This window comes from Kitasatospora sp. NPDC028961 (assembly GCF_055564815.1).
The window spans coordinates 55,474-112,603 of the sequence record NZ_JBVHVO010000015.1 but is presented as its reverse complement, the minus strand read 5'-3'; the positions used below and the strand labels follow the sequence as shown (position 1 = coordinate 112,603).

At 74.2% G+C, this 57,130-nt stretch carries 47 protein-coding genes and 2 tRNA genes (2 of these 49 running past the window's edge); 37 read left to right on the top strand and 12 right to left on the bottom strand.

The features are described from left to right. Positions 1–408 carry the start of a dolichyl-phosphate-mannose--protein mannosyltransferase gene (locus tag ACZ4UX_RS24370; RefSeq protein WP_465708218.1) on the bottom strand. 1,413 nt of this gene lie to the left of the window's left edge, so only the first 408 of its 1,821 coding nucleotides appear in the window; its start codon is at positions 406–408; its stop codon lies off the left edge, out of view. 106 nt (positions 409–514) lie between these two features. Here ACZ4UX_RS24370 and rsmI point away from each other — a divergent pair, with 106 nt between their 5' ends. From rsmI to ACZ4UX_RS24335, 7 genes are all read left to right on the top strand, one after another. After that, positions 515–1,372, top strand: a complete 858-nt coding sequence (rsmI, locus tag ACZ4UX_RS24365) for a 16S rRNA (cytidine(1402)-2'-O)-methyltransferase (RefSeq protein ID WP_465708217.1) — start codon at positions 515–517, stop codon at positions 1,370–1,372. A gap of 235 nt (positions 1,373–1,607) precedes the next feature. Next, a complete protein-coding gene (locus tag ACZ4UX_RS24360) occupies positions 1,608–2,036 on the top strand; it encodes a hypothetical protein (protein ID WP_465708216.1) in 429 nt (142 codons plus the stop codon). A gap of 141 nt (positions 2,037–2,177) precedes the next feature. After that, positions 2,178–3,800: a methionine--tRNA ligase gene (gene metG / locus ACZ4UX_RS24355; protein WP_359803704.1), complete on the top strand. Its 1,623-nt coding sequence runs from the start codon at positions 2,178–2,180 to the stop codon at positions 3,798–3,800. Further along, positions 3,800–4,678, top strand: coding sequence for a TatD family hydrolase (locus ACZ4UX_RS24350; protein ID WP_329489297.1), 879 nt, complete (start codon positions 3,800–3,802; stop codon positions 4,676–4,678). Before metG ends, ACZ4UX_RS24350 begins: the two co-directional genes overlap by 1 nt. A 112-nt stretch (positions 4,679–4,790) precedes the next feature. Then, complete coding sequence (gene rsmA, locus ACZ4UX_RS24345; protein WP_329489298.1) at positions 4,791–5,675, top strand: 16S rRNA (adenine(1518)-N(6)/adenine(1519)-N(6))-dimethyltransferase RsmA; 885 nt, start codon at positions 4,791–4,793, stop codon at positions 5,673–5,675. Beyond that, positions 5,672–6,598, top strand: a complete 927-nt coding sequence (locus tag ACZ4UX_RS24340; protein ID WP_352290649.1) for a 4-(cytidine 5'-diphospho)-2-C-methyl-D-erythritol kinase — start codon at positions 5,672–5,674, stop codon at positions 6,596–6,598. The genes rsmA and ACZ4UX_RS24340 overlap by 4 nt, the downstream gene beginning before the upstream one ends. Before the next feature lie 111 nt (positions 6,599–6,709). After that, positions 6,710–8,518 carry an ABC-F family ATP-binding cassette domain-containing protein gene (locus tag ACZ4UX_RS24335; protein ID WP_465708215.1) on the top strand — a complete coding sequence of 603 codons (1,809 nt, stop codon included), beginning with the start codon at positions 6,710–6,712 and terminating at the stop codon, positions 8,516–8,518. Positions 8,519–8,606: 88 nt separating this feature from the next. Here ACZ4UX_RS24335 and ACZ4UX_RS24330 read toward each other — a convergent pair whose 3' ends face one another. Next, the gene (locus ACZ4UX_RS24330; RefSeq protein WP_465708214.1) at positions 8,607–10,607 is read right to left on the bottom strand and encodes an FUSC family protein; all 2,001 of its coding nucleotides are present in this window, start codon (positions 10,605–10,607) and stop codon (positions 8,607–8,609) included. 401 nt (positions 10,608–11,008) lie between these two features. On the opposite strand from ACZ4UX_RS24330, the gene ACZ4UX_RS24325 reads away from it, so the two are divergent. From ACZ4UX_RS24325 to ACZ4UX_RS24310, 4 genes are all read left to right on the top strand, one after another. Further along, a complete protein-coding gene (locus ACZ4UX_RS24325; RefSeq protein WP_352290652.1) occupies positions 11,009–11,542 on the top strand; it encodes a hypothetical protein in 534 nt (177 codons plus the stop codon). A 43-nt stretch (positions 11,543–11,585) separates the two neighbouring features. Further along, entirely contained in the window at positions 11,586–13,229 is a 1,644-nt protein-coding gene (locus ACZ4UX_RS24320; protein ID WP_465708213.1) for a WXG100 family type VII secretion target, read from the top strand. Positions 13,230–13,371: 142 nt separating this feature from the next. Further along, positions 13,372–14,760 carry a type VII secretion-associated serine protease mycosin gene (gene mycP / locus ACZ4UX_RS24315; protein WP_465708212.1) on the top strand — a complete coding sequence of 463 codons (1,389 nt, stop codon included), beginning with the start codon at positions 13,372–13,374 and terminating at the stop codon, positions 14,758–14,760. A gap of 162 nt (positions 14,761–14,922) precedes the next feature. Beyond that, positions 14,923–16,263 carry an MFS transporter gene (locus ACZ4UX_RS24310; RefSeq protein ID WP_465708211.1) on the top strand — a complete coding sequence of 447 codons (1,341 nt, stop codon included), beginning with the start codon at positions 14,923–14,925 and terminating at the stop codon, positions 16,261–16,263. 61 nt (positions 16,264–16,324) lie between these two features. Here ACZ4UX_RS24310 and ACZ4UX_RS24305 read toward each other — a convergent pair whose 3' ends face one another. Next, the gene (locus ACZ4UX_RS24305; RefSeq protein ID WP_465708210.1) at positions 16,325–16,930 is read right to left on the bottom strand and encodes a flavodoxin family protein; all 606 of its coding nucleotides are present in this window, start codon (positions 16,928–16,930) and stop codon (positions 16,325–16,327) included. A gap of 155 nt (positions 16,931–17,085) precedes the next feature. Between ACZ4UX_RS24305 and ACZ4UX_RS24300 the strand changes: the two genes are divergently transcribed. From ACZ4UX_RS24300 to galE, 4 genes are all read left to right on the top strand, one after another. After that, positions 17,086–17,496, top strand: a complete 411-nt coding sequence (locus ACZ4UX_RS24300; RefSeq protein WP_465708209.1) for a winged helix-turn-helix transcriptional regulator — start codon at positions 17,086–17,088, stop codon at positions 17,494–17,496. A 135-nt stretch (positions 17,497–17,631) separates the two neighbouring features. Further along, positions 17,632–17,704: transfer RNA gene (locus ACZ4UX_RS24295), tRNA-Thr, on the top strand. Between the two features lie 170 nt (positions 17,705–17,874). After that, on the top strand, positions 17,875–18,543 hold the full coding sequence (locus ACZ4UX_RS24290; protein WP_329489308.1) for a LuxR C-terminal-related transcriptional regulator: 669 nt from the start codon (positions 17,875–17,877) through the stop codon (positions 18,541–18,543). A 118-nt stretch (positions 18,544–18,661) separates the two neighbouring features. Continuing rightward, positions 18,662–19,624, top strand: a complete 963-nt coding sequence (galE, locus tag ACZ4UX_RS24285) for a UDP-glucose 4-epimerase GalE (RefSeq protein ID WP_329489309.1) — start codon at positions 18,662–18,664, stop codon at positions 19,622–19,624. 139 nt (positions 19,625–19,763) lie between these two features. Here galE and ACZ4UX_RS24280 read toward each other — a convergent pair whose 3' ends face one another. Then, on the bottom strand, positions 19,764–20,423 hold the full coding sequence (locus ACZ4UX_RS24280; protein ID WP_465708208.1) for a TetR/AcrR family transcriptional regulator: 660 nt from the start codon (positions 20,421–20,423) through the stop codon (positions 19,764–19,766). A 118-nt stretch (positions 20,424–20,541) separates the two neighbouring features. On the opposite strand from ACZ4UX_RS24280, the gene ACZ4UX_RS24275 reads away from it, so the two are divergent. From ACZ4UX_RS24275 to ACZ4UX_RS24265, 3 genes are all read left to right on the top strand, one after another. Next, positions 20,542–21,123: an NADPH-dependent FMN reductase gene (locus tag ACZ4UX_RS24275; RefSeq protein WP_329489311.1), complete on the top strand. Its 582-nt coding sequence runs from the start codon at positions 20,542–20,544 to the stop codon at positions 21,121–21,123. A 313-nt stretch (positions 21,124–21,436) separates the two neighbouring features. Further along, entirely contained in the window at positions 21,437–22,390 is a 954-nt protein-coding gene (locus ACZ4UX_RS24270) for a LuxR C-terminal-related transcriptional regulator (protein WP_465708207.1), read from the top strand. 61 nt (positions 22,391–22,451) lie between these two features. After that, positions 22,452–24,038 (top strand): polysaccharide biosynthesis protein, encoded by a 1,587-nt coding sequence (locus tag ACZ4UX_RS24265; protein ID WP_465708206.1) that lies wholly within the window; start codon positions 22,452–22,454, stop codon positions 24,036–24,038. Positions 24,039–24,056: 18 nt separating this feature from the next. Here the strand turns inward: ACZ4UX_RS24265 and ACZ4UX_RS24260 are convergent, their stop codons facing one another. Beyond that, complete coding sequence (locus tag ACZ4UX_RS24260) at positions 24,057–24,554, bottom strand: MarR family winged helix-turn-helix transcriptional regulator (RefSeq protein WP_352290661.1); 498 nt, start codon at positions 24,552–24,554, stop codon at positions 24,057–24,059. A 111-nt stretch (positions 24,555–24,665) separates the two neighbouring features. On the opposite strand from ACZ4UX_RS24260, the gene ACZ4UX_RS24255 reads away from it, so the two are divergent. Continuing rightward, positions 24,666–25,499, top strand: coding sequence for a methyltransferase domain-containing protein (locus tag ACZ4UX_RS24255; protein ID WP_465708205.1), 834 nt, complete (start codon positions 24,666–24,668; stop codon positions 25,497–25,499). A 27-nt stretch (positions 25,500–25,526) separates the two neighbouring features. Here ACZ4UX_RS24255 and ACZ4UX_RS24250 read toward each other — a convergent pair whose 3' ends face one another. Both ACZ4UX_RS24250 and ACZ4UX_RS24245 read right to left on the bottom strand, forming a co-directional pair. Further along, a complete protein-coding gene (locus ACZ4UX_RS24250) occupies positions 25,527–26,207 on the bottom strand; it encodes a TetR/AcrR family transcriptional regulator (protein WP_352290676.1) in 681 nt (226 codons plus the stop codon). A gap of 95 nt (positions 26,208–26,302) precedes the next feature. After that, the gene (locus tag ACZ4UX_RS24245; protein WP_329489316.1) at positions 26,303–27,274 is read right to left on the bottom strand and encodes an acyl-CoA desaturase; all 972 of its coding nucleotides are present in this window, start codon (positions 27,272–27,274) and stop codon (positions 26,303–26,305) included. A 237-nt stretch (positions 27,275–27,511) separates the two neighbouring features. Between ACZ4UX_RS24245 and ACZ4UX_RS24240 the strand changes: the two genes are divergently transcribed. The 6 genes from ACZ4UX_RS24240 to ACZ4UX_RS24215 all read left to right on the top strand — a co-directional run bounded on the left by ACZ4UX_RS24240 (position 27,512) and on the right by ACZ4UX_RS24215 (position 32,433). Further along, positions 27,512–27,585: transfer RNA gene (locus tag ACZ4UX_RS24240), tRNA-Gln, on the top strand. A gap of 138 nt (positions 27,586–27,723) precedes the next feature. Then, positions 27,724–29,181, top strand: a complete 1,458-nt coding sequence (glmU, locus tag ACZ4UX_RS24235) for a bifunctional UDP-N-acetylglucosamine diphosphorylase/glucosamine-1-phosphate N-acetyltransferase GlmU (protein WP_465708204.1) — start codon at positions 27,724–27,726, stop codon at positions 29,179–29,181. A gap of 201 nt (positions 29,182–29,382) precedes the next feature. Then, complete coding sequence (locus ACZ4UX_RS24230; protein ID WP_465708203.1) at positions 29,383–30,360, top strand: ribose-phosphate diphosphokinase; 978 nt, start codon at positions 29,383–29,385, stop codon at positions 30,358–30,360. Positions 30,361–30,646: 286 nt separating this feature from the next. Beyond that, positions 30,647–31,237: a 50S ribosomal protein L25/general stress protein Ctc gene (locus tag ACZ4UX_RS24225; protein WP_329489319.1), complete on the top strand. Its 591-nt coding sequence runs from the start codon at positions 30,647–30,649 to the stop codon at positions 31,235–31,237. A gap of 107 nt (positions 31,238–31,344) precedes the next feature. Next, positions 31,345–31,926, top strand: a complete 582-nt coding sequence (pth, locus tag ACZ4UX_RS24220) for an aminoacyl-tRNA hydrolase (RefSeq protein ID WP_329489320.1) — start codon at positions 31,345–31,347, stop codon at positions 31,924–31,926. A gap of 180 nt (positions 31,927–32,106) precedes the next feature. Further along, positions 32,107–32,433 (top strand): hypothetical protein, encoded by a 327-nt coding sequence (locus ACZ4UX_RS24215; RefSeq protein WP_352290665.1) that lies wholly within the window; start codon positions 32,107–32,109, stop codon positions 32,431–32,433. An 89-nt stretch (positions 32,434–32,522) separates the two neighbouring features. Here ACZ4UX_RS24215 and ppc read toward each other — a convergent pair whose 3' ends face one another. Further along, a complete protein-coding gene (gene ppc / locus ACZ4UX_RS24210; protein ID WP_380390979.1) occupies positions 32,523–35,336 on the bottom strand; it encodes a phosphoenolpyruvate carboxylase in 2,814 nt (937 codons plus the stop codon). A gap of 261 nt (positions 35,337–35,597) precedes the next feature. Here ppc and ACZ4UX_RS24205 point away from each other — a divergent pair, with 261 nt between their 5' ends. Continuing rightward, a complete protein-coding gene (locus tag ACZ4UX_RS24205) occupies positions 35,598–36,866 on the top strand; it encodes a sensor histidine kinase (RefSeq protein WP_329489322.1) in 1,269 nt (422 codons plus the stop codon). Between the two features lie 70 nt (positions 36,867–36,936). On the opposite strand, the gene ACZ4UX_RS24200 is transcribed toward ACZ4UX_RS24205, so the two are convergent. After that, positions 36,937–37,428: an SUKH-3 domain-containing protein gene (locus ACZ4UX_RS24200; protein WP_329492226.1), complete on the bottom strand. Its 492-nt coding sequence runs from the start codon at positions 37,426–37,428 to the stop codon at positions 36,937–36,939. Positions 37,429–37,536: 108 nt separating this feature from the next. Beyond that, positions 37,537–37,998, bottom strand: coding sequence for a YwqJ-related putative deaminase (locus ACZ4UX_RS24195; RefSeq protein ID WP_329489323.1), 462 nt, complete (start codon positions 37,996–37,998; stop codon positions 37,537–37,539). Between the two features lie 352 nt (positions 37,999–38,350). Between ACZ4UX_RS24195 and ACZ4UX_RS24190 the strand changes: the two genes are divergently transcribed. The 7 genes from ACZ4UX_RS24190 to ACZ4UX_RS24160 all read left to right on the top strand — a co-directional run bounded on the left by ACZ4UX_RS24190 (position 38,351) and on the right by ACZ4UX_RS24160 (position 48,590). Then, positions 38,351–39,511 (top strand): Gfo/Idh/MocA family protein, encoded by a 1,161-nt coding sequence (locus tag ACZ4UX_RS24190; RefSeq protein WP_465708202.1) that lies wholly within the window; start codon positions 38,351–38,353, stop codon positions 39,509–39,511. Further along, entirely contained in the window at positions 39,508–40,488 is a 981-nt protein-coding gene (locus tag ACZ4UX_RS24185; RefSeq protein ID WP_465708201.1) for an NAD-dependent epimerase/dehydratase family protein, read from the top strand. The genes ACZ4UX_RS24190 and ACZ4UX_RS24185 overlap by 4 nt, the downstream gene beginning before the upstream one ends. Positions 40,489–40,539: 51 nt before the next feature. Then, a complete protein-coding gene (locus tag ACZ4UX_RS24180; RefSeq protein WP_465708200.1) occupies positions 40,540–41,652 on the top strand; it encodes a DegT/DnrJ/EryC1/StrS family aminotransferase in 1,113 nt (370 codons plus the stop codon). Positions 41,653–41,786: 134 nt separating this feature from the next. Beyond that, a complete protein-coding gene (locus ACZ4UX_RS24175) occupies positions 41,787–42,911 on the top strand; it encodes a DegT/DnrJ/EryC1/StrS family aminotransferase (RefSeq protein WP_465708199.1) in 1,125 nt (374 codons plus the stop codon). A gap of 161 nt (positions 42,912–43,072) precedes the next feature. Further along, positions 43,073–44,074: an HNH endonuclease gene (locus ACZ4UX_RS24170; RefSeq protein WP_329489328.1), complete on the top strand. Its 1,002-nt coding sequence runs from the start codon at positions 43,073–43,075 to the stop codon at positions 44,072–44,074. Positions 44,075–44,146: 72 nt separating this feature from the next. Further along, positions 44,147–46,885, top strand: coding sequence for an SUKH-4 family immunity protein (locus ACZ4UX_RS24165; protein WP_465708198.1), 2,739 nt, complete (start codon positions 44,147–44,149; stop codon positions 46,883–46,885). Between the two features lie 265 nt (positions 46,886–47,150). Next, positions 47,151–48,590, top strand: a complete 1,440-nt coding sequence (locus ACZ4UX_RS24160) for a hypothetical protein (RefSeq protein ID WP_465708197.1) — start codon at positions 47,151–47,153, stop codon at positions 48,588–48,590. Between the two features lie 61 nt (positions 48,591–48,651). On the opposite strand, the gene ACZ4UX_RS24155 is transcribed toward ACZ4UX_RS24160, so the two are convergent. Next, positions 48,652–49,317: a hypothetical protein gene (locus ACZ4UX_RS24155; RefSeq protein WP_465708196.1), complete on the bottom strand. Its 666-nt coding sequence runs from the start codon at positions 49,315–49,317 to the stop codon at positions 48,652–48,654. 389 nt (positions 49,318–49,706) lie between these two features. On the opposite strand from ACZ4UX_RS24155, the gene ACZ4UX_RS24150 reads away from it, so the two are divergent. Continuing rightward, positions 49,707–50,108, top strand: a complete 402-nt coding sequence (locus tag ACZ4UX_RS24150; protein WP_329489332.1) for a beta/gamma crystallin domain-containing protein — start codon at positions 49,707–49,709, stop codon at positions 50,106–50,108. Positions 50,109–50,202: 94 nt separating this feature from the next. Here the strand turns inward: ACZ4UX_RS24150 and ACZ4UX_RS24145 are convergent, their stop codons facing one another. Then, complete coding sequence (locus ACZ4UX_RS24145; RefSeq protein WP_465708195.1) at positions 50,203–51,516, bottom strand: nucleotide sugar dehydrogenase; 1,314 nt, start codon at positions 51,514–51,516, stop codon at positions 50,203–50,205. Positions 51,517–52,305: 789 nt separating this feature from the next. Between ACZ4UX_RS24145 and mfd the strand changes: the two genes are divergently transcribed. From mfd to ACZ4UX_RS24130, 3 genes are all read left to right on the top strand, one after another. Then, entirely contained in the window at positions 52,306–55,935 is a 3,630-nt protein-coding gene (gene mfd, locus ACZ4UX_RS24140; RefSeq protein WP_465708194.1) for a transcription-repair coupling factor, read from the top strand. Positions 55,936–56,143: 208 nt separating this feature from the next. Next, positions 56,144–56,755, top strand: coding sequence for a hypothetical protein (locus ACZ4UX_RS24135; RefSeq protein WP_465708193.1), 612 nt, complete (start codon positions 56,144–56,146; stop codon positions 56,753–56,755). A 323-nt stretch (positions 56,756–57,078) separates the two neighbouring features. After that, positions 57,079–57,130, top strand: the beginning of a protein-coding gene (locus ACZ4UX_RS24130) for a sensor histidine kinase (protein ID WP_465708192.1). The gene runs 1,403 nt beyond the window's last position; only the first 52 of its 1,455 coding nucleotides appear in the window; it begins with the start codon at positions 57,079–57,081; its stop codon lies beyond the right edge, outside the window.

Sequence of the window (57,130 nt, the reverse complement as noted above, 5' to 3'; positions counted from 1 at the left end):
CGCGTTCGGCTCGCCGAGGCCGCTGAACCGGAGCAGTCCGCCGAACAGGGCCACCAGGAGCGGGCCGAGCCAGCCGGCCCAGCGGCAGAGCCAGGACCAGAGCGGCGCCGGCACGGCCACGCCGAGCCGCAGCAGGATCGGGGAGGGGGCGACCCGGGCCGGCGTCACGCCCGGGCCGTCCGGCATCGGCGGCACGAGCCGCTCGGCGAGCGTGGCCTTCGGCGGCGGGGTGTAGCCGTGCCGGGCCAGGCGCCGCAGCCAGGACGGATCCGGGCGCTCCTCCTCCCCGGACGCGCGCGGGGCGGGGACGGCGGGGGACGCCTGGTCCGTCAGGACCGGCACGCCGACGCCACCCTGCGCGGTGTGGTCTGTACCAGTGGGCGTCTGCGCCGCCGTGTCGCCGTTCATCCGCCACATCGTAGGGGCGCTTCCTTCGGGGAGGACGGCTCCCTCCGAAGCTGCCCGAATCGTCACCAAAAACACCCGGGGCCCGGTTCCTGCAAGGATGGGGCCCGTGACAGGAGTACTCGTTCTCGCAGGCACCCCCATCGGCGACGTCTCGGACGCCCCGCCCCGGCTGCTCACCGAGCTGGCCACGGCGGACGTGATCGCGGCCGAGGACACCCGGCGGCTGCGCCGGCTCACCCAGGCGCTCGGGGTGAGCCCGGCCGGGCGGGTGCTCTCCTACTTCGAGGGCAACGAGGTCGGCCGCACCCCCGAGCTGGTCGAGGCGCTGCTGGGCGGCGCCCGGGTGCTGCTGGTGACCGACGCCGGGATGCCGTCCGTCTCCGACCCCGGCTACCGGCTGGTGGCCGCCGCGGTGGCCGCCGACGTCAAGGTCACCGCGGTGCCCGGCCCGTCCGCGGTGCTCACCGCGCTGGCGCTGTCCGGCCTGCCGGTGGACCGCTTCACCTTCGAGGGCTTCCTGCCGCGCAAGACCGGGGACCGGGCGCGCCAGCTGGCCACGGTCGCCGCCGAGCCGCGCACCATGGTCTTCTTCGAGGCCCCGCACCGGATCGCCGAGACGCTGGCAGCGATGGCCCTCGCGTTCGGCGCCGACCGCCCCGCGGCGGTCTGCCGCGAGCTGACCAAGACCTACGAGGAGATCAAGCGGGGCCCGCTCGGCGAGCTGGCGCAGTGGGCCGCCGACGGGGTCCGGGGCGAGATCACCGTGGTGGTCGCGGGCGCCCCGCCGGCCGCCCCGGCCGAGCTGACCCCGGCCGAGCTGGCCCGCCGGGTGGCCGTCCGGGAGGAGGCCGGGGAGCGCCGCAAGGAGGCCATCGCGGCGGTCGCGGCGGAGCTGGCGCTGCCCAAGCGGGAGGTGTTCGACGCGGTGGTGGCGGCCAAGAACACGCCGGCCGGCCCGTCCTGAAAGCCGCAGGTGCCGGGGGTGACGGGGGCGCGTACCTTGGAGTGAAGGCCCCGGTAAACGCCCGCCGAGCTGAAGCTTTGGCCGTGGTTTTCGGTCAGGATCCACCCTTTCGTATAGGGATTCCCAATCCGCGTCCAAGTCTTCACAAGAGGGGCATCGGCCGGGGCGATCCGGGCATTTCCTGGGATGGAAAGACCCAGCCGGGCGAGCGCCCGGCGGGCGCTGGGAGACTGCTATGAGCGAGACGATCGGTAGCCCCCGCGGTGGCAATGCGCTGAGCGACCCCGGCCTGACCGGCCGGCCGCAGACCCCTGTCGAGACCGTCCGGGAGGCCTACTCCTTCGCCTGCCTGAGCTGCGGATACGGCTGGGAGCAGGCGTATGACATCGAGCACCACATGGCCCGGGACGGGCACGTCGTGTTCGAGTACCACGCCAACGGTGTCCGGGTGCCGTCGCCGCTGCTCAAGCCGACCTGCCCGGGCTGCGGCGGCCACACCGTCCGGATCATGCGCGAGGGCCGGGTGGCCAGCGCGGACAAGTCCTGGCAGCACGCCCCGGGCTACTCGGCGCACGCCGAGCCGGCCGGTGCCCAGCCGGTGGCCGCGCCCGCGCCCGCGCCGCGCGGACGCCTGGCCCGGCTCTGGGCGCGCGTGACGGGCTGAGCCCGGGAGGACGGTTCGGCGGCCGGTCGGCGGACCGACGGCCGGACGACCCGGTGGAGCGGGAGCCGACCGGCGCGCGGCGCCGGCCCCCGGTGGGCACGGGTCGAGGGCCGCCCCCGTACCCGATTAAGCTTGCCGACCATGGCGGCCACTGCAGAACACAGCACCACCGGGGACGCGACCCCGGCGTACTACGTCACCACCCCGATCTACTACGTCAACGATCGCCCGCACCTGGGCCACGCCTACACCACCGTGGCGGGCGACGTGCTGACCCGCTGGCACCGCCAGCGCGGCGAGAAGGTCTGGTACCTGACCGGCACCGACGAGCACGGTCAGAAGATCCTGCGCACCGCCGAGGCCAACGGCGTCACCCCGCAGGAGTGGTGCGACAAGCTGGTCGAGGAGGCGTGGAAGCCGCTCTGGCAGCACCTGGAGATCGCCAACGACGACTTCATCCGCACCACCCAGGAGCGGCACACCGACCGGGTGCAGGAGTTCGTCCAGGACCTCTACGACAAGGGCGAGATCTACAAGGGCGGCTACTCCGGCCCGTACTGCGTCGGCTGCGAGGAGTACAAGCTCCCCGCCGAGCTGCTGGACGGCGCGACCGAGGGCGAGAAGCTCTGCGCCGTGCACAAGCGGCCGGTCGAGTGGCTGGAGGAGGAGAACTACTTCTTCCGGCTCTCCGCCTACGGCCCGAAGCTGCTGGAGTTCTACGCCGCGAACCCGGACTTCATCCAGCCCGCCACGGCCCGCAACGAGGTGCTGCGCTTCGTCGAGCAGGACCTCAAGGACCTCTCGATCTCCCGCTCGACCTTCAACTGGGGCGTGCCGCTGCCCTGGGACGAGAAGCACGTCCTCTACGTCTGGGTCGACGCGCTGCAGAACTACATCACCGCGGCCGGCTACGGCACCGACCCCGAGCGCTTCGCCGAACTCTGGCCGGCCTCCGTGCACCTGGTCGGCAAGGACATCCTGCGGTTCCACGCGGTGATCTGGCCGGCCATGCTGATGGCCGCCGGACTGCCGCTGCCCAAGCGGGTCGTCGCCAACGGCTGGCTGATGGTCGGCGGCGAGAAGATGTCCAAGTCCAACCTGACCGGCATCGCCCCGCAGGACCTCACCTCGCACTTCGGCGTGGACGCCTACCGCTACTACTTCCTGCGGGCCATCCCGTTCGGCACCGACGGCTCGTTCTCCTGGGAGGACTTCACCGCCCGGTACACCTCCGAGCTGGCCAACGACTTCGGCAACCTGGCCTCCCGGGTGGCGGCCATGGTCGGCAAGTACTTCGACGGGGCGCTGCCGGCCTCGCCGGCCCACGGCCCGGCCGAGCAGGCCGTCGCGGACGGGCTGACGGCGGCGGTCGCGACCGCCGACCGGAAGATCGGCGAGGAGCTGGACTTCGCCGGCGGCCTCGCGGCGGTCTTCGAGTTCGTCAAGCAGGTCAACGGCTACCTCACCGAGCAGGCGCCCTGGAAGGTCGCCAAGGACGAGTCCGAGGAGGGCCGGGCGCGCCTCGCGACCATCCTCTACACCGCCGCCGAGGCGCTGCGGGCCACCGCCGTGCTCCTCAACCCGGTGATGCCGGCCACCGCCGAGAAGCTCTGGGTCTCGCTCGGGGCCGAGGCCGCCGGTCTCGGCGCGCTGTCCGCGCAGACCGTCGCCACCGCGGCGGACTGGGGCCGGCTGCCCGCCGGCGCCACCGTCACCAAGGGCGAGATCCTGTTCCCGCGCCTCGAAGAGAAGCCCGCCGCCTGATGGCGAAGAAGGACGACGACCGGTCGACGCCACCGCCGCTGCCCGCCCCGCTGGCGGTGGCGGTCGCCGACTCGCACACCCACCTGGACATGCAGTCCGGCACCCCCGCCGAGGGCCTGGCGCGCGCCGCCTCCGTCGGCGTCACCACCGTCGTCCAGGTGGGCTGCGACGTGCCCGGCTCGCGCTGGGCCGCCGATCTGGCGGCCGAGTTCGAGCAGGTGCACGCGGCCGTCGCCCTGCACCCCAACGAGGCGCCGCGGATCTTCCTCGGCGACCCGGACGGCTGGTCCGGGCAGCAGCGCCCGGCCGGCGGCGCCGCCGCGCTCGACGCCGCCCTCGCCGAGATCGACGCGCTCGCCGCGCTGCCGCAGGTCCGCGCCGTGGGCGAGACCGGCCTGGACTACTTCCGGACCGGTCCCGAGGGCGTGGAGATCCAGAAGGAGTCGTTCCGCCGGCACATCGAGATGGCCAAGCGGCACGACAAGGCCCTGGTGATCCACGACCGGGACGCCCACGAGGACGTCATCGCGGTGCTGCTGGCGGAGGGCGCCCCCGAGCGGACCGTCTTCCACTGCTACTCCGGCGACGCCGCGATGGCCAGGACCTGCGCCGAGCACGGCTGGTACCTGTCCTTCGCCGGACCGGTCACCTTCAAGGCCAACCAGCCGCTGCGGGACGCCCTCGCCGCCACCCCGCCGGACCGCGTGCTCGTCGAGACCGACGCGCCCTTCCTCACCCCGCACCCGTACCGCGGCCGCCCCAACGCGCCGTACCTGATCCCGGTCACCGTCCGCTCGATGGCCGCGACGCTGGGGCTGCACGAGGACGAGCTGGCCACCGCCATCGCGGCGAACACGGCCAGGGCCTTCGGGTACTGAGCCGACCGGACCGGGCGCTCCGCCGGGACATGCGCGCCGCCGCACCCGGTGGTGAGCGCCCCCGCCGCGGTGGCCGAACCCCGGGGGCTCCCCGCGCCCGTATCCTTGGCGCGTGAGCACCACCGATCCCACCTCTGACATCCACCTGCTGGGCGCCGCCGACGTGCGGGAGCTGGCCGCCGCGTTCGGTGTGAAGCCGACCAAGCAGCGCGGGCAGAACTTCGTCATCGACGGCAACACCGTCCGGCGGATCGTCCGGGCGGGCGGGGTGACGGCCGAGGACTCCGTGGTGGAGGTCGGGCCCGGGCTCGGGTCGCTGACGCTGGCGCTGCTGGAGGTCGCGCGGCACGTCACCGCGGTCGAGATCGACCCGGTGCTGGCGCGGCACCTGCCGGACACCGTCGCCGCCCGGCTGCCCGGCAAGGCGGACGCCTTCGACCTGGTACTCAGCGACGCCATGGAGGTCACCGAGCTGCCCGGCCCGCCGCCCACCGCGCTGGTCGCCAACCTGCCCTACAACGTGGCCGTCCCCGTGCTGCTGCACATGCTGGCGACCTTCCCCAGCATCGAGCGCACCCTGGTGATGGTGCAGAGCGAGGTCGCCGACCGGCTCGCCGCCAAGCCCGGCAACAAGGTGTACGGCGTCCCCTCGGTCAAGGCCAACTGGTACGCCGAGGTGAAGCGGGCCGGCGCCATCGGGCGCAACGTGTTCTGGCCCGCGCCGAACGTCGACTCCGGGCTCGTCTCGCTGATCCGCCGCGATCCGCCGCGGACCACCGCGAGCCGCACCGAGGTGTTCGCCGTCGTCGACGCCGCGTTCGCCCAGCGCCGCAAGACCCTGCGCGCCGCCCTCGCCGGCTGGGCCGGCTCCCCGGCCGCGGCCGAGCAGGCGCTCGCCGGCGCCGGCATCGACCACAAGCTGCGCGGCGAGATGCTGACGGTGGAGCAGTTCGCCGCCATCGCCGAGCACAAGCCCGTGAAGCCGGAGTCCGAGTGATCACGGTACGCGTCCCCGCCAAGGTCAACGTCCAGCTGGGGGTCGGCGGGCTGCGCGCCGACGGCTTCCACGACCTGGCCAACGTCTTCTTCGCGGTCGCCCTCGGCGACGAGGTGACCGCGAGCGCCGCCGGGCCGGGCGAGGGCGTCACCCTCACCTGCTCCGGCCCCGACGCGGCCGCCGTCCCGCTCGACGACAGCAACCTCGCCGCCCGCGCGGCCCGGCTGCTCGCCGCCCGGCACGGCCTCGGCGAGCCGGACGTGCGGCTGCACATCGCCAAGGCCATCCCGGTGGCCGGCGGGATGGCCGGCGGCAGCGCCGACGGCGCCGCCGCCCTGGTGGCCTGCGACGCGCTGTGGGAGCTCGGCACCCCCGCCGGGACGCTGCTGGAACTGGCCGCCGAACTCGGCTCCGACGTGCCCTTCGCCCTCCTCGGCGGCGTCGCCCTGGGCCGGGGACGCGGCGAGATCCTGGACCCGCTGCCCGTCACCGGGACCTTCCACTGGGTCTTCGCCGTCGCCGACGGCGGACTCTCCACCCCCGCCGTCTTCCGCGAGTGCGACCGCCTCCGGGAGGAGGCCGGCACCGGCTCCGGCGACACCGAGGTGCCCACCCCCGACGCCGACCCCGCCCTGCTCGCCGCCCTCGCCGACGGTGACCCCGTGGCGCTGGCCGGTGCGCTCGCCAACGACCTCCAGTCGGCCGCCCTCTCGCTGCGCCCGTCGCTCGCCGCGACCCTGCGGGCCGGCACCGAGGCCGGCGCCCTCGGCGCCCTGGTCTCCGGCTCCGGCCCCACCTGCGCCTTCCTGGCCAAGGACGCCGAGGCGGCGGCCGCCGTCGCCGAGGCCCTGCGCGCGTCCGGCACCTGCCGCACCGCGCACGCGACGTACGGCCCGGTCCCGGGGGCGGGCGTACTGCCGTAGCGGGCCCCGCCGGCTTCCCCGTTAGGCTGGGGAGATCGGGGCGACCCCGAATGGGGTGCGTACCGGGAGATCGGCGCGGCCCCGACCGCCGAATCCAGGAGCGCAGCACACGTGGCCGTCAACCTCGCCACCATCGAGTCCGTCACGAAGGTCTACGGCACCCGGGCCCTTCTGGACGGGGTCAGCCTCGGCGTCAGTGAAGGGGACCGGATCGGCGTCGTCGGCCGCAACGGGGACGGCAAGACCACCCTGATCCGGATGCTCGCCAAGCTGGAGGAGCCGGACGGCGGGCGGATCACCCACGCCGGCGGGGTGGAGATGGCCGTCCTCACCCAGCACGACTCGCTCGACCCGAAGGCCACCATCCGGCACGAGGTGATCGCCGGCCGGGCCGACCACGAGTGGCTCGGCGACGCGCGGATCCGCGACATCATCGAGGGCCTCTTCGGCGGCCTCGACCTGCCCGGCTTCGCCGAGGGCCTGGACACCGTGATCGGCCCGCTCTCCGGTGGCGAGCGCCGCCGGATCGCCCTCGCCAGGCTGCTGCTCGGCTCGCCGGACCTGATCGTCCTGGACGAGCCCACCAACCACCTCGACGTCGAGGGCATCGCCTGGCTCGCCAAGCACCTCCAGAACCGCCGTTCCGCGCTCGTCTGCGTCACCCACGACCGCTGGTTCCTGGACCAGGTCTGCACCCGGATGTGGGACGTCCAGCACGGTGCGGTGCACGAGTACGAGGGCGGCTACTCCGACTACGTCTTCGCCCGCGCCGAGCGCACCCGGATCGAGGCCACCGAGGAGCAGAAGCGCCAGAACCTCGCCCGCAAGGAGCTGGCCTGGCTGCGCCGCGGCGCCCCCGCCCGGACCTCCAAGCCGCGCTACCGGATCGAGGCCGCCAACGCCCTGATCGCCGACGTGCCGGACCCGCGGGACAAGAGCGAGCTGATGAAGTTCGCCAACGCCCGGCTCGGCCGCACCGTGTTCGAGCTGGAGGGCGTGACCGTCACGGCCGGCCCGAAGCTGCTCCTGGAGAACCTGACCTGGCAGCTCGGCCCCGGCGACCGGATCGGCCTGCTCGGCGTCAACGGCGCCGGCAAGACCTCGCTGCTGCGGGCGATGCGCGACGCGTACGCCTCGGAGGGCGACGTGCAGCCCGCCTCCGGTGTGATCAAGGTCGGCAAGACGGTCCGGCTGGCCTACCTCTCGCAGGAGGTCGCCGAGCTGGAGCCGGAGACCCGGGTGCTGCAGGCGGTCGAGCAGGTGCGCTCCCGGGTGGACCTCGGCAAGGGCCGGGAGATGAGCGCCGGTCAGCTCTGCGAGCAGTTCGGCTTCGGCAAGGACAAGCAGTGGACGCCGGTCGGCGACCTCTCCGGCGGCGAGCGGCGGCGGCTGCAGCTGCTCCGGCTGCTGATGGACGAGCCCAACGTGCTGTTCCTCGACGAGCCCACCAACGACCTCGACATCGAGACGCTGAACCAGCTGGAGGACCTGCTCGACGGCTGGCCCGGCTCGATGGTCGTGATCAGCCACGACCGGTTCTTCATCGAGCGCACCACGGACGTGGTGCACGCGCTGCTCGGTGACAAGAAGCTGCGGATGCTGCCCAACGGCGTCGACGAGTACCTGGAGCGGCGCGCCCGGATGGCGGCCGCCGCGGTGCCGGCGGCCGCGGCCGGCGTCGTGGCGGCGGCGTCGGCCGGCCCGTCCGCCGGGGACACGCGGGCGGCGAAGAAGGAGATGCAGAAGCTGGAGCGGCAGATCGCCAAGCTGGACCAGAAGGAGGCCAAGCTGCACGCCCAACTTGCCGAGCACGCCGCCGACTTCTCCAAGGTCGCGGAGCTGGACACCGAGCTGCGCGGTGTTCGGGAGGAGAAGGAGGAGCTGGAGATGAGCTGGATGGAGCTGGCCGAGCAGGTCTGAGGGCCGGTCGGGTCGGCCGGGCCGGCCTGGCCCGTCGGGCCGGCCCAGCCGGTCGGGGACGGGTGGCCGGTCGGCCTGGTCGGCCCGGTCAGCTTGGTCGGCCTCGGTCGCCGAGGAGCGTTTCGAGTTCGTCCGCCGCACGGCCCAGCGCGCTGCGCGCCGGGTCGTGCGGCCGGGTCGGACGGGCCGCCGGCCGGGTGGGCGGCCGGTGCGCGCGGGCGGCCGCGGTGAGGTCGTCCAGGGCCCGCCGGACCCGCTCCACCTCGCCCGGGTCGGGGACCCGGCCGCCGTACCGGATCTGTGCCGCGTACGCCGCCACGGCGCCGCTGAGGCGCTCCAGCGCGGCGGTCGCGGGCAGCCACCGTTCGGCGAGCCGGCCGGTGGGCGGCGGCTCGGTGAGACCCTGCTGCACCTCCCGGCGGGCGTCGGCGAGGGCGCGGTAGGCGGTGCGGCGGAGCCAGACCTCGGCGACCGGGGTGGCGGGGGCGTGCGCGGTGGCGAGGGCTCGGGTGGCGGCGGCCGGGATCGGCCGGGCCCCTCCGGTGACCGAGGCGAGGTAGGCGTGGAGCGCGGCCGTCGCGTCGACCAGACGGGGCTCGATCCGGTGACGCGGGCGTTCCGGCCAGAGCAGGTAGCCGAACAGCAGCACGATCGCACTCGCGAGCGCGGTGTCCAGGACCCGGGGCCAGAACTCGGCCGCGCCGCTCTGCCCGCCGAGCTGGAGCAGGATCAGCGCCATCGGGGTGATGGCGACGGTGTTCAGGCCGTAGTGCGCCGCCGTCGCGTACGGCAGCAGGGCCACGCAGAGCGCGGCGATCACGGTCAGCGCCCACGCGTCGGTGGTGAGCAGGAGCACCCCCGCCGTCACCGCCACCCCCAGTACGGTGCCGACCGAGCGGCTGACCGCGCGCAGGAACACCGAGCCGAGGTCCGGCTTGAGCACGAACGCGATCGTCATCGGCACCCAGTAGCTCTTGCTGAGCGGCAACGAGGCGGTGGCGGCCGAGCCGACCGCGATGCAGAGCGCCACCCGCAGGCCGTACCGGACCGAGTCCCGGGAGAGCAGCCGCACGCGCAGCCGCCACGGGTCCGGGGGCGGCGGTGGCGCCGTCCCCAGGGCGGCCTCGCGCCCGGCGACGGTCTCGGCGGCCGCCCGCAGGGCCGCGTCCAGCGCCTGCCGGGACGGTGTGTCGGGCTGCCAGTCGGGCACCGCCACCTCGCCGCCGCCGCGCTCCACGGCCCGGGCGAGGAGCCCGGGGACGGCGGCGGCCTCCGGCGGGACGGGCCGCCAGGCCCAGAGCAGTCCGCTCGCCGCCTCGGTGGCCGCCAGCGCCGCCTCATACATCCGGCGGAGCCGGACGGTGCGGGGGGCCTCGGGCACCCCGGGGCGAGGCGGCGGGAGGAGGTCCTGGAGCTGGTTCAGACGGGCCGTCAGGACCTGGCGCGACGCGGCGCCCCGCGGGGTGCCCAGGTCGGCCAGGGTGGCGCCGAGCGCGTCGTACGCGGCGGCGAGCGCCCGGGTGCGCGGGTCGGCGCGCGGGCGGCGGTGGCTGCGGCCCGGCAGGCCGAGCAGGACCACGAAGGCGGCCCCGGCGAGCATCATCGGCGCGGCCGCCCACCACGGCCGGGCGAGCGGCATTCCGCTCCCCAGCGCGGCGGAGACCAGCAGCAGCATCCCCGCCGCGGACCCGCGCGGCCCGGTGGCGCTCAGCGCCCCGGACACGAACGCCGTGGCGGTGAGCGCCGCACCGATGGCCAGGGCGGTCGACAGGAGCCCCTGGGGGTGGAACTCCTGCAGGGCGGTGCCGATCAGCATGCCGAGCGCGGAGGCGGACACCGCCGAGGCGATCCGCGGGGCGCGCAGCCGGGTGGGCTCGACGCGGTCGTTCATGGTGGCGTGCATCGCGCCGAGACCCGCGAAGACGCCGAGGTCCAGGTGGTGGGTGAGCAGCCCGAGCGCGAGCGGCACCGCCATGCCGACCGCCGCGCGCACCGTCGGCGCGAGCGGCAGCGGGGGCCGGGCCGGGCGGGCGGCCCGCGCCCACCACGGGGTGCTCCGCCGTACGGGACCGGACGACCGGGACGGCACGTGATCACATCCATTCCGCTGCGGGCCGCCTCGCACGCGGGTGGGCGGGGCGGAGGGTCGCTGCTGTGCGACATTGCGCGGCAGATGAGGTCGTACCCGGCCGAACCGGACCCGGCCAGTCTAGCGGTCGGCCGGGTGGGGCCGCCGGGGCCTGTACGTGTCAAGTTCGTACCGATCGCACGCCCCTGGGGCACCGGCCCTGCCGACCTGACGGAGCGGGTGGCTACGATGGCTCAGGCGACTGCTGTCCGGACGGCGGGCGGCACGCCGAGTACGACTGTAAGACCGAGAAGTTGACGGTGTGTTGCGGTGCGGCGGCCCACGGGCCGCCCCGCACGCGGGGGAGAGGTGGATTTGCGGTGGCTGACGCACCTGTAGGCGGAGAAGCCGGGACGAACGGCGTGACGGCGCCTCCGGACGACAAGCCGTTCACGCTCGGGACCCATGGCGGCGGCTGGTTCGGCGGCATGTTCGGCGTGGTCGACAACGTCGTCCGGGCCGTGGAGACGAACGTCAGCGCCTCGGCGCTGGTGTCCGCCTTCGGAAGCAAGAACGTCAAGATCGAGCTGGACACGCTGACCGCCTTCGCGAAGAAGATCGAGGCGCTGCTCCAGGCGATGGAGGGCTCGGAGGCCGCGCCCTACAAGCTCCAGGAACAGCGGCTGCACGCGGACAACTTCGGCAAGGGCTTCACGCAGTCCACCGACCTGACGGCCGCGTACGGGAAGACCCACGACGCCCTGGTCAAGCTGCACAAGGACTTCGTCTCCCAGATCGAGGCGATGAAGACGGCGGTCGCGCAGACGGCGGGCAACTACGCCGGCAACGAGGAGAACACCACGGCCGCCCAGCAGGCGGTCGCGAAGAACGCCGGTGTGGTCAACCCGGCGGCGGGGCCGAACGGGCCGGGCCCGACGAGTGCCCAAGGACTCTGACGGTGGTGCAGGTCGAGACTTTGAGTGACACGGGGAGTGAGTGATGGCAGGCGGAACGGACTTCGAGGGCAAGCAGCACGAAGAGCTCAAGGCGATGGTCGCGAGCACCGACCCGGCGAAGGTCCTGAGCCGGGGTACGCAGCTCACAGCAGCCGGAAAGGTGCTGAAGGAGCTCAGCGCAGCTCTCAAGGCTCACGTCGACCAGATTCAGTGGGAAGGACCGGCAGCCGAGAGTTTCAAGACCTGGGCCGGGAACTTCCACAAGTCTGCGGCGCTGCTCGGTGACTACTCCACCGGCGCCGGTGACGCGATGCACCAGGCGGGAGAGGCGCTCAGCACCGCCAAGACCGCGGTGCCCGACGTCCCCAAGACCGAGGTCGAGACGGTCAACAAGCACAACCGCCAGCCGTGCCCCACCATCACTCCGGTGCTGGAGATCAAGTACGGCGGTGTGGGCAGTTCCGCCGACCAGATCATGAAGAAGGTCGACTCCAACTGGGTCACCGCGACCGAGGCCGCGGCGGCGAAGAAGAAGGTCGACCAGGAGCACCAGGAAGCCATCAACCAGATGGTGAAGCTGGCGCAGGCCTACGAGGCGGCGACCACGAAGCTGAACTCGCTCGAAATGCCGAGTCTGCCCGGCGTGCCGGGCGGTGACGGGGTGCACGGGAGCGAGGACGTCCCGGTCGGTGGCGGTGGCGGCGGAACGGGCTCCAGCCACTACGCCCCCAACCCCAACACGGGTGGCGGCGGCGGTGGCGGGAGCTACAGCCCGCCGCCCGGTGGTGGCGGCGGCGGCTCGGTGACCCCCCGTCCGCCCGCGCCGGTCCCGACCGGGCCCGGGCACATCGACCCGGTCCCGCCGCGCCCCGGCCCGACGCCGGTGCCGCTGCCGGGTGACCCGGGCATCCCGGGGCCGACGCCCGACCCGTCGTCTCCGGTGATCCACCGACCGGGGACCGGCATCGACAGCGTGCCCACCCTGCCGACCTCTCCCACCGGTCCGGTGGCGCCGACCGGGCCCGGCGGTTTCCCGCCGAACGGCCCGGGAGGTACGCACGGGCTTCCGGTCGGCCCCGGCGGTCAGCCCGGCGGGCCCCTGCCGTTCAACCCCTTCGGCCCCGGTGGCGGTTCGCTCCCCCCGAAGGGGAGCAGTCCGACCATTCCGACCTCGGGCCGGACGAACCCGTTCGGTGGCGGTGGCGGATCGGTCCCCCCGAAGGGAACCCCGTCCGGGCTGCCCGGCGGCGGACAGCCCTTCGGATCGCGTGAGGCCCAGGGCGGCAGCGGTCGGTCCGCGGCCGGCAACGGCATGGGCGGTTCGGGCGGCGGCATGCACCCGGGCATGGGCGGCGGTCACGGTGGCGGAGCCTCCGGTGGCAGCTCGCGCGGTCGGGGCCTGACCTCGACCACTGGTGGCACGGTCGGCGGGACCAAGGGTCCGGCCGCGGGGGGTGCGTTCACTCCCGGTGGCACGGGCCTGCGGAGCCGGGCGGGTGCCACGGGCGGTGCGGGCGGGGAGAACGGGCCGCGCTCGGGTCAGAACGGCATGGCGGGCGGTCCCGGCATGTCGGGTCACGCGGGCAAGAGCGAGCGCGACCGTCGCAAGCGTGCGGACTACCTGCACGAGGACGAGGAGACCTGGACGAGCGGTACGCCGCAGAGCAATCCGGGCGTGATTGAGTAGGACTGTGACGACTGCCCGGCCACTGGGCTCCCCCGGTGGCCGGGCAGACCTGTCCGGGGCGGCTCCCGGGCGACGGGGAGATCAACGAGGAGTGGTGATGCGGCGGACGGACGTACGGGGACGCGGGCGCGGGTTCGCCGCTGTGTTGCTGGCTGCGGGTGTGATCGCGGGGCCGGCCGCGCTGCCTGCCGCCGCGGTGGATTCGATCCGCGCGCAGCAGTGGCATCTGGACGCCATGAAGGCGCCGGACATGTGGAAGACCACCAAGGGCGAGGGCGTCACCGTTGCCGTGATCGACGGCGGGTTCAAGCTGGACCACCCGGACCTGGTCGGGCAGTTGCTGCCGGGGAAGGACTTCAGCGGCCTGCCCGGCGGGATCGGGGATTTCAAGGACGGCCACGGCACCGGGATCGCCAGTCTCATCGCAGGGACCGGCAAGGGGATGGGCGGCCAGGGTGCCTACGGGCTGGCCCCGGGGGCCAAGGTCCTGCCGCTGAAGATCAAGAACGACTCCAACGCGGGAAGTGTCAGTACCTCCGACTTTCTCGACCGGATCGGCCAGGCCATCACCTACGCGGCGGACCAGGGGGCCAAGGTCATCAACATCTCCCAGGCCGGCCCCGCTCTTCAGGCTTCCTCCGAATCCGTTGCCTCCGTGAACAGCGCGATCGCCCATGCCGTTGCCAAGGGCTCACTGGTGGTGGCGGGCGTGGGCAACTCCGCGCAGGCGGGCAACCCGGTCGAGTACCCGGCCGCACTGCCCAGCGTGGTCGGCGTGGGAGCGATCGATCAGAACATCACGACCACGGCGGAATCGGAGCAGGGGCCGCAGGTCGACCTGGTCGCCCCCGGTATCGACATGTACGACGCCTGCACCGGAGCCTCGGGGTACTGCAAGACTCACGGGACCTCCGATGCCACGGCCATCGTCTCCGCCTCGGCGGCGCTGCTCTGGTCCGTCCACCCCGACTGGAGCGCCAATCAGGTGCTCCGTGTGCTCATCAACACGGCGGGCAAGCCCGCGGACGGTTCCAACCGCAATGACGGCATCGGCTACGGCGCGGTCCGGCCCCGGATCGCGCTGACCACGCCGGGGGACCCGGGGCCGGCGGACGTGTCCCCGATCCCCGAGAAGGCCGTCGAGGCCCCCCCGGCGTCGCCGTCGGCCGTCCCGTCGCCCTCGGCGAGCGCGTCCACCGGTGCTTCGGCGGCGGCGAGCGCGCCGCAGACCGCGAACAGCGCCCCCGTGGCTGCGCCGCCGGCCGCGCAGCCGCCCGCCGCCGAGGCGTCCGACTCCGGCAGTGCGCTGCCGATCGTCGTCGCCGTGGTGGTCGGGCTGGTGCTCGTGGCGGGCGTGGTGTTCCTGGTGCTGCGCCGGCGCGGGGCGGCCACCGCCGCGCCGGCCGTCGAGGCGCCGCCCGCTCCGGTGGGGTACCCGCAGGCTCCGCCGCAGGCCGGGCCCGGGGTGCCGCCGGGGCCGCCGTCGTACGGGCCGCCGGCTCCGCCGAGCGACAATCCGTACGCCCGCTAGGCGAGACGGTCCGACTGCCCGGCCGCTGGGGTGAGCCCCGGTGGCCGGGCAGTCGTCGTCGGTGGTGACCGTGGTGCGGGGCGGGCGTGAGGTGCCGGTTGTGCGCCGTCGTCACCCGGGTGGGCGCTGTCGCGGGGGTGCGGGGGTCGCCAGGGTGGCGGTATGGATACGCAGGAAGCCCGCCGGTCGGCGCAGTTGCGCAGGGCCGCGGCGGCGGCGCTGATCGGTACGGCGATCGAGTTCTACGACTTCTTCATCTACGGGACGGCGGCCGCGCTGGTCTTCGGCGGGGTGTTCTTCCCGGGCCTGGGCACGGTGGGAGCGCTGCTGGCGGCGTTCTCGGTGTACGCGGTGGCGTTCCTGGCCCGGCCGCTGGGCGCGGTGGTGTTCGGGCACTTCGGGGACCGGCTGGGGCGGCGGGCCACCCTGGTGGTGTCGCTGCTGCTGATGGGCCTGTCGACGGCGCTGGTCGGCGTGCTGCCGGGGTACGGGGCGTGGGGGTGGTGGGCGCCGGCCGCGCTGGTGCTGCTGCGGGTCTGCCAGGGCGTCGGGCTCGGCGGGGAGTGGGGCGGGGCCGCGTTGCTGATCGCGGAGAACGCGCCGGCCGGGCGGCGCGGGCGGTACGGGGCGTTCCTGCAACTGGGGCCGACCATCGGCTTCGCGCTCGCCAACGGCATCTTCCTGGTGCTCCAACTGGCGCTGAGCGAGCGGTCGTTCCACGGCTGGGGCTGGCGGGTGCCGTTCCTGGCGTCGCTGGCGCTGGTGGCGATGGGGCTGTTCGTGCGGCTGCGGATCGAGGAGACGCCGCTGTTCCGGGCCGGTGAGGTGCGGACGCGGCCGCCGGTGCTGGAGGTCCTGCGCGGGCACTGGCGGACGGTGTTGATCGGCTGCGGGGTGATCACCGTCGGGTACGCGCTGTTCTACCTGACCACCACGTACGCCCTGGCGTACGCGACGACCGGGCTCGGGGTGCCCAGCACGGTGGTGCTGTCGATGCTGCTGACGGGCGTCGCGGGTCAGGCCGTGTCGGTCTGGGTGAGTGCCCGGCGCAGTGACCGGTGGGGGCGCCGGCGGATGCTGCAGGGGGCGACGGGGCTCGCGGTGTTCTGGTCGCTGCTGCTGTTCCCGCTGCTGGAGACGGTGAGCCGGCCGCTGATGTTCCTGGCCCTGGCCGGGTCGATGGTGGTGCTGGGGTGCCTGCTCGGGCCGCTGGCGGCGTACCTGCCGGAGCTGTTCCCGACCCGGGTGCGGTACACCGGCGCCGCGCTGACGTACAACCTGGGCGGGGTGGTGGGCGGTGCGACGACGCCGCTGATCGCGACCAGGCTGACCGACGCCTACGGGACGGCGGAGCCGGTCGGTTGGTACCTGGCGGCGCTGGGGCTGGTGTCGCTCTGCTGCCTGCGGCTGCTGCCGGAGACCAGCGGGACGGACCTCGCGCTGGCCGGGGCCGACGGCGGACGCCGCCGGGCGCCCGTCCTGGGGGCGGACCCGGCGGCGTAGCGCGCGGTGGTGGTGCCGCGCCTGGTGCCCGGCGGGCGGCTCGGCACCCCGGGGGGCACTGTCAGGCGGCGACGGGGGTCAGGGCGGCTCGGCCGGCCAGCAGGATCGCGGTGTGCTTGGCGACGCGGTCACCGAGGTGCTCGGCGGTGGCGATGTCGGCCAGGTGGACGGCGTCGGTGCCGCCGTCGGACGGGGTGGAGGCGGCGGCGCCGGCGAAGAAGCCGAGGCGGTTGAGGTCGTGCTCGGTGCCGGTCGAGGAGTTCCAGCCGGGCTTGAGGCCCAGGTTGACCCAGTTCATGCCGTGCTGGGCGGCGAGGGTCTGGAAGAAGCCGAGGGTGCCGGACTTGTCGCCGCTCTTGGAGGCGGAGTTGGTGAAGCCGGCGGCGACCTTGTCCAGCCAGGCGTCGCCGAACCAGCGCTTGCTGCTGGCCTCGGCGAAGACGTGGAAGGCGCCGGAGGCGGTGCCCATGTAGGTGGGCGAGCCGAAGACGATCGCGTCCGCGGCGTCCAGCCGGGCCCACTGCTCCTCGGTGATGGTGTCGACGGCGACGGTGACGACCTCGGCTCCGCTCGCGGCGGCGCCGCGGGCCACGGCCTCGGCGATGACGGCGGTGTGGCCGTAGCCGGAGTGGTAGGCGATGGCGACGGTGGGGCGGACGGCGGTCATGGCTGGGTGCTCCTCGGTGGGACGCGCGAAAGGGAACGGCAGGGGAGGCCGGGGACGGCGGCTGGGCGCCGCCCCGTCCAATGGTCTCCAATGTAGACCAGGTCTCCAGAAGTTACCAAGAATGGATTGGAGACCGAAGGGCTACCCTGGAGGGCATGACGACGCAGGAGCGGTCCCCGGCCGGGCCGGAGCAGGCCCAGGACCTCGATGTCTTCGCCCAGCTCTGTCCGAGCCGCGCCATGCTCGCGGACCTGGCGGACAAGTGGACGATGCTGATCCTGATGAGCCTCGGCGAGTTCGGTCCGCAGCGGTTCTCCGAGCTGCAGCGCGCGGTGGACGGGGTCAGCCGCAAGATGCTCACCCAGTCGTTGCGCACCCTGGAGCGCAATGGTCTGGTGCGGCGCACGGTGTACCCCGAGACGCCGCCGCGGGTGGTCTACGACCTGCTGCCGCTCGGCCGGGAGCTGTCCGCGCTGCTGGCGCCGGTCGGTCGCTGGACGGAGGAGCGGACCGCGGAGATGCTCGCCGCGCGCGAGGTGTTCGACGGGGCTCACACCGACGCCTGACCGGCTGTACGACGCCGTCGCGGCGCCCTCGGGCGGGGGGTCGGCGAGGGGGTCGGATGTCCTCGATCGGGTGGTCGGAGCCGATTTCCCTTCCGGGCCGTCGGCCGTGTAATGTCTTCCTTGTTCGACCGGTTCGCCCCTATAGCTCAGTCGGTAGAGCGTCTCCATGGTAAGGAGAAGGTCTGCGGTTCGATTCCGCATGGGGGCTCAAAGTGAAAGACCCTCGCCCAACGGCGAGGGTCTTTTTCGTGTCCGCCCGCCGTCGCCGGGCCGGAGGCGGGCTAGCGGGCCGGGTGCCGAATGCGCTGTGATGGTGCGTCATCGGCCGCCCGCCCCACCGGGTGCGGGCGCGGGCCGGACCCCGACGGGGAGGGTGTCATGGGCGTTCGACTCGTGGTGGTCGACGACCACCGGCTGCTGGCCGAGGCGCTGGCCACCGCGCTCCAGCTGCGCGGTCACCGGGTGCTCGCGGTCGGCTCGCCGGCCGGGTCCGCCGCCGACCTGGTGGCCGGGCGCCGGCCCGAGGTGTGCCTGCTCGGGGTGGCCGGTCCGGCCGATCCCGGGGCCTTCGACGGGCTGCGCCGGATCCGCCGGGAGCGGCCCGAGGTGGCCGTCATCGTGCTCGGTCCGGTCGGTGAACTGCGGGGCGTGGCCGGTGCGTTCGCGGCGGGCGCGGCGGGCTACGTGCCCAGCGACGAGCGGATCGAAGTGGTCGAGCGGGCCATCGGGCGGGCCCGGGCCGGGGAGGCGGCGGTCGCGGTGGACGTGCTCCGGGGCGCCTTCGACCAGTTGCTGCGCCCGGCCGCGGAGCCGGACGACGAAGCGCTCCGCCTGCTGCGGCTGCTGACCCGCCGTGAGGTGCAGGTGCTGGCCCGGATCGCGGACGGCGAGGACACCGCGGCGATCGCCGCCGGGATGCGGATCGCGGCGAGCACCGCCCGGACGCACGTCCAGCGGGTGCTGATGAAGCTCGGCGCGCGGACCCGGCTGGAGGCGGCGGCGGTGGCCGCCCGGACGGGACTGCTGGAGCGGATGGCGCGGGACTGAGCGGGCGGTCCGGCCGGCGGTCCGGAGCACTCCCGCGGCCAGGGACAATAGGCCCCAGTCGTACGTACGTCACCGATGGCCGCCCACCGGCGGACCATCGCCCGCTGGAGGTCTCATCATGAGTAAGTACCTGGTCACGGGTGGCGCCGGCTATGTCGGCAGCGTGGTCGCCGCCCACCTGCTGGAGGCGGGACACCAGGTGACCGTCCTGGACGACCTCTCCACCGGCTTCCGCGAGGGTGTGCCGGCCGGCGCCGAGTTCGTGCGGGGGCGGATCCAGGAGGCGGGCGAGGTCCTCGACGCCTCCTTCGACGGGGTGCTGCACTTCGCGGCCTCCTCGCAGGTCGGCGAGTCGGTCGCGGACCCGGAGAAGTACTGGCGCAACAACGTGGCCGGCTCGCTGGAGCTGATCAGCGCGATGCGCGCGGCGGGCGTGCGCAAGCTGGTGTTCTCCTCCACCGCCGCCACCTACGGTGAGCCGGAGTCGGTGCCGATCGCCGAGACCGCCCGCACCGCGCCCACCAACACCTACGGCGCCACCAAGCTGGCCGTCGACCACCTGATCACCAGCGAGGCCGTCGCGCACGGCCTGGCCGCGGTCTCGCTGCGCTACTTCAACGTGGCCGGCGCGTACGGCGCCTACGGCGAGCGGCACGACCCCGAGTCGCACCTGATCCCGCTGGTCTTCCAGGCCGCGCTCGGGCAGCGCCCCCACATCGCGGTCTACGGCGACGACTACCCGACCGAGGACGGCACCTGCGTCCGCGACTACATCCACGTCGCGGACCTCGCCGACGCCCACCTGCTGGCGCTGGACGCCGCCGAAGCGGGCGAGCACCTGATCTGCAACCTCGGCAACGGCAGCGGCTTCTCGGTCCGCGAGGTCATCGAGTCGGTCAAGCGCGTCACCGGCCGCGAGATCCCGGTGGTCACCGCCGAGCGCCGGGCCGGCGACCCCGCCGTCCTGGTGGCCTCCGCCGAGCGCGCCCACCAGAGGCTCGGCTGGACCCCCAAGCGCCCCAACCTCGACGACATCGTCGCCGACGCCTGGAAGTTCACCCTGGAGAAGAACGGCCTGTAGGCCTCGGCCCGCCCTCGTCGGCCCGCGGTCGTCGGCCCGTGCCGTGAACGAAGCGCCGCTCCCCACCCCAGGGGCGGCGCTTCGCCGTTCCCGTCGCTCGCCGGTGCGCCGGTGGTCAGTGCGCCGGTCTGTCGGTGATTCAGTGCGCCGGGCGCGCGGCATAGGCGCGCAGGAAGGCCCGCACGCCGGTGGTGACGAGCTCCTCGGTTACCGCCGGGGCGAGCGGGAACGCCCCCCAGTAGGAACGCTGGGTGATCTCGCTGCCGACGAGCAGGACGAAGTGCTGGGCGGCGCGCTCCGGATCGGGGGCGTCCAGCAGCCCGTGGTCGGCCAACCCGCCGAACCGGCAGCCGAGTTCGACCACGGCCCGACGCGGCCCGGCGGCCTGCCAGGCCTCCAGCAGGTCCTTCGGGAGGTGTGCCGCCTCGGCGTTGATCTGCCGGACCAGCGCGAAGTGGTCGGAGAACGCCGTCAGCGATCCCACCCAGGCCAGGCCCAGCGCGACGAGGTCCGACTCCAGGTCGGTGACCTTGGCCAGGTGGCGGTCGATGACCTCCAGCTGGGCGTTCCCGACCTGTCCGGTGCTCTCCTGGACGACGGTCCGGAAGAGCAGCTCCTTGCCGGTGAAGTGGTTGTAGATGGTGCGGGTGGACACCCCCGCCTCGGCCGCGATGGCGTCGATGCCGGCGCGGGAGTAGCCGTCCCGGCCGAAGACCGTCCGGGCGGCCCGGGTGATGGCCTGTCGCTTCTCGGCCAGTCCTCGGCGGGGCGCGGTCGGGGTGTCGTTCTCACCGGTCATCGAGGGGCTCCCGAGAAGTTTGCCATAAGCGTTGTACCTATTGCCATGAACGTTGTACTTTACCTGACGGGCCGTCCGATCGGGCGGTGACCGCAGAGACCAACTCCCGGAGACCGTCATGTCCGAGACCCCGTACCGCGTCGCCGTCATCGTCGGCAGCAACCGCCCGGGCCGCGTCGCGCCCACCGTCGCCGAGTGGTTCGTGCGCACCGCCGGGCAGCGGGCCGATCTCGATCTCGATGTCATCGACCTGGCCGACCATCCGCTGCCGCACCTGGGCGAGGAGCCCACGGCCGAGCAGGCCGAGTGCCTCGCCGCGCTCTCGCCCCGGCTGGCCGCCGCCGACGCGTTCGTGGTGGTCACGCCCGAGTACAACCACAGCTTCCCCGCCGTGCTGAAGAACGCCATCGACTGGCACCGCGCCGAGTGGCAGGCCAAGCCGGTCGGCTTCGTCTCGTACGGGGGCCTCGGCGGCGGGCTGCGCGCGGTCGAGCAGCTCCGGCTGATCTTCGCCGAGCTGCACACCGTCACCGTCCGGGACTCCGTCAGCTTCCACAGCGTCTGGGGCGCCTTCGGGGAGGACGGCGAGCCCGTCGACCCGACCGTCCCGACCGGCGCCGCCAAGGGCATGCTCGACCAGCTCACCTGGTGGGCCCACGCGCTGCGGGACGCCCGCGCCGTCCGCCCCTACGGCGCCTGACCGGCCGCCGGTCGCTGGGACACCCGGGCCGTTCCCTCCACGGCGTCGCCCGGGCCGCCACCACCCCGGTCGCCGCCGCCCGCCGGGAGGCGCCGCCGTCGCCGAATCACGCCAAGTCCGCACCTCCTGACGAAACTTCACCAAACCCCCACCGGGCCGCCCCCCACCCCGTACGCTGATTCCGGTACCGGTGGGGGTCGGTGCTTTGGTCCTCCCGGGAGCCGGGGGGTGGGCGGCGGAGCAGGACCCGGGCCACGGCGGTGGTTCGCGCCGGCGCCCCGGGCGCAGCTCGGCCGAACAGGGGGGAGTGACGATGGGGCGGATCCGCGTCCTGGTGGTCGACGACCACCGGATCTTCGCCGAGGCGCTGGCTGCGGCGCTCGCCGCCGAGCCCGATGTGGAGGTCGGCGCGGCCGGCAGCGCGGCCGCCGCCGAGCGCGCCCTGGAGCGTGCCGCCACCGAGGGCCGGGCCTTCGACGTCGTCCTGATCGATGCCGACCTCGGTGCCGACGCCGACGGAGCGCGCACACCGCGCCAGCCCGGTGCCGACCCGCCCGAGGCCCTGCGACGGCGCCCGCCGGTGACGCTGCCCGCGCCCCGCCGCCCGGCCGCCGCACCCGGGCCGCCCGCCGGCCCCGGTGTCCCGGCCCGCGGCGCCCCTGCCGCGGCCTGCCCGACCGCCCCGTACCCGCCCGGGCCGTATCCGCCCGACCGGTACCACGCCGCCCCGGCGCCCGACGGGATCACCCTGCTCGCCCGGGTCCGCCGCCACCATCCCGCGCTGCGGGCGATCGTCCTGGCCGCCGCCGACGACCCGCTGCGCGCCGCCCGCGCCCTGCACGCCGGCGCCACCGGGTGGGTGGCCAAGGAGAGTTCGCTCGCCCGCCTGCTGGCCGTGGTCCGGGGCGTGCTGCGCGACGAGACGCACCTGCCGCCCGCCCTGCTGACCGGTGTCATCCGGGAGCTCACCACCGCCCGGCGGGACCGCACCGAGAGCGAGCGCCTGGTCGACACGCTCACCCCCCGGGAGAAGCAGATCCTGCGCTGCATGGTGGCCGGCCTGGGCCGGCAGGCCGTCGCCGAACGGCTCTACCTCTCCCCGCACACCGTGCGCACCCACATGCAGAACGTCCTCGGCAAGCTCGGGGTGCACTCCACCCTGGCCGCCGTCGCGGTCGCCCGGCGGGCGGGCGTCAGCCCTTCCGAGCCGGCCGCGCCCACTGCCCCGCCGTCCGTCGCCTCGACCACAGCTCCCGGCGCCGGCTGATCCGCCCGTCACACCCAGGTACCGGCTCAGGTCCGTCAGGTCAGGGAAATCCGGAGGACAGATGTCGCCGCACAGCACTTCCGCACGCCCGCACGCAGCCCGGTCCGGCCCGAGCGGGGGCGGGGAGGCCCCTTCGCCGGCCGCGGCCACCGCGGCCGCGACACCGTCGACGGGCCTGCGCACGCTGATCGTCGGAGCCGGTGCGGCCGGGACGGCGCTGGTCCGCGACCTCGGCCGGACACCGGAGTTCGGCCTCGACCCGATCGGCCTGCTCGACGACGACCCGGCCAAGGCGGGCCGGGTCGTGGGCGGCGTCCCCGTCCTCGGGATCCTCGCCGAGCTCACCGAGCTCGCGGTCCGCCACCGCGTCCAGGTGGTCGCGCTCGCCATCCCCGGCCTGGCTCCGCAGCGGGTCCGGGCGCTGGCGACCGCCGCCGCCGCGGCCGGCGCCGCCGTCCGCTACCTGCCGTCCTTCCTGGCCGCGCTGCGCCGCGAGGTGGTCGGGTCGGACATGCGCAGCCTGGACGTCAACCGGCTGATCGGGCGGCACGAGGTGCATGTGGTCTCCGCCGACGTGCGGGACGTGATCGAGGGCCGCCGGGTGCTGGTGACCGGGGCCGGCGGCTCGATCGGCAGCGAACTCTGCCGCCAGGTCCACGCGTTCAACCCGAGCGCGCTCTACATGCTGGACCACGACGAGTCCAACCTGCACCGGCTCCAGCTGGAGATCTGGGGTGAGGCGCTGCTGACCGACGAGTCCCTGGTGATCGCGGACATCCGGGACCGGCCGCGGATCCAGCAGATCTTCCGCGACCTGAAGCCCGAGGTGGTCTTCCACGCCGCCGCGCACAAGCACCTTCCGCTGCTGGAGCGTCACCCCAGCGAGGCGGTCAAGTCCAACGTGCTGGGCACCGACCACCTGGTGGAGGCGGCGCTGGCCACCGGTGTCGAGCGGTTCGTGCTGATCTCCACCGACAAGGCGGCCGATCCGACCTCGGTGCTCGGCGCCAGCAAGCGGCTGGCCGAGCTGATCGTGCAGGCGAACGCCCGGGACGCGCGCAACCTGGGCACCGGGGTGTTCTCGGCGGTCCGGTTCGGCAACGTGCTGGGCTCGCGCGGTTCGCTGCTGTCGGTGCTGGCCGAGCAGCTGCGCAGCGGCGTCCCGGTGACCATCACCCACCCCGATGTGACGCGGTTCTTCATGACCATCGAGGAGGCCGTCGGTCTGGTGCTGGAGTCCGGCCGGATGGCCCGCGGGGGTGAGGTGTTCGTGCTCGACATGGGCGATCCGGTGCGGATCGTCGACCTGGTCCACAACTTCGCCGAGCAGGTGCAACTGGGCCGGGACGAGGTGGAGATCCGCTTCACCGGGCTGCGGGCGGGCGAGAAGCTGAACGAGGCGCTGTTCTCGGAGGGCGAGGAGCGGCTGCCCACCGCGCACGCCCGGATCTACGCGACCGTGGCCGAGTGCGGCGGGGGCCCCGAGGACCTCGCGGGCGGTCTGACCGGTCTGTATGCGGCGGCGGTCGGCAACAGCGACGGGGAGGTGCGCCGGCGGCTGGCCGAGCTGCTGCCCGGCTACCGCACCGCGGAGGCCGAGCCGGCCCCGGTGCCCGCGCTCAGCTCCCCGTACCCGGACGGCTTCTGACGGCGGACCGGGCGGCGGTCAGCTCGGGATGTTGTCGAAGGGGGCGACCAGCTGCCGCAGCAGTCCGGCGAGTTCGCCCTGCTGGGCGCCGGTGAGCTGGGCCAGCAGCTCGCGTTCGTGGGCCAGCAGCCCGGCGAGTGCCTGGTCGGCCCGGTCGCGGCCGTCCTCGGTGAGCCGGACCAGCACGCCACGCCGGTCGTCCGGGTCGGGCAGGCGCTTGACCAGGCCCTTGCCGGTGAGCCGGTCGATCCGGTTGGTCATGGTGCCGGAGGTGACCAGGGTCTGGGTGAGCAGCTGGCCGGGGGAGAGCTGGTAGGGGGAGCCGGCGCGCCGCAGCGCGGTCAGGACGTCGAACTCCCAGGGCTCCAGCCCGTGCTCGGCGAAGGCCGTCCGGCGGGCGCGGTCGAGGTGCCGGGCGAGTCGGCTGACCCGGCTGAGTACCTCAAGTGGTTCCACGTCGAGGTCGGGGCGCTCTCGGCGCCATGCTGCGACCAGGCGGTCGACCTCGTCCTCCATGACGATCAGTGTATCGGGGGATGTGTCGATGTGAAGTCTCTTGACATCGAGAAATGTAACGTGGAACCTGCGACTGGATATCTTGATGTCGAGATACTTGCGAGGTCGACCATGAGCACCCCCGTCTGGGACCCGGAGCAGTACCTGCGCTTCGCCGACGAACGGACCCGCCCGCTGCGCGACCTGCTCGCCCGCGTCCCCGTCCTCCCGCACGAACCGGCCGCCAGGATCCTGGACATCGGCTGCGGCCCCGGCAACTCCACCGCCGTCCTGCGCGAACGCTGGCCCGGAGCCCGGATCACCGGCCTCGACAACTCCGCCGAGATGCTCGCCACCGCCCGCGCCGAGGGCGAGCCCACCGCGGACTACCTGCTCGCCGACGCTCGCGGCTACGACCCGGCCCCGGCCGCACCGGACCTGATCGTCTCCAACGCGGCGCTGCAGTGGATCGGCTTCACCCCGGAGCACGGGGCCGCCACTGCCGCCGGCCCCGCCGGGCACCTTGACCTGCTGCCTCGCTGGGCGGCGGCGCTGCAGCCGGGCGGCGTGATCGCCTTCCAGGTGCCCGGCAACTTCGACTCGCCCAGCCACACCCTGCTCGCCGGGCTCCGCCGCAGCACCCGCTGGCGGGACGCCCTGGGCGAGGGCGCCACCCGGGCCGGCGTCCACGAACCCGGCGCCTACCTGGCGGCCCTGGCCGGGGCCGGCTGCGCCGCCGACGTCTGGGAGACCACCTACAGCACCCTGCTCCCCGGGGCGGACCCGGTCCTGGAGTGGGTCAAGGGCACCGCCCTGCGGCCCGCGCTCACCCGGCTCACCGACCCGGCCGAGCGGGCGGTCTTCCTCGCCGAGTACGGCGCCCTGCTCCGCGAGGCCTACCCCGCCGGGCCGTACGGCACGGTCTTCCCGTTCCGGCGGATCTTCGCCGTCGGGGTGAAGCGGTAGCGGCCGGAGGGTGGCGGCGGCACGGGCCTAGGACTTGCGGTCGCCGACCAGCTTGGGGTGCCGCTCCATCCCCTCCAGACCGTGCCAGGCGAGGTTCACCAGATGGGCGGCGACCTCGGCCTTCTGCGGCTTGCGCACCTCCAGCCACCACTGGCCGGTCAGCGCGACCATGCCCACCAGCATCTGCGAGTACATCGGGGCGAGGCGCGCGTCGAAGCCCCGCGCCTTGAACTCCAGGCCCAGGATGTCCTCGACCTGCGTCGCGATGTCACTGATCAGCGAGGCGAAGGTGCCGGTCGACTGGGCCACCGGGGAGTCCCGGACCAGGATCTTGAAGCCGTCCGTGGACGTGTCGATGTAGTCCATCAGCGCGAACGCCGCCTGCTCCAGCAGCTCCCGCGAGTGCCCGCCGGTCAGCGCCCCCGTCACCATGTCCAGCAGCAGCTGCATCTCGCGGTCCACGACCACCGCGTAGAGCCCCTCCTTGCCGCCGAAGTGCTCGTACACCACCGGCTTGGACACCCCGGCCCGCTCGGCGATCTCCTCGACCGAGGTGCCGTCGTAGCCGCGCTCCGCGAACACCGACCGGCCGATCTCCAGCAGCTGCTCCCGCCGCTGCTTCCCGGTCATCCGCACCCGGCCGCTGCGGCGGCGGCCCGCGGGCGCGGCGGCGCCCGCCGGGGCAGCGGCACGCGGACGGGCCTGCACCGGATCGGGTGCGGCGTCCGTCCGCGGGCTCTCGTGGCCGCCTGTGCTGTCTGCGCTGCTCCCGTTCACCCCTACATCATGCTGCAGGCGAGCCCTCATGCGGCGCGGCGGGCGGCGATCCGCTGCGCGTCCGGCCAGCGGACGTCCCGGGCCCAGCCGGCCAGCTCGAACCAGCGGATCAGCCGGGCCGAGGAGTCGACCTGCCCGCGCAGCACGCCGTGCCGGGCCGAGGTCGGGTCCGCGTGGTGCAGGTTGTGCCAGGACTCGCCGCAGGAGAGCACCGCCAGCCACCAGACGTTCCCGGAGCGGTCGCGGGAGCGGAACGGGCGGTTGCCGAGCGCGTGGCAGATCGAGTTGATCGACCAGGTGACGTGGTGCAGCAGGGCGACCCGGACCAGTGAACCCCAGAAGAAGGCGGAGAGCGCACCCTGCCAGGAGAGCGTGACCAGCCCGCCGACCAGCGGCGGGATCAGCATCGAGAGTGAGGTCCAGAGCCAGAACAGCCGGGAGATCCGCCTTATGGCCGGATCGTCCACGAGGTCCGGCGCGTACTTGAGCTGCGGGGTCTGCTCCTCGTCGAAGAGCCAGCCCATGTGCGCCCACCAGAGGCCCTTGAGCAGGGCCGGGACGGTCTCGCCGTAGCGCCACGGCGAGTGCGGGTCGCCGTCCTTGTCGCTGTACCGGTGGTGCTTGCGGTGGTCGGCCACCCAGCGGACCAGCGGGCCCTCGATGGCCAGCGACCCGGCCACCGCGAGGGCGATCCGCAGGGCCCGGTTGGCCTTGAAGGAGCCGTGGGTGAAGTAGCGGTGGTAGCCGATCGTGATGCCGTGGCAGGTGAGGAAGTACATGACGGTGGCGATCGCGAGATCGGTCCACCCCAGGCCCCAGCCCCAGGCCACCGGCACGGCCGCCAGCAGGGCGGCGAACGGTACGGCGATGAACAGCCCGAGCGCGACCCGCTCGGCGAGGCCCTGGTTCTCCCCGCCGCGGGTGGCGGAGAGCAGGGTCGGGGCGGGATCGATGGAGTGCGCGGTATCGGCGCGCGCCTCGCCGGCCTGGATGGTCATGGGTGTCCCTTGAGGGCGGGGGTCGAGGTTACGTCTGCGTAACCTACGGCATCGTAGGTTGCGTTCGGCCGTCAGGGGAATACGTGGCCGCGGGCGGCTCGGCGTATTTCACCCGACTGGATGGACAACGCCCGGGATCCGCGCGGGCCGGGCCGGCCGCGCCGGGGTGGTGGAGCTATGCGGCCGCAACCCTTAGGCTGTGTCGGAGCGCCTCGGGCGCTGCGAGTTGATGATCGATCCGCCGTGGTGTAATGGCAGCACAGGGCCCTTTGGAGGCCTTTGTCTGGGTTCGAATCCTAGCGGCGGAGCCAGCGGACGCTCTGTTTCGGGCGCATCCCCCGCCCCCCGGTATTGTCGGGGCTGCTCGGCGGACTGTGCGAAGGCGACCGGCCTGGGTCCCGGCCGGGCTGCACTGCCCTCTCTGTGAACCGACTGAGGAGCCTCCCCCCGTGAGTGCCAATTCGCCTGCCGCCGTTGTCGTGCTTGCCGCCGGTGGCGGGACCAGGATGAAGTCGAACAGCCTGCCCAAGGTGCTGCACGAGGTCTGCGGGCGGTCGCTGGTGGGCCATGCGGTCGCGGCAGCACAGGAGTTGACCCCGCAGCAGCTGGTCGTCGTGGTCGGGCACATGCGGGAGAAGGTGCAGGAGCACCTGGGGGCGCACTACCCGGCGGCGCGCGCCGTGGTGCAGGAGGAGCAGAAGGGCACCGGGCACGCCGTCCGCACCGCGCTGGAGGCCCTGGCGGCCGACGGCGTGGAGCTGGACGGCACGGTGATCGTCACCACCGGGGACGCGCCGCTGCTGACCGGCGCGACGCTGGCGGCCCTCGCCGGCGCGCACGCCGAACAGGGCAACGGCGTCACCGTCCTGACGGCCGTCGTCCCGGACCCGTTCGGCTACGGGCGGATCCTGCGGGACGAGGCGGACGGCGCCGTCGCCTCGATCGTCGAGGAGAAGGACGCCTCGGACGCCCAGCGGGCGGTCGACGAGATCAACTCCGGGGTCTTCGCCTTCGACGCCAAGCTGCTGGCCGAGGCGCTGTCCCGGGTCACCACCGACAACGTCCAGGGCGAGGAATACCTCACCGACACCCTGGAGATCCTGCGGACGGCCGGCCACCGGGTCGGCGCCGTGGTGGCCGTGGACTACCGCGACATCCTCGGCATCAACGACCGGGTGCAGCTGGCCCAGGCCCGGCGCCTGCTGAACGACCGCCTGCTGGAGCGGGCGATGCGCGCCGGCGTCACGGTGGTGGACCCGGCGACCACCTGGTTCGACGTCCAGGTGTCCTACGAGCCGGACGCGGTGGTCCTGCCGGGCACCCAGCTGCAGGGCCTCACCCATCTGGGCGAGGGCTGCGAGGTGGGCCCGAACTCGACGCTCAAGGACACCCGGATCGGCGCCGGCGCGCGTGTGAGCAACACCACGGCGGACGGCGCCGAGGTGGGCGACTTCGCCACCGCCGGCCCGTACGCCTACCTGCGGCCGGGGGCGAGGCTCGGGCGCAAGGCGAAGGTCGGCACCTACGTCGAGGTGAAGAACTCGGAGCTGGGCGAGGGTGCCAAGGTGCCGCACCTGTCGTACATCGGTGACGCCACCATCGGCGAGGGCAGCAACATCGGTGCGGCCTCCGTCACGGTGAACTACGACGGGGTGAACAAGCACCGCACGGTGATCGGGGCGCACTGCCGGACCGGCTCGGACAACATGTTCATCGCCCCGGTGACGGTCGGTGACGGCGCCTACACCGGGGCCGGCTCGGTGATCACCGGCGACGTTCCGCCCGGCGCGCTGGGCGTGAGCCGGGCGCAGCAGCGCAACATCGCGGGCTGGGTGGAGCGCAAGCGCCCCGGGACCGCATCGGCGCAGGCCGCGGCTGCCGCGACGGACGGGGCCGCGGAGGTCTGACGGGCCGGGTGGGAGTCCGAGGGGCGGTCCCGGGGCGGACGGTTTCCGCACGGGCGCGTAACCTTGGGGACATACGTGCGCCACTGGGCTTACCGCCCGTGTCCAGGCGTACCGACATTTCCCCGACCCCCATCGCCAGCGGGCTCGTGCCTGCCTGCGGTGCGGACGGGTTCAGCGTCAGCAACGCGAGGAGACGGTGCAGTGAGCGGGATCACGACGTCGGGTGAGAAGAAACTCAAGCTCTTCTCCGGCCGTGCCCACCCTGAGCTGGCGAGGGAGGTGGCCGAGGCGCTCGGGACCGAGCTGGTCCCGACCAAGGCCCTGGACTTCGCCAACGGTGAGATCTACGTCCGCTTCCTGGACTCCGCGCGCGGTGCGGACTGCTTCGTGATGCAGAGCCACACGGCTCCCATCAACCAGTGGATCATGGAACAGCTGATCATGATCGATGCTCTGAAGCGGGCCTCGGCCCGGAGCATCACCGCGATCCTGCCGTTCTACGGGTACGCCCGCCAGGACAAGAAGCACCTGGGCCGCGAGCCCATCTCGGCCCGCCTGATCGCGGACCTGCTGGCCAGCGCCGGTGCGGACCGGATCATGGCGGTGGACCTGCACACCGCGCAGATCCAGGGCTTCTTCTCCGGTCCGGTGGACCACCTGTTCGCGCTGCCGCTGCTGGCGGACTACGTGCGCGACAAGGTCGACCGCGACCGGCTCACCGTGGTGTCCCCGGACGCCGGCCGGGTGAAGGTCGCCGACCAGTGGTCGGACCGTCTGGGCGCGCCGCTGGCGATCATCCACAAGCGCCGCGACATGACCCAGGCCAACACCATCCTGTCCGCCGAGGTGGTCGGTGACGTCAAGGGCCGGGTCTGCGTCCTGGTCGACGACATGATCGACACCGCCGGCACCATCTGCGCCGCGGCCGACGCGCTGTTCGAGAACGGCGCCGCGGACGTGATCGTGGCCGCCACGCACGGTGTGCTCTCCGGTCCGGCCGCGGACCGTCTGAAGAACTCCCGGGTCAGCGAGTTCGTGTTCACGAACACCCTGCCGACCCCGGCCGAGCTCCAGCTGGACAAGATCACCACGCTGTCGATCGCCCCGTCGATCGCCGCCGCGATCCGCGAGGTGTTCGAGGACGGCTCGGTCACCAGCCTGTTCGAGGGCGTGCACTGACGAAGCCCGCGCAGGCGGCCCCGGTCCTCAAAGGGCCGGGGCCGCCGTCGATTTCGTCGGAGGGCACCGGTGCGGTTAGACTCGTGAAAATGCTCGGCGAGGGATGCCGTGTGCCTGCTCGTCGGGTGCCCGTGCTCCGTGATCGACGCGCTGCTGGGGCCGGTTCTTCCGGCCGTTGGCAGAGGTCGTACGCCGCCGAGTGACCCCCGAACGTACTGTGGGTGTGGTCCCGGCGGTTTTTCGCGTTGCCTGCACCCCCGCGCCAGTTTTCACGAGGAGTGCAGTCGTGTCCGAGATCCGCATCGCCGCTGAGACCCGTTCCGAGTTCGGTAAGGGCGCTGCCCGCCGGGCCCGCCGTGCCGGCCTGGTCCCCGGTGTCGTCTACGGCCACGGCCACGCCCCGGTTCACCTGAACCTGCCCGGCCACGACCTGATGATGGCCCTCAAGACCCCGAACGCCCTGCTGGTCGTTCCGATCGAGGGCAAGGACGAGTACGTCCTGCCGAAGGCCATCCAGCGCCAGGCCATCAAGCGCACCATCGAGCACGTCGACCTGCTCCTCGTGAAGCGCGGCGAGAAGGTCACCGTCGAGATCCCCGTCCTCACCGAGGGCGAGCTGGCCCCCGGCGGCAACCTGCTGGAGCACGTTCTCAACGCGCTGCCGATCGAGGCCGAGGCCACCCACCTGCCCGAGTCCGTGACCGTCTCGGTCGAGGGCCTGGAGGCCGGTGCCTCGATCACCGCCGGTGACATCTCGCTGCCCAAGGGCACCACGCTGGCCGTCGAGGCCGACACCGTCGTGCTGCAGGTCATCGGCGCCCAGGCCTCGCAGGCCGACGCCGACGCCGAGGCCGCCGAGGCCGGCGCCGAGGCCTGAGCCTCCCGCACCGTCTGACCGCTGCCCCGGCCGCTCCGTACTGGAGCGGCCGGGGCAGCGGTGTGTCCGGGATGATGTCGACGAGCGAGAGCACGAGGAGCGATGCGATGAGCGAGGACGCGTACGAGGGCCCCTGGCTGGTGGCCGGGCTGGGCAATCCGGGGGAGCAGTACGCCCGGAACCGGCACAACATCGGCTTCATGGTGGTGGACCTGCTGGCGCAGCGGATGGGTGCCAGGTTCAAGGCGCACAAGAGCCGCGCGCAGGTGGCCGAGGGCCGGCTGGCGGGCCGGCGGGTGGTGCTGGCCAAGCCGATGACCTTCATGAACCTCTCGGGCGGCCCGGTGACCGCCCTGCGGGACTTCTACAAGACGCCGGCCTCGGCCCTGGTGGCCGTCCACGACGAGCTGGACATCGACTACGCGACGCTGCGGCTGAAGCTCGGCGGCGGCGACAACGGCCACAACGGGCTGAAGTCGATCACCAAGTCGCTGGGCCCGGAGTACTACCGGGTGCGCTGCGGGATCGGCCGCCCGCCGGGCCGGATGGAGGTCGCGGACTTCGTCCTGAAGGACTTCTCCGCCACCGAGCGCAAGGAGCTGGAGTGGTTCGTGGACCGCTCGGCGGACGCCGTGGAGGCACTGCTCACCGACGGCCTGGAGCGGGCCCAGGGCGTCTACCACTCCTGATCCGGCGTCAGGACGGTTGTTCGGCAAGGGTGCGGATCCCCGCCCGCCCGCCGCGGTGGGCGGGGCGGCTGGGCAACGGTCGTACAACGCTTGGCCGTCCAAACCTGAATGGGTGTGAGAAACCCGTGCCGGATCGGATAGCGTCGGGCCCGTACGCGAACGGGTCCTGGGGAGTTCTCGATGCGGAGTTTGCGGCCGGTCCGGCGCCTGCGGCGGGTTCGGGTGGTACGGCTGAGGAAGCTCGGTCGCAAGGTCGGCACGGCCGGTGCGCTGGGGGCGGCCGGGGTGCTGCTCTCGGGCGGTGGCGTGGCCCACGCGGAGACGGTGGCGGACCCCGATCCCGGTGTGGTGTCCCAGGATCCCGCGGCGGCCCAGTTCGGCCCGGTGCTGGGCGGCTCGGTCGGCGGTGACGCGGGCCTGCTGGCCGTCGGCGGCGGCCTGGTCGTGGCGGCGGGCGGCGCGGCCCTCTGGCTGAAGCGCCGGCGCGCGGGCGATCCGGTGGAGTGACGACGGTACGACCGGTGTGACGCGAAGGGCCCGGTGCCGCCCCCTCGACCGAGGGGGCGGCACCGGGCCCTTGCGGTGCCGGGTGCCGGTCAGCCGGTGTTGCGCAGGCCGGCGGCGATGCCGTTCACGGTCAGCAGCAGGGCGCGGGCCCGCAGCGGGTCCTCCGGGCGGCCGGTGGAGGCCTCCTCGCGCTGGCGGCGCAGCAGCGCGACCTGGAGGTAGGAGATCGGGTCGAGGTAGGCGTCGCGGACGGTGAAGGTCTGCTTCAGCACCGGGTTGTGCTCCAGCAGTTCGCTCTCCCCGGTGAGGCGGAGCACCTCGCGCAGGGTCAGCTCGTGCTCGGCGGTGATCTGGTCGAAGATGTGGTGCAGCTCGGCGGGCACCAGCTGCTCGACGTAGTGGCGGGCGATCCGCAGGTCGGTCTTGGCCAGCGTCATGGCGACGTTGGACAGGAAGTTGCGGAAGAAGTGCCACTGGCCGTACATCTCGTCCAGGACGTCCCCGAGTCCCGCCTCGCGGGCGGCGGCGAGGCCGGCGCCGACGCCGAACCAGCCGGGCACGATCTGGCGGGACTGGGTCCAGCCGAACACCCACGGGATGGCGCGCAGGCCGTCCAGGCCCGCGCCCGAGTCGGGGCGGCGGGACGGCCGGGAGCCCAGGTGCAGCGAGGCGAGCTGGTCGACCGGGGTGGCCGCGAAGAAGTACTTCGGCAGGTCCTCCTGCTCGACCAGGGCGCGGTACGCGGTGTGCGCGGCCGCCGAGACCTGGTCCATCGCGGCGTCCCAGCGGGCCAGCTCCTCGGGGGCCTGGCGCGGGGCGGTGTGCAGCGCCGAGGCGGACAGGGTGGCCGAGATGGTCAGTTCCAGGTTCTCCCGGGCCAGCGAGGGCAGCAGGTACTTGTCGGAGATCACCTCACCCTGCTCGGTGACCTTGATCTCGCCCTCCAGGGTGCCCCAGGGCTGGGCCAGGATGGCCTCGTGCGAGGGGCCGCCGCCGCGGCCGACGGTGCCGCCGCGGCCGTGGAAGAGCCGCAGCCGGATCCCGTAGCGGTGGGCGACGTCGCGCAGCCGGCGCTGGGCGCGGTGGATCTCCCACTGGGAGGTGGTGATGCCGCCGAACTTGGAGGAGTCGGAGTAGCCGAGCATGACCTCCTGGACGTCGCCGCGCAGCGAGACGAGCAGCCGGTAGGAGGGGTCGGAGAGCATCTCGTCCAGGATCCGGTCGGCCTCCTGGAGTTCGTCGGTGGTCTCCAGCAGCGGCACGATGCCGATCTTGGCGATACCGGCGTGCAGGTCGATCAGACCGGCCTCGCGGGCCAGCACGGTGGCGGCGAACACGTCGTCGGCGCCCTGGCACATCGAGATGATGTAGCTCTCGACGATCTCGTCGCCGAACCGCTCGAAGCCCTCGCGGATGGTGTTGAAGACGCCGAGGGTCTTGGTGCCCGCGGCGTCCAGCGGGGCCGGGGTGGGCGCGAGCGGGCGGCGCGAGCGGAGCTCCTTGGCGAGCAGCTTCTGCCGGTACTCGCGGGGCATGTCCGCGTAGCGCCAGGCCTCCTCGCCGAGCCGGTCGAAGAGCTGGCCGAGCGCGTGGTGGTGGGCCTCGGCGTGCTCGCGGACGTCCATGGTGGCGAGCTGGAGGCCGAAGGCCTCGATGGTGCGGATGGCGCGGGCGAGCCGCCCGTCGGCGATCAGCCCGCCGCGGTGCGAGCGGAGCGACTCCTGGATCAACCGGAGGTCGGCGACGAGCTCGCGGGTGCCGAGGTAGTCGCGGCCCGCGATGTGCGGGGTGCCCTGGGCGAGCCGCTCGCGGGTGTTCTCCAGCTTGAGCCGGACGCAGGTGGCCTTGAGGCGGTAGGGCTCCTCGGCGTTCATCCGCTTGTAGCGCGGGCTCAGCTCGGGGAGCACGTCCAGGTCGGCGTGGAGCGAGGCGACCAGCTCGGCCGAGGCGCCGGCCAGGCGCTCGGAGGTGGAGAGCGAGTTGCGCAGGTCGTCGACGGCCGCCAGGGCGTCCTTGATGCCGTACTCGTGCTGGAGGTTCAGGACGTCCCAGGTGACCTGCGGGGTGACGTTGGGGTTGCCGTCCCGGTCGCCGCCGATCCAGGTGCCGAAGGTGAGCGGGCGGACGCCGTCGGGCAGGGTGAGGCCGACCCGGGCGAGCTCCTCGTGCAGCTCCTCCAGGACCTCGGGGACGGCCTCGCGGTAGAGCTCGTCCAGGTAGTAGACGGCGTTGCGGGCCTCGTCGGTCGGCTCCGGGCGGGCGATCCGCAGCTCGTCGGTCTGCCAGAGCAGGTCGATGACCTCGGCGAGGCGGCGGTCGGCCTGCCGCTTGGCGGAGGTGGTGCGGGCCTGGTCGGCGTGCGAGAGGCCGGCGGCGATCTGCTCGCGGTGGATCCGGTCGAGCAGCTCGCCGATCCGGCGGAGCTTGTTGAGGACGCTGCGGCGGGCGGCCTCGGTGGGGTGGGCGGTGAAGACCGGGCGGACGGCCAGGTGGGCCAGGGTGTTCGCGAGGTGCTTCGGGTCCGCCTCGCCGAGCTGGTCCGCGGTCTGGGCGAGCAGCGAGCCCTCGCGGGCGCGGCGGGTGGCCAGCTCCCGGCCGCGGTGCACCTGCTCGGTGACGTTGGCGAGGTGGAAGTAGGTGGAGAACGCGCGGACCAGCTTCGCGGCGGTGTCCAGGTCGATGTCGGAGAGCAGTTCGGCGGTGGCCTCGCCGTCGGTGCGGCTCAGCAGGCGGACCTGTTCGACCAGGCCCAGCAGCTGGGGGCCCTCCTGGCGGACCAGCGTCTCGCCGAGGAGGTCGCCGAGGCGGCGGATGTCCGCGCGCAGGGCTGTGTTGTCGGCGTCGGCGCCGGCGGGGCCGACACGGCTGGGGCTGTCCGCCGGGGTGGGGACCGGAGCGGTCACGGCTGGCTCCCTGTGGTGGTGGGGTTCGGCAACGGCTCATCGTCACAGCTCCGCACACGTGTGGCGGGTGTGACGCGTGCGGACCGCGCTGTCCGACGCGACCCAGCATAGGTGTCGGGGCGGTTGCTGTCCGCGAGGTGGCCGGATGGCGGACAAGATCACAGCCGGTTCAGGTGGTCTGGACCACTTGAGGGCCCCGCACGGGTGTCGGGGCGGAACCGGGTGGGGACGGGTCGGGGTTCACGCTTAGGCTGTGGGGCTATGAGCAAGTCGCCTGGGGAGCGCGAGCGGGACCGGTCGTTCTGGTGGTGGGAGCGGCGGCGCAGCGCTCTCCTGGACATCGGGCTGGCGGCGCTGGCGGCGCTGGAGTGCGCGGCCAGCGCGGTCGCCTTCCTGGCCCCCCGGGTCCACCTGGGCGTGGTGGCCATCGTCGGGGTCGCGCTGTTCGGCGCGGCGGCCGGCGCCACGCTGGTGCTGCGGCGGCGCTGGCCGGCGGTGCCGGTGCTGGTGGCCCTCGTGGCGATGCCCGGGATGCTGGGCGTGGTGCTGCTGACGGTGTCGCTCTACACGCTCGCGGAGACCTGGGAGTGGCCGAGCCGCCGCCGGCGGGTGGTGGCGCTGTCCGCCCTGGCCTTCGCCGAGGCGGTCGGCGTGATGCTGGTGTCCATGCTCACCCCCTCCGACCTGACGGTGGAGCAGCCGCCGCTCTGGGGGCAGGTGCTGCTGTCGGTGCTGGTGGCCGTCGGCCTGACCGTGCCGCCGGTGGTCACCGGTCTGTACGTGGGCGCGCGGCGGCGGCTGATCGAGTCGCTCAAGGACCGCGCGCACGGCCTGGAGACCGAGCTGGACCTGCTGGCCGAGCAGGCCCGCGAGCGTGCCCGCCGGGCCCGGCTGGAGGAGCGGACCAGGATCGCCCGGGAGATGCACGACGTGGTGGCCCACCGGGTGTCGCTGATGGTGGTGCACGCCGGGGCGCTGGAGCGGATCGTGGCGAAGGACCCGGAGAGGGCGGCCCAGAGCGCCAAGCTGATGGGGGAGGTCGGCCGGCAGGCGCTGAACGAACTGCGCGAGATCCTCGGGGTGCTGCGGATGTCGGACGACAGCGCGCCGGAGCCGGACTCGCTGGTCGCGCTGCCCCGGCTGGTCGACCAGTCGAGGGCGGCCGGGATGGCCGTCACCCTGACCGTCAGCGGCAGCCGCCAGGAGTTCACCACCGAGGCCGAGCAGACCGCGTACCGGGTGGTGCAGGAAGGCCTGACCAACGCGCACAAGCACGCCGGTGGCGCGCAGGTCGCCGTGCTGCTCGCCTACGCGCCCAACGGCGTGCGGGTCAGCGTGGTGAACGCCTGTCCGGGCGGCGAGCGGACGGCGGCGGCGCTGCCCAGCGGGGGCAACGGGCTGATCGGGATGCGGGAGCGGGTGGTCGCGCTGGGCGGCACCTTCTCGGCGGGGCCGGAGGCGGACGGGGGCTTCCGGGTCGAGGCGGTGCTGCCGTCCCGGCTGGCCGTCCGGGCCGACCGGCTGGGGTGAGGCCGCCGGCCGGGCGGCGTCCGCCCGGCGCGGCCCGGGCCGGAGCGCTCAGCCCTCGTCGGCGGTGCGGTCAGCCCTCGTCGGCGGTGCGCAGCCGCTCGGGCGCGGTACCGAGGACGAGGGTGCTGATCGCCTGGTCGACGCCGTGGCCGAGGAACCACTCCCCGGTGTGGTCCAGGCTGTAGACCCGGCCCTCCTCGTCCACCGCCAGCAGGGCCTGGCCGTACGCCTCCTCTCCGAGCGGGGCGAGCCGGGTGTCCAGGGCGCGGCCGAGGTCGGCCAGGGTGCGCGGCTGGTGGAGCCCGCAGAGCGGGTCCACCAGGAAGGGCGTCCGGGCCAGCTGGCGCCCCGGGCCGTCGAGGTCGAAGGCGAGGCCGCCGAACTCGGCCCAGGCCTCCACCGCGGCCGGGAACACCGCGTGACCGACGCCGGCCGGGCCGCCGTACGCCGCCAGGGCGTCGGCCCACTCCTCGGCCTGGCGGATCTGCCAGCGGCCGGGGTGCCAGCCGGCCGCCTTGAGTTCGGCGGCGACATCGGCCGGAAAGCGCGGGCGGCTGCGCAGGGCGGACCCACCGGACGTGCTCGGCGGGGGCAGCGGCGGACTGGGCGGACTGGGCGGGTTCAGGGCGGGCTCCGGCGGCTCGGGGACGGGGGGTACGCGGGTGCGCGGTCAGCGGGCGGGCGGCCCGACCGCGACGCTCCGCACGGCGAAGTGCTCCAGCAGCGGTACGCAGGATCGGCAGGGCGGGGCGTGGGTGCCGTGCGCCGGGTCGTGCTCCTCGCGGATCCGTACGGTGGTCAGCCGCGAGCCCTTGAGCGCCTTGCGGGCCTCGGGCAGGCCCAGCGGCTTGCGGGCGGCGCGCTTGGAGCGCTTGGCGTCCACGACGGCCAGGTACTGGGAGAGCAGGACGGCCTCCGGGCAGCGGCCGGTGAAGCGCTCGCGGTGCTCCAGCGGCAGCGCGTCCAGGAAGTCGGCCACCAGGGGGTGCAGGGCCGGGCGCCGGGCGGGCTTGTCGCCCGCCAGGGTGTGCACCTCGCCGCCCTTCAGCGACAGGGCGGCGGCGACGGCGGGCAGCAGGCTGTCGCGGAAGTGGCGCAGCACGGGCGGGCCGGCCGGTTCGCCGGTGGTCATACGTCGTCCTCCTCCTGTTCGTCCGCCGGTGACGGGACCGTGTGGGGTCAGTCCGGGGCAAGCCTGTCAAATGGCACCGACATCCGTACAACCGGGGGGCGACGGCCGGCCACCGGCGGGCCGGTGGGCACGCCGCGTCGGCCGGATCCGCACGCCGTCGTCACGACTCGTCCCCGGGTTTCCCGAATCCGCCTCCGGCCGGGGGCGGCGGCCGGTAGCGTTCCAGCAGCGAGCCAAGGGGGTGGCCGGTCTTGGGGGGTTGATCGGCCGGTGCGGCAACTCCTCTGCTCGGTCTGGCCGTTGAGGCCGTCGGGGCAAGGGCGCCCCGGCGTCGAGCAAGGGGGGTCTTGCGATGACGGGGACGGAAACCGCGAACGAGGCGCCCGGCGAGCACGTGCCCACCCCGGGCGCGCCGCCGCAGCCCGCGCCCGCGCACCCGATCGGGATCGCGGTGGTCGGCGCCGGCTACTGGGGCCCGAACCTGGTCCGCAACGCGCAGCAGACGCCGGCGCTGCGCCTGCACTGGCTCTGCGACCTGGACGAGGCCAGGTCCCGCCGGGTGCTGGGCGAGTACAGCACCGTCCGGTCCACCACCTCGTTCGCCCAGGTGCTCGCGGACGAGCGGGTCGGCGCGGTCGCGGTCGCCACCCCGGCCGCCGCGCACTACCGGCTGGCCCGGGCCGCGCTGGAGGCGGGCAAGCACGTCCTGGTGGAGAAGCCGATCACCACCTCCGCCGCGGAGGCCGCCGAGCTGGTGACGCTCGCCGAGGAGCGCGGCCTGGTGCTGATGTGCGACCACACCTTCTGCTACACGCCCGTGGTGAGCCGGATCCGCGAGCTGGTGCACGGCGGGGAGATCGGCGACGTCCAGTTCTTCGACTCGGTGCGGATCAACCTCGGGCTGGTCCAGCCGGACGTGGACGTGCTCTGGGACCTCGCCCCGCACGACCTGTCCATCCTGGACTTCGTCCTGCCACCGGGCGTCGAACCGATCGGGGTCTCCGCCCAGGGCGCCGACCCGATCGGGGCCGGCCGGGCCTGCGTGGCCTATCTGACGGTCCGGCTGAGCAACGGCGCGCTGGCGCACTGCCACGTCAACTGGCTCTCCCCGACGAAGGTCCGCACGACGCTCATCGGCGGCTCGCGGCGCACCCTGGTCTGGGACGACCTCAACCCGCAGGCCCGGCTCGCGGTGCACGACCGCGGCGTGGACCTCACCCCGCCCGACGAGCTGACCGACGCGATCCGCCACCAGACGCTGATCTCCTACCGGGTGGGCGAGATGGTCGCGCCCGCGCTGGTCGAGCAGGAGGCGCTGCGCAACGTGATGGCCGAGTTCGCCGCCGCCATCACCGAGGGCCGGGCCCCGCTCACCGACGGCCGGGCCGGACTGCGCGTGCTGCAGCTGCTGGAGGCCGCCTCGCTCAGCCTGGAGCTCGGCGGCGCCACCGTCCCGGTGGGCGCCGGTCCCGACGAACTGTCCGACGCGAACGAGAGGGCCGCCGCGCGGTGAACGCTGTACAGATCGAGGGCTCCCGCTGCCTGGTCACGGGCGGGGCCGGCACCATCGGCTCCACCGTGGTCGACCAGCTGACCGCGGCGGGCGCCCGCGAGGTGGTCGTGCTCGACAACTTCGTCCGCGGCCGGGCGGCCAACCTGGCGTACGCCCGCGAGATCGCCGCACCCGGGCAGCTGCGGGTGGTGGACGGCGACATCCGCGACCGCGGCCTGCTGCGCGAGCTGCTGGGCCCCGGCACCGACCTGCTGTTCCACCTGGCCGCGATCCGGATCACCCAGTGCGCCACCGAGCCCAGGCTGGCCCTGGAGATCATGGTGGACGGCACCTTCGACGTGGTCGAGGCCGCCGCGGAGGTCGGCGTCGGCAAGGTGATCGCCTCCTCCACCGCCTCCGTCTACGGCCTCGCCGACGTCTTCCCGACGCCGGAGACCCAGCACCCGTACCACAACGACACCCTGTACGGGGCGGCCAAGGTCTTCAACGAGGGCCTGCTGCGCAGCTTCCACGCGATGGCCGGCCTGGACTACGTGGCGCTCCGGTACTTCAACGTGTACGGGCCCCGGATGGACGTCCACGGCAAGTACACCGAGGTGTTCATCCGCTGGATGGAGCGGATCGCCGCCGGGCAGCCGCCGCTGATCTTCGGCGACGGCGCGCAGACCATGGACTTCGTCTACACCGAGGACATCGCCCGGGCCAACCTGCTGGCCGCCGCGGCGCCCGTCACCGACCGGGTCTACAACATCGCCAGCAGCACCGAGGTCTCGCTGCGCGGGCTGGCCGGCGCCCTGCTCACCGCGATGGACCGCACCGACCTCGACGTCGAGCACGGCCCCGCCCGGGGCACCGCCGGCGGCGTGGTCCGGCGCCTGGCGGACATCACCGCCGCCGAACGCGACCTCGGCTGGAAGCCCGAACTGGGCCTCGACGACGGCCTGCGCAGGCTGGTCGCCTGGTGGCGCGAGCAGTAGTCCCTCGTCTGCACGGCAGTTCGGAGTACACCTGTGTCCACCATCCCCGTCATGATCCCCTGGCTCGGCGAGGAGGAGGCCCTCGCCGCCGCCGAGGCCGTCCGCTCCGGCTGGGTGGCCCAGGGCCCCCGGGTCGCCGAGTTCGAGCGGGCCTTCGCCGAGCACCTCGGGGTACCGCACGCCGTCGCGGTCTCCTCCTGCACCACCGCCCTGCACCTGGCGCTGATCGGCGCCGGGGTCGGGCCGGGGGACGAGGTCGTCGTCCCCTCGTTCTCCTTCGTCGCCACCGCCAACGCCGTCACCTACGTCGGCGCCGTCCCGGTCTTCGCCGACGTGGACGTCACCACCGGCAACCTCACCGCCGCCACCGTCGAACCCCTGCTCACCGAGCGGACCAGGGCCGTGATCGCGGTCGACCAGGGGGGCGTCCCGGTCGACCTGGACGGGCTCCGCGCGCTGGTCGAACCGCGCGGGGCCACCGTGGTCGAGGACGCCGCCTGCGCGGCCGGCTCCGTCCACCGGGGCCGGCCGGTGGGCGGCGCGGCGGCGCTGGCCGCCTACTCCTTCCACCCGCGCAAGCTGCTCACCACCGGTGAGGGCGGCATGGTCACCTGCCAGGACGGCGCGCTCGCCGCCCGGCTGCGCCGGCTGCGCGAGCACGGGATGAGCGTCTCGGCCGCCGACCGGCACGCCGCGAAGGACGGCGCCGGCCGGCTGGAGACGTACGACGAGATCGGCTTCAACTACCGGATGACCGACATCCAGGCGGCGATCGGCCTGGTGCAGCTGCGCAAGCTGCCGGCCATGGTCGCCCGGCGGCGCGAACTCGCCGAGCGGTACCGGGAGCTGCTGGCCGGCACCGGCGGCCGGCTGGTGGCCGACCCGGCGCACGGCAGCACCAACTACCAGTCCTGCTGGCTGCTGCTCCCGGACACCGCCCCCGACCGCGGCGCGGTGCTCGCCGACCTCGCCGCCGCCGGCGTCTCCGCCCGGCGCGGCATCATGGCGGCCCACCTGGAGGCCCCGTACCAGGGCACCGCCCGGGTGCCGCTGCCCGCCACCGAGCTGCTCACCGGCCGCTCGCTGATCCTGCCGCTCTACCACGCGCTCACCGAGCGGCAGCAGGACCGGGTGGTCGGGGCCGTGCGCGCGGCGCTCGGCTGAACCGGCCCGGCCGGCCCCGCCCGTCCACGGCCACGTCCACGGCCACGTCCACGGCCACGTTCACGGCCCGGGGCCGGGCCGTCGCCGCCGTCCGCCCGCTCCGATCCGCCGAGACACCCCAGGGGGAGACCAGGATGAGCACCGATCAGCCCGTCGACGAGCCGGTTCCGCTGGTGGACCTGAAGGCCGCGCACGCCGAGGTGGAGGCCGAGGTCCGGGCCGGCTTCGACCGGGTGCTCGCCACCGGCGGCTACGTCAAGGGCCCCGAGACGGCCGGCTTCGAGGCGGAGTACGCGGCCTTCTCCGGCGCCCGGCACTGCGTCGGCGCCGCCAACGGCACCGACGCGCTCGAACTGGCGCTGCGCGCCCTCGACCTGCCGCCCGGCGGCGGCGTGGTGCTCCCCGCCAACACCTTCGTCGCCACCGCGGAGGCCGTGGTCCGGGCCGGGCTGCGCCCGGTGCTGGTCGACGCCGACCCGGACCACCTGCTGATCGACCCCGAGCGCGTGGCGGACGCGCTGCCCGGCGCCGTCGCGCTGCTGCCCGTCCACCTCAACGGGCAGCTCGCCCCGATGGGCCCGCTGCTGGAGCTGGCCGCCGGCCGGCCGGTGGTGGAGGACGCCGCGCAGTCCCAGGGCGCCCGGCAGCACGGCCGCGCCCTCCACGGGCTGATCTCCGCCACCAGCTTCTACCCCGGCAAGAACCTCGGCGCGTACGGGGACGCGGGCGCCGTCGTCACCGACGACGATGCCCTGGCGGCCGCCGTCCGGCTGATCGGCGACCACGGCTCGGGCCGCAAGTACGAGCACGAGCGGTTCGGCTTCAACTCCCGGATGGACGCGCTGCAGGCCGTCGTGCTGCGGGCCAAGCTGCGCCGGCTGCCCGCCTGGAACGAGGCCCGCCGGGCCGCCGCCGAGCGCTACCACCGGCTGCTGGCCGGGATCGACGGCCTCACCCCGCCGCGGACCGCGCCCGGCAACGAGCACGTCTGGCACCTGTACGCGGTGCGGATCGGGCCCGGCCGGGACCGGGACGCGGTGCTGGCCGCGCTGCAGGCCGCGGGCATCGGCGCCGGCGTCCACTACCCGGTACCCGTCCACCTCCAGCCGGCGTTCCGGCAACTCGCCCACGGCGCGGGCGCGTTCCCGGTCGCCGAGCGGGCCGCCCGGGAGCTGCTCACCCTGCCGCTCCACCCGCACATCACCGCGGCCCAGCAGGAACGCGTCGTGGAGACGCTGGCCAAGGCGCTCGCCGCCTGAGCCCCGGCGGCCCGGCGCGGTCCGGGCCCGCGGCCGCGCTCCCCGCCCGTGGCCCGCGGGCTGTCCGGTGTGCCCGGGCGGGGGGTCGTGGCCCGGGGGGACCCCCTACGCTGGTGTCCAGCAAGCGCACCGAATTTGCAGCAGCCAGTGGGGGCTCCCAGATGACGACAGGTCGGCCCGGCGTCGCCGCCGCGCCCAACGCGGCGTACGCAGGTCAGGTGGTGCAGTTCCCGGACCCGGTCCGCGCGGAGCGGCACCCCGCCGGGGTCAGGGTGGACGAGCACGGTCACCCGGACTTCGGTCCGTACGCGGCGGCCGCGGCCGAGGTGGCCGATCCGCCGGAGGGCTTCGGCGTCGACGAACTGCGGCTGACGGACTACGTCTCGGCCAATGCCGCGCAGTTCACCCAGGGCCATCCGCTCTGGGCCGACCTGGAGACCGCCGTGGCCACCCCTCCCGGCTGGACCTGGCACCACGCGGTCGGCCGGGCCGCGCCCGGCTGGCGGCGGATGGAGCTCGTCCCGGTCGAGGTGAAGGCGCTGCTGCGGCACCACGGCGGCCTGGCCACCTCCACCGCGGACCACACCCGCCGCGGCACCCGCCCCTTGCAGGAGCGCCGGCCGGTGCACTTCTCGCTCGCCCGGGACGGCGGCGACCCGATCGGCGTCCCCGAGGACCTGGTGCAGCGGGCCGAGGAGCGCCTCGGCTACCGGCTGCCCGGCGCGTACCGGACCTTCCTCAAGCTGGCCGGCGGCCGGGCCCCGGTCGGCGTGGCGCTCGACCCCGAGCTGGGGCTGCTGCTCGACCAGCCGTTCCTGACCCTCAGCGAGGAGTACGGGACGGAGGACGTCGTCTACGCCAACAAGTGCCTGCGCGACCACCTCACCAAGGACTACCTGGGCATCGCCTACGCCCAGGGCGGCATCGTGGCGCTCAAGGTGCGCGGCGACCGGGCCGGCTCGGTCTGGTTCTGCCTCTACGACGACGCCCGTGACGGCGGCGCCCCCGAGGCGCCCGAGGAGCGGGTCGCCCGGCTGCTGCTGCCCTGCGGCGAGGACTTCGACGACTTCCTGCTCCGGCTGGCCGGCAGTCCGCCGGAACTGGAGACGGTCGCGGAGCTGATGGTGGACGGCGGGTTCGCCCGCGCCGTGCCGGTGGGCTGACGTGGCCCGTACGGCTGCGGCGACGGTGGTAGCGGAACAAGCGGGGACGAAGGGGACAGGGGTGAACCGGGCGTGGTGACGTACACGCAGGCGCAGGAGCTCGCCGACGAGTGGATCAACGGCGGGGTGCCGCGTCCGCAGCAGCGCGAGGTACGGGTCCGGGAGTTCGACCTGGGCTTCGTCTGCTGGGCGGTGCAGCCCGCGGAGGGCGCGGCCGGTGGCTCCGGCGCCCCGGCGGACGGCTCCGAGGGCTCGGCGGCCCCGGGCGGCTCGGCGGGTGAGGCGCGGCTGGTGATCGCCCGGGACTCCGGCGCCAGCACGCTCTGGCCCGCGCTGCCGGTCAACGAGGTGGTCCGGCAGTACGAGGAGGTCTACGGACGGCCGGTCGCGGCCAATCCGGCCGGGGCGGCCAGGCCCGCGCCCGGGCCGGTGGAGGCGACGTCCTTCCTGCTCAGCCCGCCGCAGTGGCTCCAGGAGGCGGGGGCCGCGGCGATCGCCGCCGAGGCCGACCGGCTCGGCGCCCCGGCGCCCGCGCATCCGGCCCCGCCGACTCCGGCACCCGCCGCCGCTCCGGTCGGTCCGGCCGGCTCCGAGGCGCCGCCGGTGCCGTCGGCGCCCGCCGTGCTGACCACGCCGCCGGTCTCCGAGCGGCCGGCCGGGGACGCGCCGACCATGCTCGCCCCGCCGCCCGGCCAGGGCGGCCCGCCCCCGGCCGCGCCGGCGGTCGCCCCGCCGGTGCCCGCCACGCCGCTCGCTCCGCCCGCGCAGCCCGTCCCGTCCCCGCCGGCCGCCGGTGTCGAGGCGGCGACCGTGCTGCTGCCCGACGGTCTGCGGACCAACGGCGCCGGTCTGGCCGGCGAGCCGCGGCCCGGCGCCGAGGCGGCCACCGTGCTGCTGCCCGAGGGCGGCTACGGGATGGCCCCGGTGCCGCCCGCCGCCGCTCCGGCGGTCGAGCCCGCCCCGACGGTGCTGGCGCCGCCGGACGCGATGTCCGGCCTGATGGGGCTGCCCGGTGCCCCGGGCCCGGGCGCCCCGGCCCCCGGTGCGCCGGCCGCGCCGGTGCCGCCGTCGGCCGAGCAGGCCCCGACCGTGCTGGCCTCGCCGGACGCGATGCCCGGCCTGATGGGCCTGCCCGGCGCCCCCGGTCCGGGCGCGCCGGCTCCCGGCGGCCCGGCGACCCCGCCGGGCGGCCCCGGTGTCGAACACGCCGCGACCATGCTGGCCTCGCCGGACGCGATGCCCGGCCTGATGGGCCTGCCCGGCGCCCCCGGTACCCCCGGCGCGCCCGCTCCGGCGCCCGACGCGTCGCACGGGGCGCGCGGCCGGAGTGCGGCGGCCGCCCCGCCGCCGCCCCCGCCGGCCGCCCTGCGCGGCGGCACGGTCGCTCCGGGCGGAGCACCGGTCTCGCTCGGCCGGAGCGCGGCCGCCGCCCCGCCGCCGCCCCCGCCGGGCGGCCTGCGGCAGTCCTCGGGCACGGGTGCGCCCGCCGCGGCCGCGGGCGGTCGCGGCGCGGCCGCCGCTCCGCCGCCCCCGCCGCCGGCCGGCCTGCGCGGCCCCGCGGCCCCGCCCGCGCCACCCGCCGCCGGCCCGCCCGCCGGCGGGGTCGCGTACGAGCGCACCCAGCTGGCGGGAGCGATCGACCCGGCGCTGCTGGGCGGTGCCCCGGCCGATCCCGGCACCCCGCCGTCCGGCGGCCCGGCCGTGCCGCCCCCGCCCGGCCCCGGCGCGGTCGGCTACGGCTACCCCGGCGCGGCCTCGCCGGCCGCCCCGGCGCCCGCCCCGGCCGCCGCCCCGGCGCCGGTCCCCGGTCCGCCGCAGGGCGCCCCGGTGCCGCCCGGTGTGCCGGCCGTCGGCCCCGGCTACTTCGCCGCGCTCAGCTACCGCGGCCCGGACGGCTCGGAGCAGAAGCTGCTGCACCGCAGCGAGCCCGGCACCCCGCACCCGGAGTGGAAGATCCTCCAGGACCTGCGCCGGCTGAACGTCCCGCCGGAGCAGGTCCTGGAGCTCTACACCGAGCTGGAGTCCTGCGACCTGCCGGGCGGCTACTGCAACCGGATGATCGCCGCCTCCTGGCCGAACGTCCGGCTCACCCACACCGCCGACTACGGCCGGGACCACCACTCCCGGCAGGCCGGCATGGCCCAGCTGCTGGACCACCTGGACGAGCTGCACCAGCTGGCCTCCGGTGCCCAGCGGGTCCGCCCGTTCCGGGTGCCCCCGCCCGCCCCGGGCAGCGTCCCGGTGCTGCCGCCGATCGCCCCGCAGCAGCTCGGCCAGGAGGTGAGCCAGGCCTTCGGCCCGAACGTGTTCCACTTCGAGCAGCGCGCCGTCTCCCGCCAGGGCGTGCCCGAGCCGGTGGCGCAGACCCTGATGTGGGGGGGCCTGCCGCGCGAGTTCGGACCCTTCTTCTGGGCGCAGGCCCAGGAGGGCCGCCCGATCCCGACGCTCGCCGAGCTGGCCGCCGAGCGCGGACTGACCGGCGGCCCGGACTTCGGCGGCTACCTGGTGCTCGGCAACGACTACGGCCGCCAGCTCTGCGTGCAGTACGGCACGGCGCACGTGGTCGCGGTGGACATCGACGGAACCGGCGAGCCGCCCCGGTTCGTCAACAGTGGTGTACCGGAGTTCGTTCGCGCCCTGGCCCTGCTGGGCCGGATGTGGCGGCTGCGGTACGGGCTGACCCCGGACCAGGCCGGTCGCTGGACGACCGACTTCCAGGCTCAGCTCGCCGCGATCGACCCCGCGGCCCTGCAGTCGGCGGACACCTGGTGGGCCGTCCTCCTGGAGCAGTTCTGGGACGGCCTGCTGTAGCGGGCCGACGCGGATCCGCGCAGGTGGAAGGGGTCGTTCCGGTGTCCGGAACGACCCCTTCGGCGTGCCGTCGCGGCTCTGCCTCGTTGGGGTTTCGCCCTGATCTGCGCAAAATAGGTCAAGAGGATGGGTCTATTCGTCCATTCCTCGCCGCGTTCCGATCCGTACGGCGTCCGATTCCGGACCGCCTTCCGGATCCGGTTCCGGATCCGTCCGTTCCGTCCGATCATGGGCTCCGCAGCCCGCGACACGAGGGGAAGAGCCCATGAGCGATGCCGTCCCCCAGCACGGCTTCACCGCTGCCCGGCGCGGTTACGCGCCCGAGCAGGTCGACCGAGCCCTGACCGTTTTCACCGCCCAACGGGACGAGGCGTGGGAACGGCTGAGCGTGCTGGGCGCCGGAATCCGGGAGATGGAGCGGCGGCTGGCCGAGATCCGGCAGGCCGCCGCCGACGCTCCGGACCCGGACTACCAGGTGCTCAGCGAGCAGGCCGCCGGACTGGCCACGATGGCCGCGAACGAGGCCCGGGCGGTCCGGGAGGCCGCCGAGCGGTTCGCCGAGGACCTCCGCGACGAGGTCTACGAGGCCGGTCAGGCGCTCGGCCAGGCCGCCAAGGAGTACGCCGCCACCACCCGCGCCGAGGCCGACCAGGCCGCCCGGCGCACCGAGGAGCGGACCCGCGCCGAGGCCGAGGCGATCCGGGCCGACGCCGACCGCGAGAGCCGGGCCGTGCGGGACGCCGCCACCGGCCATGCCGCCAAGGTGCGGGTCGCCGCGGCCGAGGCCTCCGAGCTGGCCGAGGCCAAGCTCGCCGAGCTGCGCCGGGAGGCCGACGAGACCTTCGCGGCGGCCGAGGCCCGGGCCGACGCCGAGGACGCCCAGATCTCGGCGACCGCGGAGCGCCGGGTCAAGGAGGCCGAGCAGTACCGGGAGACCGTGCTCGGGCAGATCAAGCAGTCCGACGCCGAGGCGCAGGCCCGGGCGGACCAGCTGATCGAGCAGGCCCGGCGCGAGGCCGAGCGGATCAACGCGGAGAGCGAGCGCGAGCAGCGCGAGTTCGCCGCCCGGCAGGAGACGGTGCAGCAGCACCTGGACCACATCAAGGGCACCCTCGCCTCGCTCACCGGCGCGGCGGTGGGCGCGATCGAGCCCGACCTGGCGGCCGAGACCCCGGCCGGGCCCGCGCCGGCGGTCGACTCCGAGGCGGACACCGGCGAGATCGCGGTGGCGAACCTGCGCAAGACCGTCGCGGTGGGCGGCGGGCAGCGGGCCGTCACCGAGGCGGCCACCGCGGTGCTGCCGGTCACTCCCGGCCCGGTGGGTCCCTTCGACGCCGCTCCCGACGACGCCACTCCCGACGATGCTGCCCCGGCCGCGGACTCCGCTCCGGCGGACTCCGCTCCGGCCGTCGCCGGCGCGGTTGCCACCGGGCCGGTCAGCCCCGGACCGGTCGCGCCCGGTCCGGTGGCCCCCGCCGCCCCGGCGGGGGTGCCGCCCCGGCCGAGCACGCCGCCGAGCACGCCGAGCACGCCGCCGAGCGGGTCGGCCGCGACCGCGGCCGACGAGGTGGCCGACGAAGAGGCGGCCGACGCGCCGGGCCGGCCCGCCGAGGACGAGACCCGGATCATTCCGAAGATCGTGATCGTCGACGACGGCAGCGACTACGCCACCCCGCACACGGTGGGCCTCAACCGGCGGCGCTGAGGCACCGCGAGCGCCGGTCCCGGCACCGGGTGGCCCGGCGGCTCGTGACCCCGTGAGGGCCTCACGAGCCGCCGGCCACCAGCCGGGTGAGTTTCGCGTCCTGGGCCCTGACCGCCTCCTGCTGGGCGGTCAGGGCCTGCGCGTTCCGGTCGATCTGCTGCCGCTGGTAGCCGGCCAGCACGGCGAACCAGATCCCCGCCAGATTGCTCCGGGCCGTGCAGTCGGCGTCGGCGCGGGCCGTCGCCAGCTCGCCCGGGGTGATCTCCGCGACCGCCCGGTACCGCTCCGGCAGGGCCGCCGGGTCGTCGACGCGGAAGCCGGCGGCGGCCATGCAGGTGGACCACTCGCTGGTCGCCGCGGCCACCCGGGTGTCGCGGCCGGTCGCCCCGATCGATTCGTCGAAGAGCCGGCCGACCAGCTCGGCCCCGGGCCCCGGCGGCGAGCCGATCCGTTCCGCCGCCTGCCGGTCGCAGTCGACCCGGGCCGCGTCGTAGGCCTCGGCCGGGCCGGCCGCCGGCGCGACGGGCCGGGGCAGCGCCCGCTTCGGGGGGTGGAACCCCTGGACGGCGGCGGCCTCGGCCCCGAGGTACCCCCAGGCGCCGGCCGGCAGGGCCGTCGCGTTGTCCGGGGCCTGCGCCGCCTGGAGGCCGTCACCGCCGAAACCGGTGAATCCGGCCCGCTGCATGCAGGAGACGACCAGCATATTCCTGGCCTGAATCTCTTTCACGGCCACCTGGTCATTGGCCTGATAAGCGGAAAGCGGCAGTCCGGTCATTCCGGCGCGGCCGGATTCCGGGGGTTCAGGGGTGCCGATCGCGGGGGGCGTCGGTGCGGATTTCACCGAGTTCCCCCCGGTATCCTCGGCGCAGCCTGCGGAAATGGCCGACAGCACGGCCGCCAGGGTGATGGCGGCGAATCGTCCGAAATGTGGTGGACGTGCCAATCGTCTGCTCCGATCCTCGGGCACGGCAAGCTTGTTCGGACCCTAGCGCATTCCGCTCGACCCCGGCCCGGCGGCCCGTCCCGGGGGTTTCGGCTTGGCCGGAAATCAGCTGTTCGGCGACCGGACCCCATGTAAATCTCTGGAGTCGCAACCGCTGTCGATGGAGGGGTTTCATGATTCGCCGCACAAATCCCGCAAATCCCCGCAGGGATCGCCGCACCGGAAATGTCCTGGCCCGCCGGATCGGTGCCCTCGCCGTTCTCACCGCCGCTGCCGCCGCACTGCTGCCGACGACCGGCGCGAACGCGGTGAGCCAGGTCGAATGCGGAAACCGCACCGATTTCGCGAAGGTGTACAACTACGGCTACAGCGGCCGGCTCTGCTTCGCGAATGACGGCTGGATGTCCGTCCGGGTCTACAACGTGGACCGGATCGATGCGGGCAACAACCGGGTCATCACCTATCTGGGGGGTGGCCTCGGCTCCTGGACCGTCTTCAACTGGGAGCAGTACGACTTCAACGGCAACCAGGGCCACCAGGTGACGATGTACGACATCAACCTGTCCCGCTGGTAGTCACCGGGAGCCGGGGCGGGCCGGATCCCTTGTGCGCGGTGCCGGGCGGGTGCGGACGCCCGGCACCGCGTTCGCGCGGGCCGGCCGGCCGGCCCTACAGCACCTCGACCGTCGCGCCCGAGAGCCGGCGGCGGCAGTCCAGCACGTACCGGGCGTGCGCGGTGACGGCCTCGTAGTCGAACTCGTCGTGGTCGGCGAGCAGCACCACCGCGTCGGCCCCGGCCAGCTCCTCCGGAGTCGCCTCGACCCGGCGGACGGCGGCGAACGGGTCGCCGTGCGGGTCCAGCTCGGCCGCCCGCTGCCCGGGGATCACCGGCTCGGGGACGTGCACCCCGACGACCACGTGCGGGTCGGCGGCCCGGACCTCGGCGCCCATCCGGGTCAGCAGCTCGGCGACCCGGGCGGCCGGGGTCTCCCGGGCGTCGCCGGTGTTCTTCTTGTAGGCGAGCCCGAGCAGCAGCACCCGGGAGCCCTTGACCGAGCGCTGCCGCTCGTTCAGCGCCTCGGCGAGCCGGCGCACCACGTAGTCGGGCATGTGGCTGTTCACGTCGTTGGCCAGCTCGACGAAGCGGAACGACTGGCCGAGCGCCCGCTCCACCCGCCAGGACAGGTAGGAGGGGTCGATCGGCAGGCAGTGCCCGCCGACCCCCGGCCCGGGGGTGAAGCGCAGATAGCCGAACGGCTTGGTGGAGGCGGCGTCGATCGCCTCCCAGACGTCGATGCCGAGGTCGTGGGCGAACATCGCCAGCTCGTTGACCAGCGCGATGTTCACATGGCGGAAGGTGTTCTCCAGCAGCTTGGTCAGCTCGGCCTCCTTGCAGGAGGAGACCGGGACGGTTCGCTCGACCAGCCGCCCGTAGAAGCCGTCGACCGCCGCCAGCGCCGCCGGGTCGATGCCGGAGACCACTTTCGGGGTGTTCTCCAGTCGCCAGGTCGGATTGCCCGGGTCGATCCGCTCGGGGCTGTAGCCGAGGTGGAAGTCCCGGCCGGCGGCCAGCCCGGACCCCTCCTCCAGCAGGGGCGCGAGCAGCTCCTCGGTGGTGCCCGGGTAGGTGGTGGACTCCAGCACGACCGTGGCGCCCGGGCGCAGGTGCTGGGCGAGCAGCCGGGCCGAGGCCTCGATGTAGGAGAGGTCCGGCACCCCGTCGCGCAGCGGCGTCGGGACCGTGATCACCGCGATGTCGAAGCCGGCCACGTCGGTCGGCTCGGCGGACGGCAGATAGCTGCCGTTCTCCAGCAGCGGCCGCAGCCGGGGGGCCGGGATGTCCTCGACGTAGGACTCGCCGACGGCCAGCCGTTTGATCCGGCGCTCGTCCACGTCGTAGCCGACCACCTGATAGCCGACTTCGGCCGCCCGGACCGCCAGCGGCAGCCCCACATACCCCTGACCTGCGATGACAACGCGCATGACGAAGAACCCCCTCCATCGCGACGCCCCCTGGTCCCCTCCGGGGCATCCCCACACGGCCTTCACCACAGGGTAGGGAGCGGCGCCGGGCCGCGTGGCCTTTCGGTGAAGTGGGCGGAGCCCTGCCGCGCGGGCGGGCGGCGGCCGTTCAGGTGGTGGTGGCCGGGGTGGTGGCCGCGCGGGCGTGGAGGTCCGGTGGGTGGTGGCCGGGGGCGCGGTGCGGCGGGGAGCGTGGCCGGGGTGCGCGGTGCGGCGAGGGCGCGGAAGGGGGGTGCGCGGCGGGGGACGGGCGCGCGGAGCGGGTGCCCGCGCACCACGAAAGAGGCCGAGACCCGTGGCGCCCTCCAGGAAAGGGCGCCACGGTTCCCGGCGCTTGGGCGGGCGCCCCCACCCAGGGTCGCCCGGCCTCGCACCCCCGACCCCCATCGGGTGTGCGACTGTGCCCTCCGCAGCCATCCCCCACGGTTGGGTGCGGCGGGCACAGTCACCATGGTGCGCGATCTCCATGGACGGCCAGTGACAGGAGTATGTCCAGTTCGTGGCGGATCGCGGAGGCGCAGCCGCAGCGTGCGGCCGGTGCTTCGTCCCCGTCCGGGCGCCGGCCCGGTCCGGCCCCGCGCCCGCCGCACCCGTCCAGCGGCCCCGCCGGGCCCGTGCGCCGCGTGCGTGTCGGCCCTGCGGCGTAGGCTGGAGACCCCCGGCCGCTCGGCGCGCCGGGCCGTTCGCGTTGCCCCGGCAGGCTGGTGCCGCCCGGGCGGCACCAGCCACGGCACGAAGAAGAGACTCCTGATGAGCCTGACCGGACTGCTCGATGTCGTCGCGCGGGACGCGGCGCTCGCCGAGGCGATCGAGGCCGCGACCGCGATCGGTACCGCGGCCGGCGCTCGCCACCACCTGGACCTGGTCGGCCCGCCCGCCGCCAGGCCGTTCGCCATCGCCGCGCTGGCCCGCGCGATGGCCGCGCAGTCGGCCGGGGAGCGCGGCCGCCCGGTGCTGGCCGTCACGGCGACCGGCCGGGAGGCCGAGGACCTCGCCGCCTCGCTCCGCTCGCTGCTGCCGCCCGACACGGTCGCCGAGTACCCGGCCTGGGAGACGCTCCCGCACGAGCGGCTCTCGCCGCGCTCGGACACGGTCGGCCGCCGGCTGGCGGTGCTGCGCCGGATCGTGCACCCGCGGGCGGACGACCCGGCGGCCGGACCGGTGCAGGTGATCGTGGCCCCCGTCCGCTCGGTGCTCCAGCCGCAGGTCAAGGGGCTGGCCGAGCTGGAGCCGGTGGCCGTCCTGCGCGGTGAGTCGCACGATCTGGAGGCGGTGGCCCGGCGGTTGTCGGCAGCCGCCTACGCCCGGGTCGAACTGGTCGAGAAGCGCGGCGAGTTCGCCGTCCGCGGCGGCATCCTGGACGTCTTCCCGCCGACCGAGGAGCACCCGCTGCGGGTGGAGTTCTGGGGCGACGAGGTCGAGGAGATCCGGTACTTCAAGGTCGCCGACCAGCGCTCGCTGGAGATCGCCGAGCACGGCCTCTGGGCGCCGCCCTGCCGTGAGCTGCTGCTGACCGACGAGGTGCGGGCGCGGGCCGCCGAGCTGTCCGCCCAGCAGCCGGGGCTGGCCGAGATCCTGGACAAGATCGCCGAAGGCATCGCGGTCGAGGGCATGGAGTCGCTGGCGCCCGTCCTGGTGGACGACATGGAACTGCTGATGGACGTGCTCCCGCTCGGATCGGTGGCCGTGGTCTGCGACCCGGAGCGGGTCCGCACCCGGGCGGCCGACCTGGTGGCGACCAGCCAGGAGTTCCTGCACGCCTCCTGGGTGGCGGCCGCCGCCGGCGGGGACCGGCCGATCGACCTGGAGACGATCGACGTCTCGGCCGCCTCGCTGCGCTCGCTCGCGGAGGTGCGCGAGCACGCCGCCGAGATCGGGCTCCCCTGGTGGTCGGTCAGCCCCTTCGCGACCAGCGAGTCCAGCATCAGCGAGGTGCTGGAGTTCGACGTCAACACCCTGACCCTGGGTATGCACGCGGTGGAGGCGTACCGGGGCGACACCGCCCGGGCCATCGCCGACGCCAAGGAGCGGCTGGCCGCCGACTGGCGGGTGGTCATGGTGACGGAGGGCCACGGCCCGGCCTCCCGGCTCGCGGAGGTGCTCGGCAACGAGGGCATCCCGGCCCGGCTGGTCGCCGACCTCGGCGAGGCGCCGACCAGGGACGTCGTCTACGTCGCCTGCGGCTCGATCGAGCACGGCTTCGTCGACGAGGCGCTCAAGCTCACCGTCATCACCGAGACGGACCTCTCCGGGCAGAAGTCCTCCACCAAGGACATGCGCCGGATGCCCTCCCGGCGCCGCAACGCGATCGACCCGCTGGCACTGGCGGGCGGCGACTACGTCGTCCACGAGGCGCACGGCGTCGGCCGCTACGTCGAGATGGTGCAGCGCACGGTGCAGGGGGCCACCCGCGAGTACCTGGTGCTGGAGTACGCGCCGGCCAAGCGCGGCCACCCCGGCGACCGGCTGTTCGTGCCGACCGACCAGCTGGACCAGGTCACCAAGTACGTCGGCGGCGAGGCCCCCACGCTGCACCGCCTCGGTGGCGCGGACTGGGCGAAGACCAAGCAGCGGGCCAAGAAGGCGGTCAAGGAGATCGCCGCCGACCTGATCAAGCTGTACTCCGCCCGGATGGCCGCGCCCGGTCACACCTTCGGCCCGGACACCCCGTGGCAGCGCGAGCTGGAGGACGCCTTCCCCTACGCGGAGACGCCCGACCAGTTGACCACCATCGCCGAGGTCAAGTCGGACATGGAGAAGTCCGTCCCGATGGACCGGCTGATCTGCGGCGACGTCGGCTACGGCAAGACCGAGATCGCGGTGCGGGCGGCTTTCAAGGCCGTCCAGGACGGCAAGCAGGTGGCGGTGCTGGTGCCGACCACGCTGCTGGTGCAGCAGCACTTCTCCACCTTCGCCGAGCGGTACGCCAACTTCCCCGTGACGGTGAAGGCGCTCTCCCGCTTCCAGACCGACAGCGAGGCGAAGGCCGTGCTGGAGGGCCTGTTCGAGGGCTCGGTGGACGTCGTCATCGGCACCCACCGGCTGTTCTCCTCGGAGACCCGCTTCAAGGACCTCGGCCTGGTCATCGTCGACGAGGAGCAGCGCTTCGGCGTCGAGCACAAGGAGCAGCTGAAGAAGCTGCGGGCCAACGTGGACGTGCTGACGATGTCCGCCACGCCGATCCCGCGCACCCTGGAGATGGCGGTCACCGGCATCCGGGAGATGTCCACCATCACCACCCCGCCGGAGGAGCGGCACCCGGTGCTGACCTTCGTCGGCCCCTACGACGAGAAGCAGATCTCGGCCGCCATCCGGCGTGAACTCCTGCGCGAGGGCCAGGTCTTCTACATCCACAACCGGGTCGAGTCGATCGACAAGGCGGCGGCCCGGCTGAGGGACCTCGTCCCCGAGGCGCGGATCGCCACCGCGCACGGGCAGATGGGGGAGACCGCGCTGGAGAAGGTGGTCGTCGACTTCTGGGAGAAGGAGTTCGACGTCCTGGTGTCGACCACGATCGTCGAGTCGGGCATCGACATCTCCAACGCCAACACCCTGATCGTCGAGCGCGGTGACACCTTCGGGCTCTCCCAGCTGCACCAGCTGCGCGGCCGGGTCGGCCGTGGGCGCGAGCGCGGCTACGCGTACATGCTGTACCCGCCGGAGAAGCCGCTGACCGAGACGGCGCACGAGCGGCTGGCCACCATCGCCCAGCACACCGAGATGGGCGCCGGTATGTACGTGGCGATGAAGGACCTGGAGATCCGCGGCGCCGGCAACCTGCTCGGCGGCGAGCAGTCCGGGCACATCGCGGGCGTCGGCTTCGACCTCTACATGCGGATGGTCGGCGAGGCGGTGGCCGAGTTCCGGGAGTCGCTGTCCGGCGGCGGCGAGCCGGAGGAGGAGCCGCTGGATGTCAAGATCGAGCTGCCGGTGGACGCCCACGTGCCGCACGACTACGCGCCGGGCGAGCGGCTGCGGCTGCAGGCGTACCGCTCGATCGCGGCGGTCAACTCGGAGCAGGACATCCAGCAGGTCCGGGACGAACTGGTCGACCGGTACGGCAAGTTGCCCGAGCCGGTGGAGAACCTGCTGCTGGTGGCCGCGCTGCGGCTGTACGCCCGCCGGTGCGGCATCGCGGACATCACGCTGGCCGGCGCCAACGTCCGGTTCGGGCCGGTGGAGCTGCGCGAGTCGCAGCAGCTGCGGCTGAACCGGCTCTACCCGCGCAGTCAGGTGAAGGCGGCGGCCCAGCAGTTGCTGGTGCCCCGGCCGTCCACCGGGCGGATCGGCGGCAAGCCGCTGGTCGGGCGGGAACTGCTCGGCTGGTGCCGTGAGTTCCTGTCCGCGATGTTCGACGACCTGGCGGGGTCGAAGAAGTAGCGGCCCGCTCCGGCGGATGTGCGGCGGCGGTCCCGGGCGATGCGCCCGGGGCCGCCGCTCTCTGCTGTGCCGCGGATCCTCGTTCCTGACTCCGGGCCCTGGGACCGGGGCCCGGGAAGCCCGCCGGCGGGTCGGTGCTGGACGGTACGGTGTGCGGGGTTCGTCCGTGCCGCGGCTGACCGCCGTCCTCACCCGCTCAGGAGCGCACATGTCAGGGCAGTACCCCGGGCAGTTCGGACCACCGCCCGGCGGCGCGTTCCCCGGTGGCCTGCCCCACGGCGGGGCGCCGGGCACGGTGCCGTACCCCGCTCCGCCGCCGCCCGGTCCGGCCCGGCGGCCCGGGGAGGCGGCCGGGCCCTACGGGGTGCTCGGCCGGGTGCTGTGTGTCCTCACGCCGCTGGTGACGGTCGGCCTGCTCGGCATGATCCCCTCGCTGCTGCTGGCGGTCCGCCGCCGCCGGGCGTACGACATCCTCGGTGCGGCGGTGTTCGCCGCACTGTTCCTCACCTACCTGGTCTGCGCGGGTGTGGCCGGCGGCACCGGCGACGCGCCCACCGCGGACACCGTCGGCATGGTGGCCATGGTGCTGATGTGGCTCGGCGCACCGCTGCACTTCCTGGCGATGGACCTGCGCGCGGTCTGGGAGGCGGGCCGGCCGAAGGCGCCCGCCGCGGCGGCGTACTACCCGTCGCCCGCCGCACCGTACGGACCGCCCGTGCCCGGCCCGGCCTACCCGCAGGCACCGGTCTCCGGGTACGGCCCGTCCTTCGGGGCCCCGGCCCCGCCGCCCGCGCCCGGCTACGGGTACCCGGCCCCGTAGTCGACCCCCGGTCCGGCCCGGGACCGCGCCCGGGACCGCGCCCGTGACCGGCGAGGAGCCACGCGAGCTGGGTGAACTGCTGCGCCGTCAGGCCCCCTCCCAACCGCACCGCACCGCACCGCCAACACCCCACACTCCCCGGCCCGCGCGCCGCTCCCTGGCCGCCGGCCCGTTGAGCTGGAGTGGGAAGTCGGCGGGGCCGACTTCCTGCGCGCGTGCAGCGTGAGTCGGGCGAGCAGCGTGGCCCGCTGGGTCGGCTCGCCTGGGCCGGGTATGACTTTCGGCAGATTCGGTGCTGCTGCCCGCCTCCTACTGTCGTAGCCGTGAGGGCGAACGGTGAGTGGTGGAGCGGGTGGAGCAGGTGGCTCGACGGGG

Bases quoted from the DNA above. Each gene is read 5' to 3' on its own strand.
- ACZ4UX_RS24360 (WP_465708216.1), top strand. From the start codon at position 1,608: ATGAGCGAGACGATCGGTAGCCCCCGCGGTGGCAATGCGCTGAGCGAC.
- metG (WP_359803704.1), top strand. From the start codon at position 2,178: ATGGCGGCCACTGCAGAACACAGCACCACCGGGGACGCGACCCCGGCG.
- ACZ4UX_RS24350 (WP_329489297.1), top strand. From the start codon at position 3,800: ATGGCGAAGAAGGACGACGACCGGTCGACGCCACCGCCGCTGCCCGCC.
- ACZ4UX_RS24320 (WP_465708213.1), top strand. From the start codon at position 11,586: ATGGCAGGCGGAACGGACTTCGAGGGCAAGCAGCACGAAGAGCTCAAG.
- ACZ4UX_RS24310 (WP_465708211.1), top strand. From the start codon at position 14,923: ATGGATACGCAGGAAGCCCGCCGGTCGGCGCAGTTGCGCAGGGCCGCG.
- ACZ4UX_RS24305 (WP_465708210.1), bottom strand. From the start codon at position 16,930: ATGACCGCCGTCCGCCCCACCGTCGCCATCGCCTACCACTCCGGCTAC.
- ACZ4UX_RS24300 (WP_465708209.1), top strand. From the start codon at position 17,086: ATGACGACGCAGGAGCGGTCCCCGGCCGGGCCGGAGCAGGCCCAGGAC.
- ACZ4UX_RS24290 (WP_329489308.1), top strand. From the start codon at position 17,875: ATGGGCGTTCGACTCGTGGTGGTCGACGACCACCGGCTGCTGGCCGAG.
- galE (WP_329489309.1), top strand. From the start codon at position 18,662: ATGAGTAAGTACCTGGTCACGGGTGGCGCCGGCTATGTCGGCAGCGTG.
- ACZ4UX_RS24280 (WP_465708208.1), bottom strand. From the start codon at position 20,423: ATGACCGGTGAGAACGACACCCCGACCGCGCCCCGCCGAGGACTGGCC.
- ACZ4UX_RS24275 (WP_329489311.1), top strand. From the start codon at position 20,542: ATGTCCGAGACCCCGTACCGCGTCGCCGTCATCGTCGGCAGCAACCGC.
- ACZ4UX_RS24270 (WP_465708207.1), top strand. From the start codon at position 21,437: ATGGGGCGGATCCGCGTCCTGGTGGTCGACGACCACCGGATCTTCGCC.
- ACZ4UX_RS24265 (WP_465708206.1), top strand. From the start codon at position 22,452: ATGTCGCCGCACAGCACTTCCGCACGCCCGCACGCAGCCCGGTCCGGC.
- ACZ4UX_RS24260 (WP_352290661.1), bottom strand. From the start codon at position 24,554: ATGGAGGACGAGGTCGACCGCCTGGTCGCAGCATGGCGCCGAGAGCGC.
- ACZ4UX_RS24255 (WP_465708205.1), top strand. From the start codon at position 24,666: ATGAGCACCCCCGTCTGGGACCCGGAGCAGTACCTGCGCTTCGCCGAC.
- ACZ4UX_RS24245 (WP_329489316.1), bottom strand. From the start codon at position 27,274: ATGACCATCCAGGCCGGCGAGGCGCGCGCCGATACCGCGCACTCCATC.
- pth (WP_329489320.1), top strand. From the start codon at position 31,345: ATGAGCGAGGACGCGTACGAGGGCCCCTGGCTGGTGGCCGGGCTGGGC.
- ACZ4UX_RS24215 (WP_352290665.1), top strand. From the start codon at position 32,107: ATGCGGAGTTTGCGGCCGGTCCGGCGCCTGCGGCGGGTTCGGGTGGTA.
- ACZ4UX_RS24205 (WP_329489322.1), top strand. From the start codon at position 35,598: ATGAGCAAGTCGCCTGGGGAGCGCGAGCGGGACCGGTCGTTCTGGTGG.
- ACZ4UX_RS24195 (WP_329489323.1), bottom strand. From the start codon at position 37,998: ATGACCACCGGCGAACCGGCCGGCCCGCCCGTGCTGCGCCACTTCCGC.
- ACZ4UX_RS24190 (WP_465708202.1), top strand. From the start codon at position 38,351: ATGACGGGGACGGAAACCGCGAACGAGGCGCCCGGCGAGCACGTGCCC.
- ACZ4UX_RS24180 (WP_465708200.1), top strand. From the start codon at position 40,540: ATGATCCCCTGGCTCGGCGAGGAGGAGGCCCTCGCCGCCGCCGAGGCC.
- ACZ4UX_RS24175 (WP_465708199.1), top strand. From the start codon at position 41,787: ATGAGCACCGATCAGCCCGTCGACGAGCCGGTTCCGCTGGTGGACCTG.
- ACZ4UX_RS24170 (WP_329489328.1), top strand. From the start codon at position 43,073: ATGACGACAGGTCGGCCCGGCGTCGCCGCCGCGCCCAACGCGGCGTAC.
- ACZ4UX_RS24160 (WP_465708197.1), top strand. From the start codon at position 47,151: ATGAGCGATGCCGTCCCCCAGCACGGCTTCACCGCTGCCCGGCGCGGT.
- ACZ4UX_RS24150 (WP_329489332.1), top strand. From the start codon at position 49,707: ATGATTCGCCGCACAAATCCCGCAAATCCCCGCAGGGATCGCCGCACC.
- ACZ4UX_RS24145 (WP_465708195.1), bottom strand. From the start codon at position 51,516: ATGCGCGTTGTCATCGCAGGTCAGGGGTATGTGGGGCTGCCGCTGGCG.
- mfd (WP_465708194.1), top strand. From the start codon at position 52,306: ATGAGCCTGACCGGACTGCTCGATGTCGTCGCGCGGGACGCGGCGCTC.
- ACZ4UX_RS24135 (WP_465708193.1), top strand. From the start codon at position 56,144: ATGTCAGGGCAGTACCCCGGGCAGTTCGGACCACCGCCCGGCGGCGCG.